Below are 57,671 nucleotides of genomic sequence, written 5' to 3' on the forward strand. Positions count from 1 at the left end.
GTGTAATGTTACATCTCAGTATGAACAGCATTTGCGAGCTATTTTGAATTTACCTTTGGGAAGTACCAAAATGTTGCGTCCCGGAGTAATGGTGAATCTGCTTGGAGAACCCGGTTACGAAGGAAACGTGAAATATGAAGGGTTAGAAGATGCGATGAAAATTCCAGGTGTTAAGGCTCATATTTATGGTAAGGCTCAAACAAAACCTTATCGAAAAATGGGACATGTAACCGCAACGGCACCGCTGCTTCAGGAAGCCGTAGATAAAGCAAGAAAAGTACAGGAAATAGTTAAAGTAAAAGCTTAATAATATGAGTAAGGCGATTGAAGTTGGAATAATCATGGGAAGTAAGTCAGATCTTCCGGTAATGAAAGACGCAGCTGAGATTCTTGATCAATTTGGAATCGGTTACGAGATTAATATTGTGTCTGCACACCGGACACCCGAGTTAATGTTTGATTATGCAAAGAATGCGCACTCAAGAGGAATTAAAGTAATTGTTGCAGGAGCGGGAGGAGCAGCACATCTTCCGGGGATGACAGCATCACTTACACCACTACCTGTAATTGGAGTTCCGGTTAAGTCGAGTAACTCTATTGATGGATGGGACTCTATTTTATCTATTCTTCAGATGCCAAATGGAATTCCGGTAGCAACTGTTGCTTTAAATGCAGCTAAAAACGCAGGGATTTTGGCAGCTAAGATTATAGGAGCATCCAATCCGGATGTGTTGAATACTTTGTCGGGTTATATGGAAGAACTCAAAGAAAAAGTATTGGATTCAGCAAAAGACCTGAAATAAAAAACGACCAATAGTTTTTGTGGAAGAGCGCATTTTTTTATGCGCTCTTTCTGGTTAATACAATACGTATTTTTTTCTTATTTCTTTGAATTGGCGAAGATCTTCCTGCCATTCGGAACGAATCTGCTCTTCACTCCATCCTTGTTCAATGCGCTGACGTAAGGTTTTGTTGCCGGCTAAGAGATCGAAAAAATTGTTCTTGAGAAAGAAGGCACTCCCTTTTCCTGTTTCACGGTAGAAATCAATGACAGGTTGTAAGGTGAGGTGTCGTGGGGCTATCGAATCACTAAAGTCAATCCCGCGACAAAGTTGACCATTCAGAACTGGAGATTTTGATCCATAGCCGGGAGAAGGAGTGAAAGTGTATTTTCCTTTGTCGTAATCTGGGTGTCCGATGATTTCAAAAGGTTTTTCTGTGCCTCTTCCCACACTAACAATTGTTCCTTCAAAAAAACAGAGACTGGGATACCAGGCAATCGCATTATCGGTACGAAGATTCGGACTTGGGGATACCGGAAGAGAGTAAGGAGCAGAGTGATCGTAATTCCGTATGCGGATTACGGTAAGTTCGCAAGGAGTTGAGATCCATTTCTCGCCATTAATCATTTGACCGTATTCTCCGATTGTCATTCCATAAACGACAGGTACAGGGTGCATCCCGATGAACGATTTTTGTGCTTCTTCCCTTACAGGACCATCGATATAATCGGCATTGGGATTAGGTCGGTCCAGAAGAATAACCGGAATGCTATTTTCAGCGCAGGCTTCCATTACGTAATGTAGGGTGGAAATATACGTATAGAAACGTACGCCTACATCCTGCAAGTCAAATACCATAACGTCTAATCCCTGCAACTGATCATTTGTCGGCTTTTTATTCTTCCCATAAAGCGAAACAAGTGGTAATCCGGTTTTTGTGTCAATTCCTGATTGTACAGATTCTCCTGCATCTGCATCGCCCCGGAAGCCATGTTCAGGAGAAAAAACACGCAGAACAGAAACACCACGACTGATCAAACTATCTACAAGATGTGTTTTTCCCAGCGTACTGGTTTGGTTGCCGGTAATACCGACTTTTTTACCTTCCAAAAGAGGAAGATACTCTGTCATTTGAAAAGCACCGGGAAGTATAGGTGCTGTTTGTTGGGCTGCCGGACCATATCCCTGATGTTTTCGCGCCGGATTAGTCTGAGCCGTACAGGATTGAACGAAAATCAGAAAAAATAGGGTCGGGGCACAAACGTTTATGTATTTTCGTAAAAATCTTTGTCGGAAATTGAATACAGCATACTTCATAGCTCGCAAAATTAGCATAGGAGAACGAGAAAATACAAAAGTTTCGCGTCCTGTGGTGAAAATTTCTGTTTTAAGTATCGTTTTGAGCATGGTTGTCATGATTTTAACATTATCAATTGTGACAGGATTTAAGAACGAAGTCAGAGATAAAGTGATTGGCTACGGAGCTCATGTTCAGATCATGAAATCCGGAGGTTCTTCCATTATTGATTCGGATGCGTTGGTACTGGACTCGGCAATGCTTCATGAAATAAAAACTATCAAATATGTAGCCAAAGTTTTTCCGGTGGGATATAAACCCGGGATTTTTCAATCTGATCCTGATTCTGTATTTTATACATTGAAGGAAGGACGGGATACGTTTGAAATCCAACAGGAAATAAAAGGAGTTTTATTTAAAGGGGTTGATGCAACCTATGACCTGAGTTTTTTTAATGAAAATTTGATTGCGGGACGATTGCCTGACTTCGGAAGTGATAAGCAAAACGAAATACTGATTTCGAAACGGGTAGCAGAACAGTTGCGTTTCGAATTGGACGAAGAGGTTGGTGCATTTTTTGTCCAGAATAAACCAATAAAGCGAAACTTTCGGGTTGTAGGAATCTTTGAAACGGGGTTAGAGGATTTTGATAAAGATATTGTGATAGCTGATTTAAGAAGTGTACAGATAAACAGTGGATGGGGAATACAGGCATCCATTCGTCTGGCAGATACGCTTTTTCAGGATCGGTTACTTTTTGAAGCGGAAGCAATTGGTGGGAACGGACAATATAAATACGATTGGGGTAGAGGTTTTGGAGTTTCTTCAAAGATTGCGATTGCTCCATTACATGATACAACGATACGGGTTATTGTCAGTGATTATTTCTATTCACCTTATGAGGAGGAGGAAGAGGCGACTATTGCTGATACGGCCTATATTCATATTCGAATTGAAGGAGATATTCTTTCCGGTCCTGTTGCTATGGAAGATGACAGAATCAAAAGAACATTCCTGGACGAGGAAGGGTTCCGGTTTTCTATTCGCGTTGGAACAGGGGAGTATTTGTTTGAGCAGGAAGATGGAAAGGGGAGCTCTAAATTTTACATCAGTGGATATGAAGTCTTGGCAGATAATTGGGAGGATCTGGAGAAACTGGACGAAGAGGTGAAGAGTGATCTTTTTCTGATGAGTATGGAAAAGGGAACGGCTGTTGAAATTCGAACCATTAAAGAAATCTACAGGGATATTTTTGCCTGGCTTTCTTTTCTGGATATCAATTTTGTAATCATCGTAATCATGATGATAGTTATTTCGGTGATTACAATGGGAGCAGCTTTATTGGTATTGATTCTGGAAAAAACAGCCGCTATTGGTTTGTTAAAAGCAGTAGGTGCCGGAAACTGGTTGATTCGAAAAGTGTTTTTGTATCAGGCCGGATATCTGATTATTCGGGGAATGTTGTGGGGGAATGGAATCGGTGTGGCTTTGGCTCTTATGCAGCAGTATTTTCAAATCATTCCACTTGATCCTGAAGTGTATTATTTGAATGCCGTTCCGATAGAATTCAATGTCTTCCATTTGCTGTTATTAAATGTCGGAACCATAGTGGTGTGTGTATTCGCTCTGATAATCCCTTCTTACTTTATCACTAAAATTACTCCTGTTAAAGCATTGAAGTTTTCTTAAGAATGGTGTTTTGTTATCGGTTGAATTGCTTCCAAAAGAAAACAAAAAAGTCGTTACGTACACTGACATAACGACTTATCGATACAAATTTTTAGTGTATTTAAACTGCTTCTACAGTAAATACATAGCTCTCCATAATCTGGTTTGCTAAAAGTTTTTTACAAGCTTCCTCCACCTTTGTTTCAGCTTCGGATTGATTATCAGCTTCAACGAACAACCGGACGTGTCTTCCGATACGAACACCTGTTATCTCAGGTAAACCAATATTTTTCATACTGTTAGAAACAGCTTTCCCTTGTGGATCCAACAACGCCTCCAGTGGCATTACGTCTATCTCAGCCTTGAATTTCATGTTTTCTCTTTTTTTCAAAAAAATTGTCTGTTATTGACAAAATGAGGTACAAAAATAATATAATTGGAATAGCTCTGAAAGATAAAAGCACAAATAAAACAATTGACACGAGGATTAGTACATAGCGAAACTCATTTCCCTTCCATGAAAAATGCTTGAATTTAAGTGCTATCAAAGGTATCTCAGAAACCAGAAGCAGCGAAAATAAAACAATAAATGAAATCAGAACGGTTGGTTTAATCAGTAATTCAGCGATAATAACTTTCCACCCGGTTTCTCCCCACGCATCCCACAGGAATAAGGGGATTGCCATGAAGAATAAAGTGTTTGCCGGAGTAGGAAGTCCCAGAAAACGATCACTTTGACGCGTGTCCAGATTGAATTTTGCTAACCTGAATAACGAGAAAAAAGGGATCAACAAAGCAATGAATGGAAGATAAAGAGTAGTGCCTGAAAAGTGAAAAGGAGCTGACGCAATTGGATTTCCGGTAAGATCAGCAAAATAGAATGAGATAATAGTATGAACAGACATCCCGAAACTATCGTACAGATAGGGAGAAGAGATCGTACTTTCAGGTAGGGATGTAATTTCAACCCCACCATTAATAATCAATAGAATAAAGCAAAGTACTCCGGGGACGACACCAAAAGTAACCATGTCAGCCAACGAGTCGAGTTGTTTCCCTAACTCTCCGCTGATTCCCATTTTTCGGGCTAAAAAACCATCCAGAAAATCGAATAACAAAGCCGCTGTTATAAAAACGGGAGCCATGTCAATTCTTCCCATCATGGAAAATAAGATCGCAAGGATTCCACAAATGAGATTGGAGGCGGTTAATATATTGGGGAGTGAGAACATAATTTTTTTGCGAAAATTAGGAAAAAATAACAGAGATAACGAACCAATCCATTAAATTTACGTCTGTATTTTCGGTGATTAGCTTGATTTTAAGGGTGAAACACAATTATTTATCAAAAATCAAGTTAATTGGAGTGAATAAAGAATTGTATAATGCAGAAATACCTAAGGTTTACCATCATTGGTGTCATACTTTTATTTTCAAAGCTTGGCTTCTCTCAAAGTGACTTAGCGCCTAAATACTCAAATGAATTCCTCCAGATTGGTGTTGGGGCAAGAGCTTTAGGTTTGTCTAATTCTGTAGTGGCAGGGGTTGATGATGTTACTTCGGCTTACTGGAACCCTGCCGGGCTTACAGGTGTGAAAACATGGCTTCAGGGAGCCTTGATGCACTCTGAATATTTCGCAGGAATAGCCAAATACGATTATCTTGGGCTTGCTTATCCGATTGATGAAAAAAGTACGTTGGCATTTACAGCTATTCGTTTCGGTGTAGATGATATTCCGAATACGACCCAATTGATAGATAATCAAGGAAATATAGACTATGATCGGATTACAACATTTACGGCTGCTGATTATGCATTTATGTTGTCCTATGCGAGAAAACTGGCTCCTGCCGGTTTGAGTTTGGGAGGAACTTTTAAAGTGATCTACAGAAAAGTAGGAGATTTTGCTCATTCCTGGGGATTCGGATTGGATGCAGGATTAAAATATGAGCATAAAAAGAACTGGAAATTTGGAATCGTAGCAAGAGATATAACCTCAACGTTTAATGCCTGGGTATTTACGTTGGATGATGTTACAAAAGAGGTTTTTCAGGCGACAGGTAACGAGTTGCCTGAAAATGGCTTGGAGCTGACATTACCGCGATTGATTTTTGCTGCTCAGGGAAAACTGGATTTTGGAAAAGGATTTTACGGATTATCTGAGATCGACGTTGATATGACAACAGACGGAAGGCGTAATGTTCTCCTTCCAACAAACGTAGTGAGTTTTGATCCGCATATTGGTGTAGAGATCGGATTTAAAGACATTGTAGCCGTACGTTGTGGATTTGGTAATTTCCAGTATGTTACCAACTTTGATGAAAGCCGGCAATTAACTTTTCAACCCAATATCGGTTTAGGAGTTCATTTTAAAGGAGTACACGTGGATTATGCTTTTACAGATATAGGTGATGCATCTGTAGCTTTGTATTCTCACGTAATTTCCCTTAAATTAGACTTGAAAAAACCTAAAGGCAAAAAGAAAGCCGAAGACACTTAAATCGTTAGCCTATGCGAGTAATTTTACTACTTGTCGCAATTTTATCAATGATTCCATCATTTGCCCAGGTGTTTGGTAATGAATGGATTGATTATAGTCAAAGATACTACGCATTTAAGATCTGGGAAGACGGAGTATACCGGATTTATCAGGAAGATCTTGTTAATTCAGGAGTCCCAATAGAAACAGTACCGGTCAACAGAATTCAGATTTTCGGAAAAGAGAAAGAGCTTCCTGTATATGTACAGGATAACGGAAACGGCGTATTTGAAGCAGGAGAGTATATCGAGTTTTACGCTGAAAAAAACACAGGGTGGATTGATTCGATTTTATACCAAAACCCGGATGCTAGTGCTAATCCGGCTTATAGCCTTTATAATGATACGTTACATTACTTTTTGTCCTGGACAACCAATACTTTAGGGAAAAGATATGTTCAGGAAACAGATGTAAATTATTCAACCTGGCCGGTAAGTCCTTATGTTTGGGGCAAATCCATTGTCAGTCCGAACAACTTTTATCTGGATGGACGAAAGGAAGCGGGTTCAAGTTCTTCTTTTTTTGTAGATGGAGAAGGATGGGGAAACGGGCATGCTAACGGTGTCCCAAATGGAGCTTCACAAAATTTTTCCATGCCTATTCCCGGATACTACACAGGTTCCGGAGCTCCATCATCCATAGTTCATGCTAAAGTTACATCCAATTCTAATGCCGCTGCCAGTGGAGTAAATAATCATCATTTGCGCTTGTCCTTTAATGGAAGTCTTATGGTGGATACGCTGTTTAATGGGTATAAACAGATCAGAAGTACAAAGAGCTTCAGTTCTTCATTGCTTACAGGTCCCAACGCTGTTATTAATATGTCGATTGTTAATGATTTGGGGGCGGCGACCGATTATCAGGCGTTTACGTATGGACAAATCGAATACCCGAGAAATTTGTCTGTTGATGGACGTTTTCTGAAATTTAGGCTGGAGCAAGGGACAACAGCAAAGTCCCGTTTAGAGCTACTTAATTTTGTCGGGACAAACCCGGTAGGGTATGTTTGGGGAGGAACCGTTCCACGAAGAATTCCTATTGTTGGTTCAGGCACACGATATGCAGTCGTTCCAAATTCAGTGAACGGTATTCAACACATGATTGTAGTCACTGAAGAAGCAATTCGTTCCGTTTCAGGTGGTTTTCAGGCAGTAAACGGGAATGGCTTTTTTACAAATTATATGACGCAGAACTACGAAAGTTCTGTTTTAATGATCTATCCGTCCCGGTTAGCTCAATCAGCAACCCAGTATCGGGATTATCGCCAGAGTTCAACCGGAGGTAACTACAATGTCGTTTTTGTTAATGCGGATGAATTGTACCTGCAATTTGGAGGAGGAGTTGAAAAACATGTGTTGGGAGTACGACGATTCGCTCACCTGGCTTATAACTTGTCGTCTGCAAAGCCTCTGGCTTTGTTTCTTATAGGAAAAGGTATTCGCGAAGCCAATGAAGGTTCTGGATCAATTGCCGGAGCAAGAAAAAGCATTACCTCATTTAGAGATAATTTGATTCCGTCGTTTGGTTATCCGTCTTCTGATATCTGTATTACCGCAGGTTTGGAAGGAACACACTGGGAACCTTTGATTCCTACCGGACGTATTGCTGCTAATTCCAATGAAGAAGTACTGGTGTATCTTTCTAAAGTACAGGAGAGTGTATTAGAACAAGATCCGTTTAGTATTTACAACTCTGCCTCCAAGGACTGGCAGAAACACGTACTTCATTTTGGTGGAGGTTCTTCACCGGGTGAAATCAGTACGATACGCAGTTATCTGGAAAATATGAAAGTACATCCGGAACGGGAAAAATTTGGCGGCTATGTACATACCTATATTAAAGAGAGTTCAGACCCGTTTGATCCGGTATTATTGAATGAGGTGAAAGAAAGAATAGACGAAGGCGTTTCAGTGATGACGTTTTTTTCACATGCTGCACCCGGAGGGTTTGAAATAAATATTGACGAACCGGATAGCTGGAATAATTCCGGACGTTATCCTTTGGTAATCGGTAATGCCTGCTATACAGGAGATATCTTTTTGCCGAATGCCCCCTCTGCTTCCGAAAAATTTGTACTTATACCAGAGAAAGGAGCAATAGCATTTTTATCTACGGTAAAGTTGGGTTTTGCTTCTTATCTCCATACCTATTCGAATGAATTTTACAGACAGTTTGCAAAGAACTCGTACGGTTCCGGTCTAGGTGAGCAAATTCGGTCAACAGTGATGCAGGTACAGAATACCATCGGTAATTTCATTATGGAAACTACCTGTACACAGATGACGCTGCATGGTGATCCTTTGGTGAAAGTTAATCCGCACAATAATCCTGAAATTGAAATAACAGAACAAAGCATTTCTTTTTCACCCACTGAACTTGATTTAAGTGTAGATGAGTTTGAACTGAAACTGGTGGTTAAAAATTTGGGGCAATCGATCATTGATTCCATAAATGTTGAAGTGCGGAGACAATTCCCGGGGCAATCGGTAGACTCATTATACAGAGAAGTGATTCCTCGTTTGGATTATATAGACACGGTTGTTTTTACAATGCCGTTGCAGCCAAATGTTGCGGTAGGACTGAACCAGTTTGAAGTTTCAGTAGATATTCCATCTTATATACCGGAACAATATGATGAGGTCGACAATAACCGGATTGTTCGGACATTTTTTATAGATGTGGATGGAATAGTTCCTGTTTTACCCTACGATTTTGCTGTGGTACCACGCGATAGCGTTGTGATCAAGGCTTCAACAGTAAATCCTGTTGCTGAATTTAATACCTATCGTTTTGAGATTGATACAACAGATCTTTTTAACTCTCCATTCCGCAAGTATGCACTAGTTTCAGGAGAAGGGGGGGTGAAAGAAGTACTTCCTTCAGAATGGAGAAGTAGTAATTCAGGAAGTGTCTCTCCTTTAGTGTGTGCCGATAGTATGGTGTATTTCTGGCGTGTAGCACTTGAGGGATCTGATCCGGATTGGAGAGAGAACTCATTTCAGTATATCCATGATAAAGAAGGATGGGGGCAGGATCATTTCTTCCAGTTCAAGAAAAATACCTTTACTTTTTTGGATTATGACAGGTCAATTCGTCAAAAAGATTTTGAAACGTACAGTGGTACTGTAAAGTGTGACGTCTGGGATAATGCAAGTAATGTAACGACATTCTCTGAGACACAATGGTTCATCAATAATACGATGATCGACTATGATATGTGTGGTACATCTCCTTCGTTACATGTTGCCGTTTTAGATCCCATTACACTGGAACCATGGTACTCCCGGGGAATCCAAAACGGGCAGGAAGTCAATTCTGATAAGAACTTCAATAATGCAAATGATCTTAGCAACTCACCGCCATGTCGGGAGCGTCCGGAAGGATATTTCGTTTTCAGACAAAATTCCCTGCAGCAACTTCAGGCGTTTGAGAATATGATAATGAATGAAGTTCCGGATAGTGCATATGTATTGATCTATTCAACCATTCGAGCGGACTACACCTCATGGGATGCACTGTATCCACAAGTCTACAATGTGTTTCAGGCACTAGGGTCTGACTCTGTGTATCAGGGAAGAGATAATCGGGCATTTATCTTCTTTGGAAAAAAGGGAACAGATGTATATAATAAAGAGGTTGTGGCACAAGCTGCCGGAGAATTAATTTCATTGAGTGCTCCGGTTTTTGGAGTGGATTACTTTGGTCAGGAAAGATCGTTATTGATAGGTCCGGCCGCTTCGTGGGAAGCAGTATACTGGAAACAGGACCCATTGGAAGTTCCGCTAGGTGATACAACAAGACTCTTGATTTCAGGGTTGGATATATATGGGAACGTACAGTCTGTTATAGACACCATGTTTACACGGAATGATTCAATTATCAATCTGTATAACCTTATGGATGCATCTATAATGCCTTATTTACGTCTGGAAGCACGTTATGAAGATAAATCTTTCCTCACGCCCGCTCAGATCGATCGTTGGCATGTGTTGTATGAGCAGCTTCCGGAAGCTGCTATTGACGGAACAAATGGTTTCTATTGGTCTGCGAGTTCGGATACAGTCCCGGAGGGAACATCACTTTCGTTTGCAGTTGATGTTAGAAATATCAGTGAGCGACACATGGATTCTTTATTGGTAAAATATTGGGTGCAAAATCAGAATCAGGAGATTGTTCCGATAACTTATCCCCGACAGGATTCGTTGAGAATAGGAGAGGTTTTGAGGGATACCATTACGTTTGAGACGTATGGAATGTCCGGACTGAACTCACTCTGGATGGAAGTCAACCCGTATGTTATGGGAAGTACTGTTGTAACGGATCAGCCTGAACAGTTCCACTTTAACAACATTTTGCAAATCCCTTTCTTTGTGTCAAAAGATAATATTAACCCGCTACTGGATGTTACCTTTGATGGAGTACATATTTTGAATGGAGATATCGTAAGTCCGAAAAGTGAAATTGTAATTTCACTAAAGGATGAGAATCCTTTCCTTTTAATGAGTCAGGATGCAGATACTTCTCTGTTTGCAGTTTACCTGAGACATCCGGACGGTGTCCAAAAGAGAATCCCTTTTATTGACGGAGATGGGAGACAAGTGATGGATTGGATTCCGGCTTCTGATAGTTATAATAAGTTTAAGATTATTTACCACGGAGAATTTCCGGTTGATGGAGAATATATGTTGTTGGTGCAAGGTACCGACCTTTCCGGTAATTTATCCGGAGATCTTGAATATAGAATCGGTTTTGAGATTATTCATGAATCTACGATTACGTATCTGATGAACTATCCCAATCCGTTTAGTACAAGTACAAAGTTCGTATTTACGTTAACAGGAGACAGAGTTCCGGATCATATGATTATTCAAATTATGACTGTGACCGGGAAGGTTGTTCGTGAAATCACTATGAATGAATTGGGACCAGTACGTATAGGTCGGAATATTACAGAATATGCCTGGGATGGAAGAGACGAATTCGGAGATCTTTTGGCGAATGGAGTGTATTTGTACCGGGTGTTGACCGATTTGGATGGGGATAAGATAAAGCATAGAGATTCAGGAGCTGATCAATTCTTTAAGAAAGAATTCGGAAAAATGTATTTGCTTCGTTAACATTTGGAATGGGAATTCAATGTTTGTTAATGGCTTCTTTTTATTTTAATAGTTGTTTATCAGTCTTTTAGTTTTTTTTAAATTATCCCTGTTTAACAAAATTTAGGTTAAAATCAGATTTGGAAGTGCAATAATCGGTTTTAATATAAGCTGCTTTTTCATGAGAAATTAGCTAACTTTGAGGGAGATTATAATTTACAAATCCGGTTTCCCTAATTCATGAAACAAATAACTTTTTTTCTGTTTTTATTTGCTAGCGTTGTAGCGTATGGTCAAAACAATGTTTCCTGGTCGTATGAATATGATCAGGAGGCAAAAGAGGTGAAAATTCACGCTGATATTGAAGAGGGTTGGCACTTGTACTCCCAGGTATTAAAAAATGATATTGGACCGATTCCTACCACGTTTGAGTTTGAGAAAAATCAACATGCAACAGTTGTTGGTAAAGTTCAACAACCGAAAGCGGTAGAAGCGTATGACGCAAATTTTGGTGCCAATCTTGATTATTTTGAAGGAGCTGTGACTTTTACTCAGAAGGTAAAAGTGAAAAAGGATACCGTTCTTTCCGGATCGGTATATTACATGGTATGCGATGACCAGAGTTGTTTGCCTCCAACAGAAGTGAAATTTGAAATTACGGTCAAAAAATAGAAATTGAATTATGACATACACTAAAATGATAACATCTTTTTTTGCTGTACTATTCAGTGTAATGGCTTTCGGTCAACCTGGAGACAGTTGGAAGAATTATGTTACGTGGAGTTTTTCTGTAGATTACCACGATAATTGTGAAGCAACGTTGAACGCTACTGCAAAATTGGCTGAACATTGGCATATCTTTTCGATAACACACGATCCGGATAAAGCAGATTTTATCGGAATGCCGACTACACTGACATTTTCAAAAAATGCGTCTTATGATTTGGTTGGAAAGGTAAAGGAGTCTAAGAAACCTATTGTATTTAAAGATGATTTTGGAGAACAGATTTACCATGAAAAGCAAGTTACTTTTTCGCAACGAATTAAGTTAAAGACAGACGGAGAGTTTGACGTTAAAATGGAGTACGAATTCCAGATTTGTGACGAGAATGGCTGTCTATTTCCTCCGGCACCGGATCATACGTTTAAAATTAGGGCAAATACCAACTGTGGAGCTGTTAAACCTGCCGGAACTAAAGAACAAACAGGTGATAATTCTTCACAAACAGAAGAAAATTCTACATCTGATAAAACAGCTTCTTCAGACGAATCGGTTGTTACTGCACCATCGGATAGTGTAGCAAAAACAGCGAAGAAAGAGAGTAAGGCCTTTGTTCCGATTGATAATTCAAAAGATGCGAGTAGCGAGAAAGAAGTGAATTTATGGTTGATTTTCCTGGGCGGTTTTGGTGCTGGATTAGCAGCTTTGTTTACACCCTGTGTTTTCCCAATGATTCCTATGACAGTAACCTTTTTTACCAAGCAGTCCGGATCGCGGGCGAAAGGAATAGGAAATGCAGTCATCTACGGATTGTCAATTATCGTTATTTATGTTTCCATCGGATTGCTGATTAATCTTCTTACAGATAATGCTTCTGTTGTGTATGAGGTCTCTACGAGTGCTACGCTGAATCTGATATTCTTTGCTATTTTCATCATTTTTGCCTTTTCTTTTTTGGGTGCTTTCGAAATCCAACTTCCAACTTCATGGATTAATAAAACCGATGCCCAGGCAGATAGAGGAGGACTTATTGGGATATTCTTTATGGCGATAACCCTCGTTCTGGTTTCTTTCTCTTGTACAGGACCAATTGTGGGGACAGCACTTGTAGAAGCAATCGCTTCCGGCTCTGTGATTGCCCCCGCGGTCATTATGGGCGGTTTTGCAACTGCGTTGGCTCTTCCATTTACTTTGTTTGCCATATTCCCAAGTTGGTTAAAAAATCTTCCGCAGTCGGGAGGTTGGTTGAATAGTGTTAAGGTGGTTTTGGGACTTCTTGAAATTGCATTGGCGATGAAGTTCCTGAGTATGGTTGATCTCGCTTATCATTGGGATATTCTTACACGCGAAATCTTTGTGGCAGTTTGGGTTGTTGTTTTTGCAATCATTGGGATTTATCTGTTGGGTAAGATTCAGTTCTCGCACGATTCGCCGGTTGAGAAACTTACGGTAACGCGTTTTATGTTTGCCTTAACAGCTTTGGTTTTTGCTGTTTATTTATTACCGGGTATGTGGGGAGCACCTTTGTCAATGATTGACGGAGTTGCACCACCACGAACACATTCAGAAGATAATTTCCGTTTTGTGAAAGGAAATCCGGAGTTTGAGGTAACTGATTTGTTTACGGAATACCGCTCATATATGCACGAAGTAGGAGATGGTTCTATCCTTGTATTTCATGATCTTGAAAAAGCGCAGGAATATGCGGCAAAGGTAGATAAGCCGGTTCTGTTAGACTTTACAGGACATTCATGTGCCAATTGCCGCAAGACGGAATCAACGGTTTGGACTAATGATAAAATTCGCCCGATACTTCAAAACGAAGTAGTAATTGCTTCGCTGTATTGTGATGACAGAGAAAAGTTACCGGAAGACGAGCAAGTATATTCAGAAAACCTGGGTGGAAAAATGAAGACAGTGGGGAACAAATGGTCAGATTTCCAGATTGGTAAATATGGACAAATCTCGCAGCCGTTATATGTAATGACGCACTGGGACGGAAGTGACCTTTCTGAACCATTGGGGTATGAGCCTAATATTGGGAATTACCTTTCTTTCCTTCGCAAAGGAATTGAAAACTACAAGAAGTACCAAAGTACTATGGAGTAGATAGAATTTGATTCTAAATAAGAAGCGGGAGATTTTTAATCTCCCGCTTTTTTTATGGGTTGTTTTATCCTTTCAATACCTTCACAAAGGTCATCCACATGAGTTTTAAATCATGCAAAAGTGTTGGGTTTTGCAGGTATTTTTTGTTAAGATCTAACTTTGCGGGCATAACCTCATGGATATATGTTTCCCGCGGATTTTCAGCTGCTCCGAGAATTTCATTTTCATGGAAATATTCAAGCGAAGCATAGTCTGTAATTCCCGGGCGAACGGTTAATATCTCGCGTTGCTGTGGAGTATACAGATTAACGTATTCCTGCACTTCCGGACGGGGACCGACAATAGACATATCACCGATGAGAACATTCCAGAATTGAGTGAATTCATCCAGTTTCGTTTTACGAAGGAAATAACCGATACGGGTAATCCGGGGATCACGCATTCCAACGGTTAGTTTTCCTGCTTTATCGGCATCTGTTCGCATAGTTCTGAACTTCAATAGCCGAAATACTTTCCCGTTTTTCCCTACCCGTTCCTGCCGATAAAAAATAGTCCCTTTCGAATCGAGCTTAATGGCAAGCGCAATCAGTATTCCAAAAGGAAGAAAAACAGAAAGAATGATCAGAGAGACTACTATGTCAAAACACCTTTTCACCCTTTTACCTGATGTACGGCACGTTTAACAGCTCCGATAACCTGATCGACCTGTTCGTCACTTAAATCATAGTACACAGGTAATGAAATCTCATTGTGGTATTTGTTCCACGTTTCCGGAAAATCTTCAATTAAATACCCCAGATTCTTATACGCTGTTAGAATCGGTAGCGGCTGAAAATGTACATTAACAGAGACATCCTGATCAAAAATTTCCTGCATGATACGGTCGCGTTCTCCTTCCGTTATATTATCAATACGCAACAGGTATAAATGATACGAACTAGTTTTTTCCTCTGTTGTATGGGGTGGTAAAATAGCCCAGGAATCGTTTTTAAAACCATTTTCGTATCTGTCGAAAATCTCTTTTCTTCGCGGAAGATTTTCTGAGTCATAACGTTCTAATTCGATCAGTCCGATGGCTGCTTGAATATCAGTCATATTACACTTGAAACCTGGTTCTACCACATCATACCGCCAGTTCCCTTTTTGCGTTTTAGCCAGGGCATCCTTTGATTGCCCGTGCAGTATTTTTATGCAGAGATCCTTATAGATTTGCTCATTATCAAAGGGGCTTGGCATATTCAGACAAATAGCACCACCTTCTGCGGTTGTCAGATTCTTCACAGCATGAAAAGAGAACACAGTAATGTCTGCCAGACTTCCGGAAGTACGACCTTTATATTTTGCTCCAAAACTATGTGCAGCGTCAGATAATACGGCAATTCTACCTAACTGTTTTTGAATTTCGTTCCCAGGGATGAATTGCGAGCGGATACCCTCTTCATTGACAAGATTATAAATTTCGTCATAGTCACATGGGAAACCGCCTATGTCAACACCCATTACAGCTTTTGTCCGGGGAGTGATAGCTTTACGTATCGCGTCAACTGAAATATTGAAATCAGATGTATTTAGATCGACCATAACCGGTTTTGCTCCGCAGTGCAGAATTACATTTGCACTTGCGCAATAGGTATAAGCGGGAAGAATCACTTCGTCCCCTTCAGTAATTCCCAGCCATCTTAACATTACTTCCATTCCGGCTGTCCACGAACTTACCGCTACTGTATGTTCCACTCCGCAGTAGGCAGAAATCTTTTTTTCGAATTCCTTTGTGCGGGGACCGGTTGTGATCCAGCCACTCTCTAAAGCTTTGGTAACTTCATCAATTACGCGCTTGTCAATACGAGGGGGAGAAAATGGAATCATGATAACAGTATTTTTTGGCAAATTTAGAGAAAAGAATGAATGTTGATATAGCCTGTAGAGGATTATTAAACGTATCCGGAAGATCGGGTGGTATCGAAAACAGATAAATCAGCGTATCTTTGAGAGGAAAGGAGTTGGTATGGGAGAAGGTATAGTGTGGAAGGAGGCAGCGATAGCACTGATAAAGTCGGTGCTGGCACAGACAGAAATGCAGGAAGAAATCAAATGGGGTATTCCTGTTTACACCTGTAATGGAAAAAATGTTGTCGGGGTTGCCGTATTTAAATCCTATGTAGGAGTTTGGTTTTACAATGGTGTTTTTCTCAAGGATTCCCATAAATTACTTAGTAATGCACAGGAGTCAAAAACAAAAGCTTTACGACAACTACGCTATACTTCGTTAGATGAAATTGACACAGCCCTTCTTTTGGAGTATTGTAACGAAGCTCTTGAAAATGAAAAGATGGGAATCCGATATACTCCTGAAACAAAGAAAACGGAGATCCCTGCCTTTCTTCAGGATGTATTTAGTCAGGATAAGACACTCAAGGAAGCCTTTGAAGTTCTCACACCAGGGAGACAACGCGAATATTGTGAATACATTGATTCAGCTAAACAATTGCGAACGAAGCAAACACGATTGGAAAAAATAGTTCCCATGATAGTGGAAGGAAAAGGTCTGAATGATAGGTACAAAAAGCAGAAATAAAAAAGCCGGTAACACCGGCTTTTCTATATCACAACAAATTTGTTATTACAATAATGTTGTTGGGCAGACATAATCTGAAATCTGAAACTTTTCAGATTCTTTTATTGCTTTAAACCCGCCCTTTACATCAATAAGATTTTCGTATCCGCGTGCTTTTAATGCTGAGATGAATACCATAGAACGGTACCCTCCTGCACAATGCACATGGTAGGTTTTATTCTTATCTACCTTTAGCATACTTTCATTCAGGTAGTCCAAAGGAGCATTTTCAGCCCCGATAATATGCTCACTTTGATATTCACTTGCTTTACGGACATCAAGAATTGTAGGTGACTCTACTTCCGCAAATTCCTCAGCCGAGATGGAAGTGATGGTATCGACTTCAAAATTCTCTTTTTTCCACGCATCAAAGCCGCCTTTAAGGTATCCGATAGCATGATCATATCCTACGCGGGCAAGACGGGTAATAACTTCTTCTTCCCTTCCTTCATCAGCGATAACCAGAATTTCTTGTTTTACATCCGGGATAAGTGTTCCTACCCATACAGCAAAGCTTCCGTCAATTCCGATATTGATTGAGTTTGGAATGAAGCCTTTCGCAAAAGTTTGCGGAGCACGTGTATCTAGCATTAAAACATCGCGGTCGTTAGCTACTGCTTCAAATTCCTTGGGAGAAAGAGCTTTTGTACCTCTTTCCAGTACTTCGTCAATACTGTCGTATCCTTTGATATTCATCAAGACATTCTGAGGGAAATATCCCGGAGGAGGAGTCAGACCTGTAAGTACTTCTTTAATAAACTCTTCTTTTGTCATCGGTTGAAGAGCATAATTGGTTTTCTTTTGATTTCCCAATGTATCAGAAGTTTCCTTACTCATATTTTTCCCACAGGCAGATCCTGCTCCATGTGCAGGATAAACAATTAGATCATCTGACAAAGGAATAAGCTTATTGTGAAGTGAATCGTACAGGTGAGCGGCTAGCTTTTCCTGAGTAAGATCTTTCACTACTTTTTGTGCAAGATCCGGACGACCTACATCTCCGATAAAGAGTGTATCTCCTGTAAAAATAGCGACTTCTTTCCCGTTTTCATCAGATAAAAGGAAACAGCTGCTTTCCATTGTGTGTCCGGGGGTGTGAATCACCTTAATTTCAATGTCTCCTAATTTGAAAACCTGATTATCTTCAGCGATAATTGCATCAAAACCAAGTTGCATTTGTGTTGGCCCGAATACGATTTGAGCACCTGTTTTAGATGCGAGATCTTTGTGTCCGGAAACAAAGTCGGCATGAAAATGCGTTTCAAAAATATATTTGATCGTTGCTCCATTCTTTTCAGCCTGATCAATGTAGGGTTGTACTTCACGAAGTGGGTCTATGATAGCAACTTCATTCCCTGACTGAATGTAATACGCTCCCTGAGCCAGACATCCTGTATAAATTTGTTCTATTTTCATATCTTTTATTTTTCTTGTGAATAATTTCAATCAACGGTACAAAGATCGAAAGTTTTCAGGGCTTAAAAAGTGATATTCGTCACAGATCTTCATATTTCTATCTAACCGTTGCTCAGTTTATTTCAAACGAGAGCTAAAATACGCATTTTATGACAGTTTTCCACCTTCAATAGGAGGAGAGCTTATCAGATTTGGCAACAGACTGAGCAAAAATGCAACTGGAATTATTCCGGCTTGTGTTTCCAGAAATGATTCTGTAAGAAGAGAGAGAAAGAGGCTGATACAAATAAGTCGTTTTATGAATGAAAGACTTCCTGAAGCTCTGATATAGGAAATAATAAATAGAAGTAGAAGTACAAGAAACCCGGGTAATCCAATAGCAAGATAAGTATTCAGAAATTGGTTGTGAGCATTCAGGTTCAGTTCAGCGACTCCAATATAACCTTTTTCGTAATTGCGTTGTTGTAGTTGATCTTTAATATCTCCGGTTCCCATACCGAGAATAGGGTTTTCTTTGATTAATTCAGTAGCTGTTTCCCACATGAGAAGCCTTGCCGTATTACTTTCTACAGATTTTACATCCAGGTTTTCATGATGAACAAGTGTGCGGAGAGAAGCCTTGACTCTGGATGACAGAGAAGGGCTGAATAGAAGAGTTAAAATAGTAATTAAGGTCACAGTCAGTAAAATGATGCTTCCCAACACAACTTTTCGTTTGACTAGCATTAAACGAATAATAAGAGCCAGTGTAACCAGTATAAGAATAATGAATCCCATTTTAGACCCTGTCATAAGAACAGCTCCAAAGAATAGGAAAGAGAAGAATCCGTATAAAACTCGATGTTTTTGTGCACTAAATACTTCATGTGTACTGAAGATGTAAGCGATTATTAAATATGTGGCCCAGTAACTTCTGTGCATGAAATAGGAAAGCCTTGAATCAAAGAAATAGGAAATATACCCTCCGTGGTAATGATAGTTGTAGAATGCAACGATCAAATCGATCGTTATCGTAATCAAAGCTCCGTAAATGAATATTTTACCGAAGGAGGATAACGGTACGCGATACGGGTAAAGTAGAAATAATACGGGAAATAGAATGAATGAAGCTTTCATTCCGATGTCACTCCATCCAAATGCCATGTTGTCGGAATAGAGAAGCCCCGATAGATGTAAAATCCAAAAAAGTACCAGGTAAAAATACGGCTTCCCGGGGTCAATTAAATCACGGAAAGAAAATCGCTGTTTATACTTGATTGCACAAAAAATCTGTTCAACAGCAAAGAAAAGAATTGCCATCCCATACCATTTTGGGTTAAAGGGGATCAGAAATGCGAAAAGATAAATTCCGATGGGGAATTGAACTGCCGAACCGGGTTCTCGTCCTATGATTTTTTGAAATATCATTCGATTAATTCATCTATATGTTGTTCTAAAAATTGGAGTACCCGTTCACAATTATTTGTATCTGTCGGGAGATTCAATATATGCGCTGAACGTTCTTCTGCGACAGGAAAGTCAGCCACCTGTAGCTCCCAAAGCCTGAAGTTTTCCGGAACGGGATGTATAGGTGAGAGAAACCAGTCTCCTAATCGTATTTTATTCTTTTCGGCAAGGAGAAGGAACTTTTCCCTGTCTTTAACAAAGATCGGAAATTTAAGAAATGAATGATTAGAAAGTACATGATCCGGATAGTTCCACTTACCTTTGGTACGCAGATAGTCGTTATACGCAAAGCCGTTTCTCTTTCGTAATGCCAGATCACTTTCAAGATGAGGTAGAGCTTTTACTCCTGCTTTAATTTGTTCTTCCGAAGCACTCATGAAGTACTTCTCCGGTTGTTGGATGGTTGTTAACTCATCATCCGAAGAAGAGCCTACTACAAGTCCGGTTTTACTCAAATAACGGTATAACTTTAACAACGTCCAGTAAGTAGAATCATGAATCAGGTATTTGCGAAACTGTATCAGTGCACTCAGTACCTTTCGTTGTTTCAGAGAAGGAGAAATAAGCTCCGCATTAATCGCTTCCACTTTTGTTTGTAGTTCACTGTTTTTTACCAGAGAAAAACCTCCGATTCCTGTCGAGAAAGGTTTGTTCCATTGGGTTGAGTAAAATGCAGCATCACAGTAGGAGCCATTGGGTTGTCCATTGTATAAACCGCCAAATCCATGCGTACAGTCTTCGATCGTTTGAATATTGGATGACCGGGCGAAAGTTATAATTTCTTCTACCTCGCAGGAAAGTCCAAATGTATTTTGAATGATGATACATTTGGTAGCCGGAGTTATCGCCTGCTTTATATGATCTAGAGTCGTATTAAGTGTTTGCGGATGAATATCTACGTAAACCGGTTTTGCACCCAGATACAGAATCGCATTCGGGACGACTACACATGTAAACGCGGGTACAATCACTTCATCTCCGGATTGAATCCCCATGGCTTTTAACAGAGCATAAAGAGCAACACGACCTTTCCAGTAAAGATTAATCTGATCCGGACTTGCCTGAAGACGAGCAGCTATTTGTCTTTTGTATTTCTCTGGAGCTGTCATTTTTGTAAATCTTTGAAGTAAAATAAACCTATTAAAGAACCCAGACCATAAGAAAGGTGGAGGACTAAAAATGTCCAAAGCACATAAAAGAAATTAGTTCCTTGCTTTTGTGTGCGTAATGTAATAAAACTGTAGAGCAAAAGATACATTCCCACTGAGACGCCGGATAATAAAAGAAGGGGAGTATACAGCAATGAGGCTAGGGAGGGAAGTATAATGGATAATAGGAACAGTAACGGAATAAAATGGCGCAGACTTAGTGATGCAAAATCGTTTGTAATATAAACGGTTCTTAAGTTCCATTTTCCGTTTTCATAATTATTTTTGGCTATAGACGTCCATTTTTCACGAGCATAATACGTGCATGAAGTGTAGGGAATAAGTATGATTTTACCTCCATTTTTGATGATCCGGTTATTTAATTCGATGTCCTGATTGCGAATAAGTTTTTCATTGTATCCACCAATCTTCAGGACAAATTCTCTGTCAAAACATCCGAAAGGAACCGTATCAACCTCTACAGGTTCTGAGACGCCGGTTCTGAATAAACCATTTCCTACACCAAATTTGCTGGATAAAACAGTAATGATGGCAGTGCTTTTAGCTGTTTTATGTATGACTTTAGTTTTGATGGGACAACCTATATTGGTGGCGTTCAGTTTCTGTTTCCATTCAACAAGAGTTGAAATATAGTTTTGTGGATACTCAGCGTGAGCATCTAGCCTTACAATAATACTCCCCAAAGCATTCTTTATCCCCAGATTCATTGCGACCGGAACAATTTTTTTGGAGTTAGATATTAGTCTCACATTAGTGTATTTTTCAGCAAAAGCTTTAACTATGTCAGGTGTACGATCATTTGAAGCGCCATCAACCACAAGGATCTCAACATTGTCCATCGGGTAGTCGGAATTCACTATCGATAATAGACATTTTGAAATGTATTTCTCTTCATTCAGACAGGGAATTATTATGGATACAGTGATCATCTTTAAGACATATTTTTTTGATCTGCAATTACTTTTTGATAGAGCGAGACCATAAGATCTACATTTGCTTTCCAATCATACCTCTCTCGAACGGAAGATAAGGCATTTTTAACATATTGATTGGTAATATCCTTATTTGCTAGTAGTTTTTCAATGGCATTACAGGCTTCCAGAGGCTCTTCTGATTGAACGACTATTCCGGAATAGTTGTGCGTAACAATTTCTGGAAGACCTCCTACATTGGTAACAATAACAGGAGTTTCACAAGCCATAGCTTCTACAACAGCAACACCAAAACTTTCCTGTCTTGATAAAGCGAGATATATATCAAAAGAAGAAAGGACTTTGGGAACTTCTTTCTGAGGAATGAAGCCTCTGAATACTACTTTATTATTTAATTTTCGCTTCGAAACAAGTTGTTTTAATTCAGCTTCACCCGAGCCTGCACCTCCAATTTGGAGTATTATGTCTTTTTCCGGATGCTTTGTCGTGTATAAATAAAAAGCTTCAATTAATACATCAATTCCATAAACAGGGTAGAGAGATTTAATCGTTCCTATCGTTATTTGTGGAGACGTTTTGGGTTCTTCTTGTTTTTTGAAGAGGTCGAGGTCGACCCCAAAAGGTGTTATTTCAATTTTTTTCTTTGTATAAAGTTGAGTTTCTTCAGCCATTCTTTTTGATGTGGAAAAGATATAATCAGCTTTTTTTAAATTGAATTCTAATACTTTTTTTAATAAAAAATTCCTCTTTGGAAAATCGAAAACATCACTTCCCCAAACAGAAATTATGTAGGGTTTAAATCCCGATAATGCACCGATTAATCCATAGCTAGAGGCATAGTGGGCATGAAGAATATCCGGTTGATGAAATCGGATCAGTTTCCTAACTTGAGGGACGGCATTCAAATATTTAAGTTTACTGATCGCCCCTGACCCTCTTTTTAATTTGGTTTGGTTAGTAAAAAGACATTCAATTGTTAAGTATGAAGAGTCTGGGTATAACTCCCGGTTATAATCATTAAGGGAATAGATAATAATTTGAACTCCTTTTTCTAAAAGAGCATTAACCCACTTAATGGTATGAACTGAATTAGCATCTGCCAGTAACAAAATTTTCATGAAAGATCATTTATAACTTGCTTTGCTCTAGCTTCCCAAGTATGATTAGAAGATATTTTGGTAATGTTTCTTTTTTTCTCCTGATAGGATTCTGGATTATCAATAATCTCCTTGGTTAATTGGATAATTGCGTCAGAAGAATAAGGAATTGTCCAGCCTATATTGTTACTTTTTATAAAGTCAGCAATAAAAAGCTCATCAGAACAGATAATAGGCAATTGGTAACCGATATATTCAAACAGCTTTACCGGAATAGCAAATTTCCAGTATTCACCAGGTTTAACAAATAACATGGCGATATCCGCTGTTTGATATTCTTGCTCAAGTTCGGTGCCACTTTTGTGAATAACACGAATTGATTTGGTTTCTTTATAATGAGACTTGTTTTTTTCCCATTCTTCCTTTCTGGTACATAGCGTGAAAGAAATTCTTTCATTTTGATTTATTAGGGGCACTATCTCTTGCATCTGATAAATTTCTCCCAGACCTCCGACATAAAGCAAGTTTAACTTTTTCTCAGGAAAATGAGATGTTTCATCTTTGTGACTTTTTTCTGATAGGGAATGAGCTGGAGGAAGTTCTTTAGTAATTACTCCTGAAAAATCTGGGATATAACTGCTCATAGGTGTGGAGGGGAGGTATAAGACAGATAAATATTTACGATATTGTTTAATATCGTACTTGTAGAAAAATTTTGCAATTGTACTTTTCCAGAGAGAAACTCTCTTATCATAAAAAGGAAAAACCCAATGAATGTCTCGATAAAACAGACCTATTTTTATATCATTTTTTTTACAAAAGTTAAAGAAATTGAAATCAAGAAAAGGATATAACGGAAGGTGATTCTTTTCTGTTAAAAGCGTTGGTTGTGTGGATGATTCTGAGTAGACAAAATCAAATTTAACCCCATTTTTTACCTGTCTTTTTACTTTCTTTATGGCTGCTTTTCGTTCTTTACCATATCCTGTAATAGGAATAACATTAAGACCACATTTTTGAAAAGCTTCAAGCATTTTTACAGGACGGATTCCACTGGCTGACTTTGCCTGATAATTCAGAGGTAAGGGATGGTGAAATATAATGTTTTTCAAACCTGTCTTTTGTTTTGAGAAGTGTTATTTATACTTTAATTTCCGATACTCAGCAAAATAAAATGCAGCCCCTAAAGCTATATAAAAAGTTGTGTAGTTCCAATGTTTCGAAAACATAATTCCTATGAGAGAATAGGTAATAATTAACATTGATACTAGCAGAAAATTACTGTTGTTTTTTTCTTTTTTGCTTAAACGTAATAATTGAATACCTGTATAAATCATAAAGATAGATGTAGATACGGCAAAAATAATTCCAGAGATACCAAACTCAAACCAGAAAGAGAATACATTATGTGTATAGCAACCGCTACATAAGTCTTTATGATAAGCAAACTCTCCTAGAATAGGTTTATTCTCTATTATTTGGAACCCATATTCGGTTAATTCCTCCCTTTTGTTTAAAGATGTATCATTTTGGGTATTAAAAATAAGTCGATAGTACCGGGACTGTAGTAGGGTGTCCGGGCTGATTAGTAATATGGAGATGATCAATATAGAGATGCTGGAGAGCATGTAAAACAATAATCTTTTTGATAAGAAAAAGAAATATATTCCGGTAAGAATACAGAAAGAAAAGAGGGAGAATCGGGATTCTGCAAGAAATAGAAGAATAATTATAAAGAAAGTTGTGAAAAAACGTTCTGTAGTACTTTGGGTATAGGCCAGCAAAAGAAGTCCTGTAAACATTGTTGCTTCTGCAATGCGCAGGTAGTTAGATTGAGGAAATAATCCCCTGAAACTATAATGGACAGCAATAAGTAATGCAAGGATTAGAAGCACAAAAGAGAGTGTTTTGTGAATAGAGGTTGTCTGTTGTGAATTTTTCAGGAAAAAGAAGGTGAAGTATCCTATGGTTGGAGCAATGAAAAAGGTATTAAAGAATGTCCATAAGTCATCTATCTCAAAATGGTTTGATTGTATCATAGCAAATGCCATTGCTAAACATATCAAAAGATACATTAAGACCATCATTGTATGTCGGAAAGGTCTCTTAAAAGCAAAAAAAACTGGAATTAGAAGACTTGCGGCTATAAAACCGATCATTCCAAATGGTGGCATCGGAAGAAAAAACGATGTAACATATTTTATTCCGTCAATAGGATAAATTAATAAGAGGGAAATAAATGCAAGAAGACCAAAATGAATCTTAATTTTATCTGTCATGTCCTTTTCAATCCTGTGTTATCATCTTTCTGGTATACTTAGCCCAAACAAAACCAACTGAAAATACAATTCCAAAAAGTAATCCAAGAAAAACAATCATTAGGTTTTTTGTGAGATCCTTTTTTTGTTCGGAGAATCCTCTTACGAGTTGAATCTTATCATTAAAAAGATCAAAGGGTACAATATTAGTTTGTTTATTTAGCAATTTATTGAGATCAAACTCTTCAGACATCTGAGAGAGCTCTTTTACTTCTTTCAGGAGCAAAAGTTTCTTTTGATAGTTGGTTTGCATTTCTATTTTATCGGAAAGTATAAGGGATTCAAGGCTGATTCCCTCTAGGTCAACTTCTTTTGATTGCAAATAAGTACCTGAAATTTTTGTCCCCGAAGGAACAACGGAGTAAGCACTGTCTAAGGCATTTAGTCTGGCTTCAAGAATTTGATTTTCTTTATCAATATTTTTGATTTCAATTTGTTTTTTGTTAATAAGACTTTCCAGCATGTTTTCGGTGAAGATGCAATTAAGAAAATAGATGAAACTTTTGAATTGGAAATTAAGTATTTTATCTATTTCGGAATCTTCAACTGTACTTTTTGTGTAAAGTTGAATTGTAGACTTATCTGATCCTTGTTTTTTGTATTTAATGCCTTTCAGAGCCTGTTTGGTAGCATTGTCAAACTTTAATTCGCTTTGCACAGCATCAACTAACATTTGATTATTCAGTTCTGAAAAATAATCCAGATAATTTTTTGAAGGTAGTTTAATAAGACCATATTCGGTTTCTACTTCATCGTCAGAACTTATTAGAACTTGGGCTTCAGAAAAATAACTGACTTTGACAATATAGAATGAATAAAGGGAACTTATAAGGAGACTGGTTGTTAGAATAAGTAGTACTACTTTCCACTTTTTTACAGTTGTTTTAAGTAGATCAACAAAAAACATCTCTTCTTTATTTTGGGACATGTTGCTAGATTTTATCTGCAAATTTAATATTTTGATCACATAGTTTTTTATTTTCGAGTTTGGATACGTTATATTCATGCTTACGTAGTGTTTTGGGTTTTGCTTCCTGGGTTAAGAGACGTAAGAGAGTTGCAAAGGGTTGAAATATTGTAAACAACTTTATTTTTGTCGGAAAATAGTTTGTTTTTATTATCGGTTACCTTTGTTATTGATCAATTCACTTAATTATGTTGGGATATTTGAAACGCTTGTTTAAGGAAGAGTTCGCAAAAAATGTTTTGTACTTAGTATCCGGAACGGCGATAGGTCAGTTGATAAGTATTTTAGCATACCCTTTAATAACAAGGTTATATGATCCCGAAGCTTTTGGCTTGTATGTGATATTTAACTCGTTAATTGGCTTTTTCTCTGTTGTTGGCGCTTTAAAATATGAGTATGCTATTCCAATTGCAGAAAACACTTCTAAAGCTCTTAACCTACTAGTTGTATCATTATTTATTTTAGTCGGACTTAACCTGATACTTTTAATAGCGCTTCATTTTTTTGGTGATACAATCTTAGGTTGGTTTGATGCTACTGAGTTAGGTGGTCATAAGTATTTTATTGTTTTAGGCGTGTTATTTACGAGCTTATATTCAATTCTTAATCAGTGGGTTTTTAGAACAAAATCATTTAAGAAATTATCGGTCACGAGAGTATATAGAGGACTAAGTTTGAATATTAGTCAGATCGTTTTTGGTTATTTGAACTTACAAAGTTTGGGATTGATACTAGGTAAGTTGATAGGAGAGTTTTCAGGGAATTCCCTTTTAACCAAAGAGCTTTTTAGTAAAGGAAGAAAGAGTATATCGGAGGGGGTTAAGTATTCTGAAATGAAAAAATTAATGCGGAGATATAGAAAATTTCCTATTTTTTCTGTTCCGACTCAAGTGTTAAATAAACTAGGCTTAGAATTACCTGTTTTTTTTATAGCCTCAATGTTTGGAAGTGATGTAGTTGGGTTATACGGATTGGCTCATACAATTGTAAGTCTTCCTATGTTTTTAATCGGAAGCGCGGTAGGAGATGTCTATTACGCTGACGCTGCGAGCTTGGGAAAAACAAATCCGGAAGAGTTGAAAAGAAAGTCTGCAAAGATTTTGAAGCGTATGATTCTAATAGGACTAATTCCTTTGGTTATTTTAGTTTTATTCGGACCTGTATTGTTCCAGTGGGTGTTTGGAAAAGAATGGTTTGAGTCAGGTTCGTATGCTCGGATTTTGGCCGTTTTAGTTTTTTTTAGATTTGTTTTTAGTCCTCTGGTTCGTGTTTTTGATGTTCTAGAAAAGCAACATATCGCTTTGTGGTTAGATATTATGAGAGTTATTCTTGTGGTATCTACGTTTTTGTTGGTAGATTTTCTGAATTTATCTTCATATACGGCGATTACTATTTATGTGGTAAATATGTCATTTGTATATTTGGTGACATTCATTGCTGCAAACAAAGTAGTTTCGAATCAATTCAGACATTAATTAAGTAGTAAGGGGGGCTTTAAAGATTCGTGCATAATGGAGAATAAAAAAAATGGTGATAATAAGAATAATGCCTTGACTAATTGATGCGAACCATAGTATCGTTTCGAAATTCTGAGGAGAATTGCCTAGTGTCATAGGTAAGATTCCAAAGCTTACAAGTTGTAGTGAAGTAGTAATTAATCCCAAAATAAAAAATTCCTTTTGTCTGTTTAATATTATAGGTATTGAGGAAACAGTCGATGCAATAAAATTTGTCATTAACCAGAAAGACATGATTTCAGAATAGTAACCGGAAGTAAGCCAGTTGTCTCCGAAAACGAATCCGAAAAGAGGTTCGCCGAAGAAGTAAATGACGGAGAAGGCTGGTATAGATACGGCAAGCAAAAGCAAAGTTGTTCTTCGTAGCAATTGGTAGATAGATTCTCCACGGTTGACCATTTCGGAACAACGGTTGAAAAAGACCTGACCAATGGACGTGCCGATTACCATTATGGGTAGTCGAAGGATCGTGTAAGAGTGACTGTATGAACCGAAGATGTCTTTACTGAAAAAATAAATGATTAGTGTAGCAACGAGCAGATCCCTTCCCAGATCAATTAATACGTGAGGCAGGCTCACCATAGGAAATTGGCGATATTCGCTTACAAGCGCAAACGTCTTTTTTCTAGAGCGTGATATACGATGTGTTTTATCAATACTAAAATATTCTTTCATGAAGGTCAGACTGGAAGCGATGTAACCGATCAGTGTACCCAGTAAAAGTCCCCATGAACCCCAACTGAAAAGCCCGAAAACCCATCTAAGTCCATTGGATGTGAGTGAGTTAATGACACGTGAGTTGGAGATTTTTCTGAATTGTTTTTTGCGAATTGCCCAGTTGGTACCGAGATTAATAAAAACAAGAAAGAAGGAACTGATTAATGTGATAGAAATAAACAGTACTTCATTCAGATCAAATGACTTTGTAATAAGGTAAATAAGACTAACTAATACAGAGCCTGCGAGTGTATAGAGGGCAATTCGTAGTGAAAGCCGGTACAAAAGATAAGAATGAGAGTCACTTTTGGGGAGAGGTAGCGACAGCTCATACCTCGCGGAAGCTAACGCTGAAAGAAAACTGATAGCGCGCATATAGACGCCTAAATCACCCATTTGTTCAGGAGTATAAATCCGTGTGAGTATAGGGGATATAAGGTAGCCTATGGCCTGAGCCATAACCGTACCAGTCATGAGAATCATGACAGATTTCAGGAAATCATTTTTTGCAAGCTTCACGAATGAAAGATTGATTTCAGATACTTTGCCATTCCATCATGGAATAGAATCGGATCACTGTAACCAATTAATTCGGTGGTAGTACTAATAGCAGCTAAAGAATCTCTGATGTCTCCCGGACGTGGCGGACCATTGGTTATCTTTGTTTCGGGGTGGTATTTCCCCATTTCCTGAAGAGCTTCTTTGATAGATGCAATGACTTTATTCAGTGAGAAATAATCTCCACAGGCGACATTGACCACCTTCCCGAATGCTTCAGTATTAGTTGTAGAAAGCCCCAGAAGATTGGCACGAACAGCGTTGTCAACATAGGTGAAATCCCGTGTCTGCTCTCCGTCGCCATGAATTGTTATTTCTCCTCCGCTGAGCATGGCGTCAATAAACTTGGGTATCGCAGCTGCATATACCCCTTTCGGGTCTTGTTTAGGACCAAAGACATTGAAATAACGCAGTCCTATTGTTTCTGTTTGATGCAATCTGTTATAAACACCTGCATATTCTTCATTAAGATGTTTTGTAACAGCGTAAGGGCTTAATAACTTGCCTTCGGATCCGATCGTCTTGGGTGAAATTTTGCTGTCTCCATATACGGAAGAAGAACTGGCGTATACAAAACGTTTTATGTTCTTTTCTCTTACAGCTTCAAGCAAAGTAAGAAAACCTGTAGCATTCACATCATGAGTTGTCAGGGGTAGAGCAATAGAACGGGGAACAGAACCTAGCGCAGCCTGATGAGAAACAAGGTCGATCCTATCCAATGCAGCCAGACAATCATCATATTTGCGGATGTCTCCACGAAAGAAGTCAAATCGGGGATGATTCTCAAATTCTGCGATGTTCTGCATCCGACCTGTTTCCAAATTGTCAAAAACCCGGACGGATGCCCCTAGTTCAAGGAGTTTTCCGGTAAGGTTTGACCCGATAAAGCCGGCTCCTCCGGTTACAAGTACATGTTTATCTTTGAAAAAATCTGCTAATTGATCCATCCCTGTTTTTTTGCGATGGAAAGTTACAAGTTGTTGAGAACAAATACAAGGTTGTGACGTGGAATTGATGGTGAACAGATGAAATGGAGTAAAAATAAAAAGAGGCACAATATATGCGCCTCTTTCGTCAATATGGATATCCGATTACTTATTTTGCATACGTAACGGAACGTTTTTCCCGTATCAGGGTTACTTTTACCTGTCCGGGATAAGTCATTTCTTCCTGGATTTGTTGTGAGATGGCAAAAGATAACTCATCAGCACGTTGATCGGATACTTTCTCACTTTCAACAAGTACACGAAGTTCCCGTCCTGCCTGAATAGCATAAGCTTTGGATACTCCTTCGTATGAAAGTGCCAGGTTTTCCAGATCTTTAATTCGTTTGATGTACGATTCAACCATTTCTCGTCTGGCTCCCGGACGTGCTCCTGAAATAGCGTCACAAACCTGTACAATAGGAGCGATAAGTGTTGTCATTTCAATTTCGTCGTGGTGTGCTCCGATGGCGTTACATACATCGGCTTTTTCGCCGTATTTTTCTGCCCACTTCATACCCAGGATCGCGTGTGGTAATTCTGGCTCTTCATCCGGCACTTTTCCAATATCGTGTAGCAGTCCGGCACGTTTTGCAAGTTTTACGTTCAATCCTAACTCAGAGGCCATGATTGCACAAAGGTTTGCTACCTCACGGGAGTGTTGAAGCAGGTTTTGCCCGTATGAAGATCTGTACTTCATACGTCCTACAGCTCTTGTTAGCTCAGGATGAAGACCGTGAATACCCAGGTCTATACAAGTTCTTCTTCCCGTTTCTGTAATCTCTTCTTCCAGCGATTTTCTGGTTTTTGCAACCACTTCTTCAATTCTTGCCGGGTGAATACGTCCGTCAGAAACAAGTTGGTGAAGTGCAAGCCGGGCAATTTCTCTTCTTACCGGATCAAAACAAGAAAGGATAATCGCTTCCGGGGTGTCGTCTACAATAATTTCTACACCTGTAGCCGCTTCAAGAGCACGAATGTTTCTTCCTTCCCGACCGATAATTCTTCCTTTCACTTCGTCACTGTCAATGTTGAAGACAGAAACTGAATTTTCGATTGCCTGTTCGGTAGCAACGCGTTGGATTGATTGGATAACAATTTTCTTTGCTTCTCTTGTAGCATTGAGTTTTGCTTCATCCGTTATGTCCTTGATGTATTGCATTGCATTTGTACGAGCTTCATCTTTTAATGCTTCCATCAAAAGATTCTTCGCTTCTTCAGGAGTCATGTTCGACACTTTGGAAAGTTCCGAAACACGTTTACTCTGAATTTTTTCCAGCTCAGACTTTTTTACATTAATCACCTCAAGTTGCTCTTCCAGATCTGATTTAAGGTTCTGTACTTCTTTTTCTTTGCGGGTTGCATTCTCAATTTTTTGAGACAGAGACTGCTCTTTAGCACGTGCTTTGTCTTCTAAAGACTGGAACTTACGTTCTCTTTCTTTCATTGATTTCTCATGCTCTTCTTTCAATTGCAGAAACTTTTCTTTGGCTTGAAGTATCTTGTCTTTCTTCAAAGTTTCCCCTTGTTTTTCTGCTTCTTCAAGGATTTGTTTTCTCTTCTTTTTAAGGAGTGTGTTGAGCAGAAGTACGGTTACCGCACCACCGACTACTATACCGATTATTATTCCTATTGGATCCATTTGTTTGTACTATATGTTAAAAAAACACCAATGCCTGCACTTCAAAAGTACACGAACATTGGTGGGTAAAAATTTTGCCTATTTATTCAATTCTTCCAAAAGCTCCCGTAATGCATTTGTCTGTGCAGAAAGGTCTATTTTGGGGTTGGATGTATTTCCTGTTGCCGGTTTGGCAGCAATTTGTAATGCAGCCATAGCCAATAGGTCCTGAACATCTTTTACAGCATAATTGTCCTGAAGGTGCTTTATCCGACGGTTTATATCTTCGGCAGCAGATTCAACGTTTTCCTTTTCGGTTTCATCAACCATCAAGGGGTAGGTTCTGCCAGCTACAATCACTTTTATGGACAATTTTGCCATCTTTATTGTTTAAGATGATGAATACATTCATCAATTTCCCTCACCAGTTCGTCAATGCGATTATTGAAAATAGTATCAGTAGATTCACTAATCACATTATCTGATAACTGAGTTAGTTGTTGTTTCAGTTCGTTTACCTGTTCTTCCAACTCAGCTTTCTCAGAAAGAAGCAAATTAACTTTAGTCTGAAGAGTTTCTATTTGAATCGCTTTTTCCTCCACTTCGGATTTTAAGCTTTTCGACTTTTCAGCTACTTGTTGAATTAAACCGTTTAATTCGTTCATTTTGTTAATTGCCTTTGCACAAAAGTAACACAGCGGAGACGAATTTCAAATTTTTTTAATCGGAATTTTCAGTACAAAATTGTGCAGGTAGAAGAGAGAGGGAGAATGCTCCTGAATTTCTTTTTCGTTCCTATCTTTGTAAAATGAGATATTTGTTCACTTTTGTGTTGTTGAGTTTGTGTTCCGGTAATCTTTTAAGTCAGTATCCTTATCAAGAACCTTTACATTCTCCAGTTGGGATTCCAATAGTGCTGGCGGCCAATTTCGGAGAATTGCGTTCGAATCATTTTCATACAGGAATTGATATCAAAACAAAAGGTAGTGAAGGATATAGACTCTATGCTATTGCAGACGGGTATGTTTCCCGAATAAAAGTTTCCCCTTACGGATATGGAAAAGCTATTTATATCGATCATCCTGAATTAGGGATAACGAGTGTATATGCACATTGTCAACACTTTTCCGGAGCAATTGAAGAATACGTTCTTACAGAACAAGTGAAACAAGAATTTTTTGAGATCGAACTATTTCCCGGGACAGATAAATTAGTAGTAAAAAAAGGGGATGTAATAGCTATTTCCGGTAATACGGGAGGTTCGTCAGCCCCTCACTTGCATTTTGAAATTCGGGATACGAAAACAGAGCACCCGCTAAACCCGTTGTTGTTTGATTTTCTGGATGTGGCTGATACCAGAGCTCCAGAAATACGGGCAGTGAAGTTATATGCATTGAGTAAAATGGGATACCGGATTCCCGGGAAAGAGAAAGTGTTCCCAGCGGTTTTATCCGGTAAAGAATATACCGTTTCCGGGAAAAAAGTGACGCTTCCATCACATTTTTGTTCTGAAAACGGTGGTGTAGGATTAGCTGTTCGGGTAATTGACCGTTATGATGCGGCCCAAAATGTCTGTGGGATTTATGAAGGGAGACTCATGCTGAATGCAGATACGGTTTATACGCAACAGATGAAAGAGCTGGATTTTGCCGTCAATAGGCAGATTAATACGCACATGGATTATGAAGAGTTTAAGTTTAAGAAGCTAGGTTTTGAAAAGTATTTCCGCACTCCACACAATAAGTTACCGATATATCCGAATACGGATTCCGGTATATTGGGACTGTATCCGGGGAATTCCTATCAAATGCATTATAACGCGCTGGATATTGCGGGGAATAGCCTGGATATGAAGTTTACATTGGATATTGCAGCAGGAGAATTGCGTAAGGAAGATACTCCATGGGATGCATATGATCCGGGGTATATGTATCCGGACAGTATCTATACGTTTGAGTCTTCTTCCTGCCAGATTCTTTTCAGGGATTACCTGTTGTATGAACCGGTGCTTAAAAAGTTTCAAAGTGAGGAAGGTAAGGTGGTATTCGGTGATGCAAAGATACCGATAGACGGAACCTATCGGTTAGCAATGAAACTACCCAAAGCAATTGGAAACAGAAGTAGAGCGATTATTATACATACAGATTACAGAGGACGTCAAAAAGCACTCCAATCGGAAATTAAAGAAGGGTGGATAAGCGCAACACCAAAAGAGATGGGAACTTTTGAAATACAGGAGGATACTATTGCTCCCGAAGTGAGAAGTACGAATTTTGTGAATGGAGGGGCGGTGACAGGAAAAACATTGTTAACCTGGACGGTATCAGATGACCTTTCCGGAGTTGCAGAATATGCTGTGTATGTCAATGGAAAGTATCAGGTACTGGAGTTTGAACCTAAGAGAGATCAGTTGTTTACTTCAATCACTGAACTGGGGGTAGGGATACATCAGGTAAAACTGGTTGTAAAAGATGGGGTAGGTAATGAAACAGTCGAACAATACGAAATAAAGAAATAGAAGATGAAAAGAACTGAATTGTTGTTATCAGGAGTAAGTGCTTCTTTTTTCCTGCTTTACCTTTTGGGCGGAGTCGGGATGAGTTTATTCATGATGCTTTCATTAAGTCTGCTGGGTGCATTGTACGCGTATTTGGGATTTGCTCATTTAAATGGTGTTCGAATGGCGCAAGTGTTCAAAAAAGAAGCATATTCTTCTATACGCTTTACGGATATTCTGATTGGAATATTTGGGGGAATAGGGATGGCAGCAATTATTAATTCGGTTTTGTTTGCGATTATGTTGTGGCCGGGAAGGGGATTCCTTTTTGTTTCAGGAAGCATATTCTTAGGCATTGCTATTGTGATGGCTTTTGTACTCTCAGGGACGTATCCATTGTTGAAAGAACGTCTTGTAAAACGTGTTGCTATATACATGGTATTTGGGGGGCTTTTCTATGTAATTCCTGCGGGGTTTTGGTTTTCTATCCGTTACAGAAACAATCCCGAATATGTTGAAGCGATGATTGAGCATTATAATAATCCTTCTAAAGAAAATGCAGAGAAGTTAGATCAGGTAACAGAAGAAATGCTCCGGAATTCTGAAAAATAATTCTACTTGTACAGATGTAAAGAATAGTATTTTTATAGGAATTTATATTTTCATAAACTAAGCTTTGTATTCTGTTGAAAATCAATAAACAATTATTTTGTACATTTAAGCATTGAATTGCTTAATGTACTTACTATGAAATGTAAACTTATCTACTACACACTGGCATTTTTTATGTCAGCCATCGGGTATGCACAAAATTTTCCAAATCCGGTTACGCTATCTACCGGACAGGGAGCAATTGGTGCTCTGGACCCAATCTGGACCTGTTCTGAATGGTTTGTTACACAACCCGGATCACCAGCGGGAGCGACTTTTCAACCGGCGTTAATCAATAATAATTGTGCGCCGGGGAGTTGGGTAGATCCGGCAGCGTTAACACCGCCAATGAACAATGCCAATTGGATTACCGGAAATGAGGCAAATTGTGCGACAAATTCTTCTGCAGGATATCGTTTCTTCAGATTAACCCTGGATCTGCCTCCTGATTGTAATGGGTTTTCGGTTACACAACAAGGAAATTATACGCTGAATTTTTTGGGATATGTGGACAATACAATTACAGACGTATTTCTTAATAATACTTCATTGGGAATATCAGGAGGAGGATTCTCCACAGGCTCTCAGCTTTCGATTACAATTAATGGTCCCTGGCAGGTAGGGACGAATTATATTGATGTACTTGTTTATAATGTCCCTAATGCTGATCCGACAGGGAATAACCCCTACGGATTATTATTAGTAGCTGATGCAACTTCTGCAAACGGAAATGACACGGATGGAGATGGAATTTCAGATGCATTTGATGATTGCATGTGTGACCCTGGAAATAATCCGAATGGTTGTGTTGATCCAACTTTCACATGTGATATTGATCAAATTCGTACAGAGTTTGCAAATGCCGGGTGCCTTGAATTGGAAGGGTGTTGGAATGATTGCAGTATGTATTTTTTAAATACGCAGTCCATGACCGGTAGTCAGGCACAGAGTTTTGCGCAAACATTGGGAGCCAATCTGGTATCTATCCAGTCTCTTGCCGAGAATCAATGTCTACTGGATGATCTCGTGCGACTCAACCAAACTGGTGTAATCTGGATCGGATTTAATGATGAAGCAACCGAGGGAAGTTTTGTCTGGTACGACCAGTCACCGGTAACGTATACAAATTGGGCTCCAGGAGAGCCGAATCAGTCGGGGGATGAGGACTGTGTTCAGATTTATCCGACAGGAGCGAATCCCGGACAGTGGAATGATTTGTCTTGTACAAGTGCAAACTCCCAGTCAATTATTGAAGTGAATTTATGCCCGTTTATTGATGCGGGAATTGATGTGACAATTTGTGAAAGTGATACCGTTACTTTGTCCGCCAGTACTACTTTGTTTGGCTCGTCACCTTATACGTATGAATGGGAGTCTGTGGCTACTACACAAAGCGTGGATGTCTGGCCAACGCAGACAACCTCTTATGTAGCTTTGACAGAAGATCGGTATGGTTGCTCTGCCTCAGATACAGTTGTTGTAACTGTAAATATGCTACCGGACGTTATAGCTCCGGCTGATGAGACATTATGTCCCGGAGATTCTATCCAATTGCTTGCAACTGGAGCGGATACCTACGTTTGGAATAACGGAGCTGTAAATGGAAACTATATTCTTCCGGCTAGTTCAACTAATACCTATATCGTTACAGGAACGGACAGTAATGGGTGTATGGATGCAGATACCGTAGAAGTAAACGTTATGCTTGAAGGTTGCCCGGATTTTCCGAATGATTATGAATGTGATATTGATTCTATCCGATCTGCTTTTACTGCTGCTGGCTGTACAGAGCTAGTGAACTGTGTTTCTCCTTGTTCTATGTATTTTTTAAATCCGCAATCCATGACAGGAAGTCAGGCGCAGAGTTTTGCTCAGACTCTCGGTGCGAACCTGGTATCTGTTCAGTCTCAGGAGGAAAATGATTGTATTCTGAACTCCCTGATCTCACTCGGGTTTACATCTAATCAGGATGTGATTTGGATAGGACTTAGTGATGAGGTAACAGAAGGAGACTTTGTGTGGTATGATCAATCTCCAGTTACCTATACAAATTGGGCTGCAGGAGAGCCTAATCAGTCGGGGGATGAGGATTGTGTTCAGATTTATACAAATGGAACCTGGAATGATCTTTCCTGTTCCAGTAATAATGCAAAATCAATTATTGAAGTTAATCTCTGCCCTGTAACAAGCGTAACACCGCCAATAGGAATTTGTGAAGGAGAGACGGCTAATATAGGAGTTATTTCAACTATACTTGGATCTTCTCCATATAGCTATCAATGGTCGAACGGTTCACAACAGCAGCAACAAACGGTGCAGCCTGCTACAACTACGGAGTATATCGTTTCGGTACTCGATAGATATAGTTGTCACATCTCAGATACAACAACAGTTACTGTAAATCCAAATCCGGAAGCCGACTTTACATTTGATGCGGGATGTTTAAATGATCCTGTTTCCTTTCAAAATACCAGTACTATTGAAGATAATTCTTCACTTACCAGTGATTGGGATTTTGGCAGTGGACTGACAAGTAATCAAACTGACCCGCAGGTTGTATTCCCTGTTGCAGGAGAACATACTGTTACATTAGTCGTTTATTCGGAAGAAAATTGTTCGGATAGCATCGAAAAGACAGTTGTCGTATACGACTATCCGGATATTCCTTCCGTGTTCTCTAATTCACCGGTAGCTTGTCCTGAAGAGGAATTTGTTTTTAGTGCCGAATATGTTGAAGGAGCTACTTATTATTGGGAAGGTCCTAACGGATTCACTAGTAATAGTGCAGAGAATACATTAATTGCGACAGAAGAAAAAGAAGGGGACTATACACTGTATATTGAAGTGGATGGCTGTCCGAGTCAATGGACTGCGGTTTCTTTAACCATTTTGGGACAGTTTACTCCGCTGATAGAGGAATTCCCAAATGTTATCACTCCTAATAATGACGGGAAAAACGATTACCTGGATATGAATGATTATTTTACTTCCTGTCTTCCTTTCGAAATTGAGATTGTAAACCGATGGGGTAATCTTGTCTGGAAACAGGATCAGGCGGGAGAAGCGTTTTCTGGGAATGATATGTTTTCCGGAGCTGAATTGGCAGAAGGAGTGTATTTTTACCGGTTAAGGTATGGTAGTGAAACCAAGTCCGGTTTTATAACCATTATTCGAAAATAAAAAGTAATACAAAAGCCTGTCTACGTGCTATAGACAGGCTTTTTCTATTTTATGCGTCCAGAACGACAATCTTATTGGCTCTGATTTCTGTTTTATATCGTTTTTCTCCTTCGGGAGTTTCATACGGTCGGTTTACCAGCATGCCTTCAATCGCCAGTTTGGCTCCTCTGGAGGCGGTCAGTTCAATTACAGCGGCTTCCTTTCCCCAGGCAAATACGGAATGCCAACTTGTTACTGTATGTGGGGTGCCGTTTGATGAGGCATATTTTTCCTGAGTAGCAAACTGAAAACGGGCAATTTTCTTCCCATTACCAAAATGAATGATGTGTGGTTGCGTACTGATGCTACCTGTCATGGTTACTTTGTTTACGAAGTTATTCATACGAGTTTGTTTTAGTGATAAACCAATGAGTGAATTTGATGAGGCAAAGATTCACTGGTCTCACGCTACAAACCGTCTTTTAACCATTTGTATTCGTAAAATATTCGTTTGTAAACTTTTTACTTACTGTTTTTCAGTGTATTGGTATCTATGGTTTGATGATCGCCCGCTTAGTATGTGTTTTGCTTGAGGTAACTATCTTCAATAGATACATTCCGGGTTGTTGGATGCTCAGGTCGATCTCTGATATATCATCATATAGATTTGTTTGGAGAACAAGTTTTCCTGTAGCATCAAAGATCGCTAACTCAGCTGAAGCTCCAAACCCACGAATAGTAAATTTACCATTGTTTGGGTTAGGATATATTTCCGGCTCATTTTCGGGATCGTTTTCGCATTGGCTTAACACCGGGTCAAATTGCACTTTTGTACCATCGTAATCAGTTTGTGAGAGTCGATAATATTGATTGTCTCTTTCTGCGTATGAGAAGATTTTATAGGCGTTATACGTACTGCTATTTCCTGCGCCAAAAATGGTATCTAACGGTATCCAGCTATTTCCGTCTATACTGGTTTCAATACTAAAGTAATCATTATCTTTTTCAGACAAAGTAGCCCATGAAATAGTAACTTCATTGTTCCAACAATGTACATTAAAGTAATCAAGAGTAATGGGAAGTAGCATTTCATCACTAAAACAAAATGCATCTCCACGTCCGTTTCCTCCTGAGAATATAGAAAGCGGATCATTTATTTCATAACAGATAGCGTCACCACGTCCGGTACTTCCTTCAAATAAGGGGATAATTGGATTGTAATTAGAACAAATTGCGTCACCTCGTCCTTTTCCTCCTGAATAATAGGGGGCAGAGGGACTGTAAAAGGAACACACGTTTTCTCCACGTCCACGTCCTCCGAAATACATAGGTGAGTAAGGAGATTCGTAATAACATACAGACTCCCCTCGTCCTGTACCTCCTGAAAACTGGGCTGTAACAGGTTGAACACTTGCCAAAAGAAGGCAAATAGTAATTACGGTGTTCAATCGTTTTAGTAATCTGACCATGAGTAGTACTGCACCCAAAATGGGTACTAATTAATTAGCAGGAGTTGAAGGAACTGTACGAACAGCTCTGAATCCATGGGAGCCGGATCTACCTGTATAAGTATATCTTGCCTGTGAACGATCAGAAACACGTAATAATGTTGCTGTAGTATTCCAGGCTCCGCCACGGTTACCACTTCCTACAGCATTATCTCCGGGCCAGTTTGTTACATCAGCAGATCCTAATGCTGTTATTTCACCGTTTCCGTGAAGTCCTGTGAAAGCTCTTCCTTCCGGGCGCCCCATTGTAACACATCTTTCCCAAAGATTACCGCTTAATTCCATCATTCCATAGTAAGAAGCTCCTGCGTCTACACGAGAAGTTCCTGTCCCGGCATGACTTCCTACGCGAATAGGTCCTGGAACGGAAGCGTGGGGACCGTATGTCGTATTAGCAGCCGTATTGGAGGCCGTTTCATCATCGGCTCCCGGGTTGGTGATTCCCTGACTTTGCACAATAGTAGTGTTTCCCCAGGCGTATTCATCAGGGAAGGGATTTGATGCTCCACGGGATGCTTTTTCAAATTCAAATTCTGTCATTGGTCGTAATCCCGTCCAGTCTGCAAAACAGATTCCGTCAGCCCAACTCATATGATTATTGGCTACGAAAGGAGCCGAAGTAATATAGGTACCACCTGATAGTGATATACCGCTTCTATTTGCTCCACCTGTATAAGCGCGTGCAGATTGTTGGGAAGAGTTTAGTGCGTTCAAATAGTCAACATACTGTTGCTGACTGGTTTCATACTTCATACAATAAAACCCTTTATGTCCTTTGGGGAATGCTGCAGATAGAGTTCCTGTTCCTCCTGTACTGTACCAATATCCTGAAGAATTGGAAGTCGTGTTTGTATTTGCGTAGGTTCCGTTTACCCCCCATAGCGATCCGGTTGAATTTGATATACTGATGGCTCCTTCCGATGTAACCTGAAAAGGACTACTGGCTGTTCCTCCTTCAGAAAGCATTCCTATTCCTCCTCCTTCATCACCAAGGTAAAAATCTCCTTCAGTTACATAAACCATTTCTACAGCATATACCTGAATGTCTATTACATCATCATCATTGATTCCTTGCAGTACATAGTCCCACTTGAGCTGAATATTGGTTGCACCAAAAGATCCGCTTCCGCTATTGGCTCTGTATACAAATGCTCCTACCGCAGGGTTTGAGACGCTGTTATGTGGTGCCCCCTCGTTTACAAGACCTACCTGTACCGAAGCGGCAGTACCCGAACCACTGACATGACCACTCGTACTCAGGTACGCATGCTGCCAGACTTCGCTGGGTTGAACTCTGTATTTAACAAACACCCAGGCAGCGTCCCAATTAGCTGGAGCAGAAGAAACGCGCCACGAATTTTCCCAGGAAAGATCGAACCGAATAAAAGTATGATTTGCAGGATTATTCGCTCCTGCAGAGGTGTTTTGATTGATCAATCCACAATTAGCAACCTGAATATTATTGGCATTTACGTTTAAAGCAATTCCAAGAAGAGTTATCCCTGCAAGGAATAAGTGCGTAATAGTTTTCATTAGAAGTAGTATTTTAAGCTAAAATGAAATTTTTTTAACAAAAAACAACAAATAATAAACGTTTTTTTAAAGTTAAATTCGACAAAGAATACCTGAGGTGGGTTAAGAGGTGTTTTTTATTCGTTTAGTATTTGCTTTGTTTCAAATCATGAAGAATGAGGAGCATTTGAAGGCTTGTATGGCTGATAAGTCCATTGACCAGAATTAGCCAAGAGACATGTTTGTTTTCTATGTCATTGTTATTGAGTAAATGCGCAACTTTGGTGATAAGAGCCTCATTTTGAGATTCAATTTCATTCCTTAGGTTACTCAGGGACAACTCCTGGTAAGCGTCGTCATCAAGTAGCTTTTGAATCCTTCCAAGTAGTTGGTTGTGTTCCTCACAAAGTTCTCTGAAGACTTTAATCGCTCCCGGAGTTGAGCTGTTTGTTAACTCCGTAATTTCTTCGTGAATAGACCAAAGTGTTTTGGAAACCTGACTAAGTTGAAGCGATATTGAAATCGTCTGATGGATTTTGCTTTTTTCCGGTGCATCCAGTTCCCCATGTCTGATATTGGAACCGAATACAGAAATAGCTGATTGAAGATTCTTCAGGTCCTCAAAGCGTTGTTCAGGTGCCTTTTGATTTTGTCGCTTTTCATTGAGTAATGACTCAGCAAAGCTTACAGTTTCCTGATACAAATGTTCTGTTTCGAGGTGGAGAGCTTTCATGCCGGCTTCCGGTAAATCTACAGACACGTTGTTGATGTATCGGGTTACTTTTGTTTCTTTATTAGGAAACCATTTGATTAATTTTTTGGCTAACAGACCTATAAATGGGAAGAACAGTACAACTCCGACTAAATTGAACAGGGTATGGAATAAAGCAATGTCAATGACATTTGAGTGATCCGTTGTTCCATCTATTATGTGTATCAGACGGGTAAAAACGGGGAGAAAAAGAATAGCAATAATTCCGGTTCCTATGTTAAAAATAACATGACTGGCGGCAACCTGCTTTTTTATAGCGACGCCACCAATAGCTCCTAGCAGAACGGTTATGGTTGTCCCAATATTTGCTCCGATCACCATTGAAGCACCTTCATCAAAGTGAATGATCCCTGAATTAAGGGCTGTAAGAATGATGGCGAGTGTTGCTGAACTTGATTGCATAATGGCAGTGAGGAGGAATCCGAGTAGGATGTAAAACCAGAGTCCATAATGGGGTAAAGTGGATAAGTCAATTGTTGACGTGTAATTCTCCAGTGCAATTTTCATGTAATCCAACCCCATGAACAGAAAGCCTAGTCCAACGAAGAGCTTACTAAATCCTGAATAGCGTACGGATTTACTCAGAAATATTAATCCCAGACCTCCGATTCCGATCAGGGGTAGGGCTATTCCTTCAATATCTATTTTAAATCCGAGTGTGGCAACAATCCATCCTGTAAATGTCGTCCCCAGATTTGTTCCCATAATGACACCAATCGCATTTTGCATACTCATGATACCGGCACCCACAAATGCTAAAGTCATCAAAGAAACGGCAGAACTACTTTGTAAAATTGCCGTAGAAGTCATCCCCGTAAAAATGGATCTGATCTTTCCGGTTGTACTGGTTTTAATAAAGCGCTTGAAAGTTTTCCCCGAAAGAAGTTTAATAGATTCTTCCAGTAAGAACATACCGAACATGAAGATTCCCAGCCCGGCCAAAAACTTCCATATATCGAAATTTTCAAACACCATTAGCCAATATACCTAAAATATGTTTTCGATGAAACTAGCCTTCCAGTTCAGATAGCTCTTCAAGAGCCTCTTCCCATTGTTGCATGGTTTCGTCGAGTTCCTTTTTACGGGAATCAAAGAAGGAGAGACTTTTTTCGGTTTCTTCAGCATTTGAATAATCAAGTTCAGCCATCTTTTGATTGAGAGCAGCGATTTCCTTTTCCAGTTCGGATATACGTTCTTCGGACTTCTTTACTAGATTTTGTAATCTGTTCTTTCTTCGTTTAAGTTCTTTTTGTTCTTCAAATGAGAGAGGTACAGATTCTTCCTTTTCAACAGGAGGAGCAACTGCAGTTGGTTGCGGCTGTTCAACCGTTTCTTCGGTTCCTTTGTTCAATTTGTATTGAAGATATTCCTTTACAAGGAAATGGTGAATTTTAAGTGTTTTGTTCTGGATGTCCCAAATCCGGTTAGTAAGACCTTCCAGGAATTCACGGTCGTGAGATACGACAATAAAAGTCCCTTCATAGCTTTTTAAGGCATCTTTCAGTACTTCCTTACTCTGTATGTCAAGATGGTTTGTAGGCTCATCAAGAATTAATAAATTGGACGGGCTCAGGAGTAGTGTACAAAGTGCCAGGCGAGTACGCTCTCCTCCAGAAAGTACACCAACTTGTTTATCAATATCTTCTCCGCTAAATAAAAACGCGCCCAGAATGCTTCGCAGGTCCTTTCTGATTTCACCTGTAGCAATTTCGTCTACGGTTTCAAAAACAGTTTTGTTTTTGTCAAGACTCTCTGCCTGATTTTGGGCAAAGTAAGTAATCGTTACATTGTGACCGTATTTTACTTCTCCATCTCCTTCAATGGTTTTCATAATACGTTTTAGCAACGTAGATTTTCCGACACCATTTGGTCCCAATAACGCAATTTTTTCACCTCGTCCGACAGTAATAGAAATATCCTTTAAAATGGTCTTGTTGTCGTATGTTTTACCTACCTGATCCAGTTCGAGAACCCATTTTCCTGGTTGGACGCTCAAAGGAAAACGAATTTTCATTTTTGCTACCGCATCCGATTCAACTTCTATACGTTCTGTCTTTTCCAGTTTCTTAATCAAACTTTGGGCAAAAGCAGCTTTATTAGCTTTCGCCCTGTATTTATCAATTAACTCTTCGGTTCTTTTAATCTCTTTATCCTGATTCTTCTGAGCTTCTTTTAACCGTGTAATTTCCTCTGCCCGGGCTTCTTTATATTTAGAGTAAGCATAAGGGAAATCAAGAATTTTGCCCCCTGAAATCTCAAGGGTACGTTTGGTAACATTATCAAGGAACAGTCTGTCGTGCGAAATAACAATAATAGCTCCAGGGAACGTTTTCAGATATTCTTCCAGCCAGGCAATAGAAACAATGTCCAGGTGGTTTGTAGGTTCATCAAGAAGAAGTACACCGGGGTTATTGACAAGAATTCTTGCCAGTTCAGCTCTCATTTTCCATCCGCCGGAGAATGTATTCAGTTCACGCGAAAAATCCTCGTCCGTGAAGCCTAAACCTTTTAATGCCGCAGTAATTTTTTCTTCCCATTTCCATCCGTCAATGTGCTTGAAACGATCATTTAGTAAGTTCAAATCATCCAGAAGTTGCAAATAACTATCACTTTCATAATCCGTACGGGTAACCAGTTGATGATTAATTTCATCCAATCTGGACTGAATAGTGTTTAACTCTTCATTAGAGAACTTAAGGAAATCATAAACAGATTGGTTTGAATCAATTTCAATATCCTGAGTCAGGAAACCGACAGTGAGATCTTTGGGTTTGTGAACCGCTCCTTCGGAAGGACGGTTCCACCCGGCAATAAGCTTCATCAAAGTTGATTTTCCAGCTCCGTTTTTTCCTACTAATCCAATTCTGTCATTCGGATTAATTTGCAGGCTTACATCTTTAAAAAGATACCCCTGAGGAAGAAAAACACTGAGTTGTTGCAAATTTACCATGATCGTGCTGTCTGTTTTTTGTGCAAAGAAACGAAAAAACCCCGATACTATCTGCACCGGGGTAATGAGGTGAAGTTGTTATTTGATGGTGAGTACTGATGATACTCGTGCGATATGATTGTGTGAATCTTTGTAATAACAAGTAATTTTAATGCTAGAGCCTTGACGAAGTTGACTAAGGTATCGTTGAGCTTCGCGTGTAATGCTAGCTCCCTCAACTTTGAGTGAACGTGGTGCGACCGGATTGTTGAGTTCATAGCGTACTGGTGTAAAATCTGAGGTTAACGGAATGGATTCGTCATATTTTACAAATAATCGGTTTTGCGCCAGAAGTTCATTTTTTGTTATTTCCTGATCTCTTTTTATACCTCCTACAAATAGATCGGGAGTTGGTTTTCTTCGTACCTGGTATTCATATACTGCCAGTTGACTACTTTTTCCATTTTCATCTATTCCTACAATAGCGATTTCAGCTGTTCTTCCGGGACCTGGGAGGGCAATATATGTCCCATCGGATGATTTACTCAGTGTTACATTGGATCGGGAGACCAGTTTATAATTAGCATAGCCTGATGTGGCTCCCGTTAATAAATTGTCATAACTGCGGTATAGTATTTGCATTTGAGGTTGTGAGATAGCACCTCCCGGTGAACCAACATAGTAGGGGAGGTGCCAGCTTTGTGTTGCCCATTGTCCATTTTTATTTTGAATACTTATAGTTCCACTCAGGGTATCTGCTCCACTTTTTTGTGGTGTGAGATTGAAAAGACCTTTTCCGTCTTTATACGCATGATCTTGAAGATTTACTATTTCTCTTGTCATGGGATCTGTATATGAGACGCGCGGAATTTTATAGGAATCATAGGCAGCCATGAGCACTTGTACGTTGAGTGTATCTCCCGGATTGATATAGCTTTTTCCGTATGCGAGCGGCATAATTTTATTAAATGAGTACTGACCATTACCGATTTTGTTTCTGATATGTGCCAGTGCTTCTGCCTCTGCATTTAAGAACTCGGTTTGTAAACTGGATAATTGTGCTATGGCAGCGACGATAGGTGCGTGGTCAAATGTAGCTCCTACCCAGTGCACATTGTCTATATCATGTACTTTTCGATATTCCTTTTTGGAGAGTTGATTGAACAATTGACGGATTAGTAAGGTATCATCCGGATTTGACTTTGAAAAATCACCCGGAGCTGAAGATGAAAAGCTGAATGACAGATTTGATTGGGGAAGTGTATAGGTACCTAATAATTCAGTTATTGTGTTTCTGAATTGGATGAGTCGTTTCCAAACTTCCATCCCTTCACCGGTGGGATGTTTTATATCTGTATTTTCACCGATAAGAATTCGCATCGGGTCATCATATTTATCTTTTGCTTTTATGAGAGATAAGTCAAGTAAGTATGGGACAGTTTGATCATTTTTGACAACTTCATTTTTGTCTTCACCACATTCTTCAAGAAGTCGTATTTTAAGTTGATCAATGTACAGGATGTTTTCCTCGGTAGCTGAACGAATCTCTTTTGCTATAGTAAACCATAATTCAGCTGATTTAGCACGGAGAGGATCAGAAGTATCGGAGGTGACTTCCTTTAAACTGTCAAAAGAGTAGTTTCCTTTTTTTCTTACGGCTTGATTAGCTTCCTGTACATTATTGTCAATTGATACGAAGGCTTCAATTATTTCTTTTGATACGTTAAGTGCAAGAAGTGCGGTAAGCACCAGGTACATCATACCGATCATTTTCTGTCTTGGGGTTTCTTTTGCTCCTGCCATGATATTTTGATTTTGGTTCATCATGGGAATGCAGGATTGGGGGAATAGTAACAAAAAAAAAACTCCGCTCATACCTGAACGGAGTTTTTTTAATTCATATTGAGTAGGACTAGAAGTCCCAAACATCATGTTCGATTATGCGCATGTTTTCAGTAATTCGCTGAGATTCATACAAAGCATCTATACCGGCTTTATACGTTTCTACTTTTCTGTCATAGACATTACTCTCTTTGTAGATGGTCGAATTGAACTGTCGTTTCCAAAACAGGTCATCAAAGGAGAACCATTGAGCATCATTATGTGTATTGAAAACAAAGTAATTGTTGAACACAAATCTACATTGAGGAAAGTATAACCAGAAAAGCTCTTTCATTCCGGAAATAGAACCTGTATTAGGATCCGTATCATAAGTTACAGGACACAATCCAAGAATTCGAACATCCATTACAGATCTTTCTTTATCAAAGAACCAGTCTTCTTTTACTCGGTATTGAACAACATCCTTAGAAAGAACCCAGTTCGTATCACGTGGAGGATATACATAGTTCCCATTTATATCCAATGAGTCGTCCCCATATATATCAACCAACGGAAGATCTGATTCAGGCCCAAGTGTCCCTAAATAATAGAACAATTGGTCTCTAAACAAACTATCTGTATAATAGTTCTTTCCGGGAGGAGGAACAATCGGATACTTGAATGAATCACCATCCTTTATGAAAAAAGCCAATGGATTGTACGGTGAATAGACCGTAAGATCTCCATTAAGAACGTGAGTTTTAATTACCGTCCAAAGTGACCATCTTGTTGCGTGACGGACCCAGTTATTATCTGCATCATACTCATCAAATGGAAAGTACATGGAATGGTTAATCTTCTCACGCATGTCAATTGCTCTCCACACACGATTTGACCAAATCACATCCGCTTCTCTTACATGCTCGTAAGGAATCATTCTTTTCGTTGGAATGTGTTGTTGGATATAAACCCCGTCGATTACGTTTGGCGAAGGATTATTGATAGGTCCTCCGTTGATGTCTACTTGCGCAAACATCAAACTTCCCGCCATAACCGATACCACACTTGCAATTAAACTTTTCATACGCATTCGTTTTTTATTATCTTACCTTGAAGGTACCTCCAGACTTACGGGCTCTACCATCGGGACCAACCACAGTACACATAATTGACACTGTGTTTCCAGGACGAGCCTGCTTGATCAGATTAAGAGCTCTTGGTGTAAGTGCTGCTCCGGCACCATTTTCAGGTCTTGGAGCTCCTGTTACGTTAACCTCCCAGGATTTTACTGTAAAGTTTGCTTCCAAAGGAATTTCCGGTCCGTATTTTGCAAACAATCTAGATTGAGATTTGATCGTTGCTGAAGGAGCATCAGACCCATCCTCAAGACTTCCAAGATAGATACTTGGTTTTGGCATGTTGTTTACACGGAATTTAAAATCCCCTAATTTTGCTGTGGTTCCATCTTCCGATACTCCCTGAATAATGATCGTAGCCTCACGTCCAGATCCCGGGCTGGCAATATACATACCGTTTGATCCTTTGGTGATGGTAACATTACCACCTGATGACAGTTTATAATCAGGATAACCGGAAGCTGCTCCCATTACTTTATTTGGGTAGCCACGATATAGAACATTCATTTCAGGAAGAGATACTGTACCTGTAGGTTCTCCAACTGAATAATTAAATTTCCATGGAACCCATTCCTCTCTACCTTTAATTTCAATCGCTGTTTTACCAAAAATAGTATGATTACCTGAAATATCTCCTTTCAAAACAAGTTCTTCACCAGTATCTCCATTAAATGTTAGCATGTTGTCACTCTTGTAAGTAGAATCATTTTTCCAATACTGTAGCTTCATGTCTTTTGTCGAATCATAAGCTGCAATCATAACTTTTAACTTGATAGAGTCTCCGCGATTTATATAACTGGTTTTAGAGAACGCTAAAGGCTCAATTTTGTTGAAATTAAAAGATGGAGCATCTATTTTCGATAAAAAATAATCAGCGGCTTGACTTTCTGCTGTTAAGACATCTACTTTTAAGGCAGTAAGCATAGCTCCCGCTGCTACTATAGGTGCATGGTCAAAAATTACGGAAGCCCAAGGCATTGATTTTACCTGACCACCATCTTTTACGTCCATTTTTTCAGGGATGGATAGTGCTCTATAGACTCTTCTAATGGCTTCATAATCTTCAGGATTAGCACTTTTCAGAGCTTCATTTAATTTACTTGTATCTGAAGGAGATTTAAAAGAATACTTTTTATCCCCCATTGGATATGTCGCCATTTCCTGTGTTATAAAATCTCGGAAGGCGATTATTGAATCCCTCAGTCTACGCCCCTCCTCTTTAGGATCCATTGGGTTACTACCTATGAATCTATTTGTAGGAATATCGTAATTATCCATAGCACTGATGTCAAATAATGGTTTTAACTCAACAATGAGACCGTCATCATCTTTTTCAGCAATCCAATCTTGTTTCTCAGCTTCTTCTATCATTGCATTTGATTCACTTAATATAAAATGAACCAATTGTCTTGATCTTTTATTTACTGCTTTTGCCTTATTGTTCCAGAATTCAAACGCTTTAAGGTCACCACCTTGTTGTTGAATTCCCAACCTTTTAGCATCAAACTCTCCATAAGTAGTTTTTGTACCTTGTTGAACAACATTACCACTTAAGTCAAGTTTATCATTTATAGTAACAAAAGCAGAAATAATCTCTTTTGATACGTTAAGTGCCAGAAGTGCGGTAAGTACAAGGTACATCATACCGATCATCTTCTGTCTTGGGGTTTCTTTTCCTCCTGCCATGTTTAATTAACTTTTTGGTTATTTAAATTAGTTAATGAAATATTACCTACGCTAATTAAGGATATATCCTTATTATTAGTCGCGAGTAATAGTCATGGCTTTCAACATATTACCATATACCTGGTTAAGGCTTGTCAAGTTTTTGCTCAACAATTCCATATTCTCTTTGTACAACTTAGTATCTTCAACCGAAGCAGAAAGGTTAGCCATCATGTCTGCTACCTGACCCTGGAATTTCTCAGTTGCTTCAAGGTGTTGTGTTGAACCTTTCAATTGTAGCTCATAAACATTGTTAAGAGCAGCTAGATTCTTAGATACTTTCTGCATTTGTTCACCAAATGATTGTCCCTCTTCTGTTCCTGATGTTAGACCCATCAATGATTCCGAAGCACGTTCATACGAGTGAGATAGTTTTTTCACTTGCTCTGAAGCTGATGATAAGCTGTCTACGTATGAATCTGTAGCAGCAGCAGCACTTGTTACACCTTTAAGTTGTGCAGCATTTTCTCCAAGTGTGCGCATTCCATCACCTAATCTTTCCAATAAGGCACTGTCAATTTTTGCATCTTCGAGTAATTTGTCTAGTTCTTCAGTAATACCTGTGCCACCACCTCTTGAGTGACCTCCTCGTGCGGGTAATGCATCGTGATCGTGATCTTCATCATGACCTAATGCTAATTCCGGGTAAACAAGTGTCCAGTCCGGATCTTCATGAATCGGCTCAAATGCCGAGAAAATAAAGATAAGTGCTTCTGTTGACAGACCTGCAACAAGCATAACTCCTGCTCCCGGCCAGTGCATAATTTTAAACATCGCTCCGATAATAACTACCGCTGCACCAAATCCGTACAATTTCGCCATAAAGGCTTTCCACGCTTTACTTCCTGGTTTCATAGTTTCCTTGCTTTTTTTTGGTTTTTAACTTAATTAACTAACTATTTGGTTTTTGATTTGTTTACGTAATTATTGTAACTGAATATCACTTTTCAGTTCTTCTCCACCTTCTTTTGTGAAGTCACGTCCTCCACGACCAAGGTGTGTCATAACGTTTCTGAATCCTACATACGATTTTGCTGTATCCTGGTATTCATAAGTACGTGTACCAGTCTGCATGTAGTATCCGATATCTTTCCATGATCCTCCACGAATAACTTTTCTTTTCATGGCTGGTGGATCCCAGTCCATAGCATCATAACGGTATTCAGTGTTTAGATCGTGAGAGAATTCATACATTGATTCATCGTATGCTGTTTCACACCATTCGGCAACGTTTCCGGCCATACAGTATAGTCCCCAACCATTCGGGTTGTAAGAGTATGCTTTAACAGTGTGGAAACCTCCGTCGTCAAAGTATCTTCCTCGCATTGGTTTGAAGTTTCCAAGGAAACATCCTGATGCGTTTCTAATATAAGGACCACCCCATGGATATTGTGATTGATCAAGATCTCCTCTCGCACCTCTTTCCCATTCAGCTTCTGTAGGAAGTCGGAAATCGTTGACGAAAATATCACCCATAGAGATCAACCAGTTATTTAAAAGTTGTGTTCTCCATACACTGAATGCTCTTGCCTGAACCCAGGTAATACCGACAACAGGGTAGTTGTCATAAGCTGGATGCCAGAAGTACATATTTGTCATTGGGTCATGGAAAGAGTATGTAAAGTCACGCACCCAACAAAGTGTATCCGGGTAGACATTTATCACTTCGTTAATGATGAATCGTTGACGGTTAGCATGACCTCTAATCGCATTGTTTTGACCAATTTTGTTGAACCAACCGAAATCTGAGTCTTCTCCCTGAGGTTCCTCTGTAAACGGGTGAGGAGGAGTATTTAACTCGCGGTGTTCATCTGCAAGTTTGTTTCCATCTTTATCATAACCATTCGGAGTAATTTCAACACGACCTCTTCGGGCAGCTTCTCTAAGATTAATCCAGTAGTATCTGAATTTTAGCTTACGCGTATCAATTTCTCTTCTTTTGTAGAATCTTTCGTTAGTCGGATAATACATATCTGCTAAAAGAGGAACTAACTCCGGATCTGAATAATCCAGTCGTCTATCCCAGTTCAGATTAAAGAATTCTCTGTTTATAGCGCGATCAGACGCATCGTATTCAACATACTCAAGAGCTCCTTCGTCAAAATACTCATCCGAATAGTTGATCCAATCGCTTGCCATGTCATCATCTTCGATTGTCTCGTAGATTTTTTCACGGGCGATAGAGTCTCTTACCCAATAAACAAACTGACGGTACTCATTGTTCGTAATTTCAGTCTGGTCCATATAGAACGCCTGAACTGAAACTGTTTTTGTACGTGTCTGGTGAAGAAAAGGAACATCCTGATCGTTTTGTCCCATCTGGAACGAACCTGCAGGAACGTAAATCATACCAAGAGGAATCTCCGGATGGTAAGGACCTCTCCCCTGCACACCAATCAAGTGTCCTGTTCGTGTAGAGCACGAGTACAAAAACACTGCGACTAAACCTAATAACACTAGTTTTCTCATTCTACCTCAATTTAAATTCCGGTCAACTTTAACTTTCTACAGGATCAATTTCTTTAGTTATAACGGAATTTCCTTTTATTTGGTTACAATTTTCCTTTAACTTTTTTTTACAACCATCTTGGGTGAGCACTCTTTGTGATCGGTGGTGGTGGTATAATGTAGCAGTATTTCAGCATGATTTCATGCGTACCCCATGATGGTTTGATATACTTATTAGCAGTAATATCATACGAGTAACCAAAAGAAGCTTTTCCAGGGCCTAAATCCATTGAAGCTCCTAATAAAATAAGGATAGATTCTCCGGTACGGTATCCAACTCCTCCATATAACAATTTATTCCAGAAAAGACGTGCTGTGATATCAGCAGAGAACTTTCTGAAGTCAGTACGCATCAACGTGTTTAAATCCAAATCAAATTCCTGATTTGTCCCGAATAACTGATCGAATCGATATCCTCCCATCAGGTAGTAGTGACGAGAAGTATTGAAATTAACAGTACTTAAAGTCGGATCCTGAAGGATAGACTGCGTCATGTGTGTAGACGAAATCCCAACATAGTAATTCTGCGAACCTTTCCAGTACAAACCAAAGTTCATGTCGAAATTTGTTCCGGAAAATGCATTGGGAAGGTAATTGTCCACATCTGTCTGAGGTGTTACCCAGGTCGGAGACATTGCGAAATTTACGATCCCCAAACCAAGTCCCATACCAAGAGTACCTACGTTAAGGTCAAGGTGATAGGAGTAGTTAATCAGAAGATTGTTTTGACGGTTAAATCCAATCGCATCATGGTAAAACGAAATACCCAGACCGCTGTTGATCCATCTGTCGAGGTTAGCCTCAACATTGAAAACAACAGAGTTAGGAGCACCGTTGAATTTATCCCATTGATTACGATACAAAAGAGTACCACAAATTCCTTCTTCAATTCCAGTAGAGCCGGGGTTGACTGATAACTTGTCATACATGGAATGTGTCATCGCTCTGTCCTGCTGAGCAAAAAGCCCGGAAAGCATAGCCAGTGAAAACACTGATAATACAAGTATTTTTTTCTTCATAGACAACATATTGTAGTGTGCTAAATCACATTAATTAGCATGTATTTTACACCTAATATGGCGACTAAAATAAATAAAATTATTTAGAAAAAAGATTTTTTTTGAAAATGATTTAAGTTTTCCACAGTATTTTGTGAATCCGTCAGAAATAATTGAGACTTAAATCAGTTTCTGGTAGGTTTTCCACCAAAGATCAGGGATTTCATTTTTTGATGCTGTCAAATAATCTTCGTAGTTACAGGGAACCATAAAGTGGCGTTGAAAGCGCGATCCGGATTGTGGAGGATAAGGGACTTCCATCCACCAACGATCAGATCTGTCACTTTTATAGAAGGTAATCTCATCTTTAAAATCCTGAATGGATACAAGGTATTTCGAGTAGCCGGATTTGCTGCCAACCGGGAAGTCATGTTTACGATTATTGATGCCGTCGATCAAATGCCAGATGATTTGTGCTGCCAGATGGTCGTCAGCAAGGTTGGGATTGGATTCGGGAAATAAATTATATAAACCAAAGGAAGTCAGTTTATCACTGAATCCTGCGTAGCGGGCTATTTGACAGGCTTGTTCGCCATAGAATCCATTGGGTGAATCATTGTACTCTGAACGGAAGTCACTGGCGCGAATAGACATAAGGTCAAAGCTTAAGATATCACAGTTGCGAATGAGAGGTTCGGCAACCTTAAAATCCTGATTAAAAGCACCCAGTCTGCAGGTGTCAAAATACATGTTTTCAAAGAGGTCTAATTCCGAAGGCTGAACAAAATAGGTTTGATAACCAATGTTGCTGAAATTAAAGAGGAAATTAGGCTGATGAAGCAAAATAGAGGACAGATAGCCATTATATGAAATTGCTTTTTCAGGATTTCCCAGATCAAATTTGTTGTCGATGACAACCATATTTACAGCCTGTTCAAGTTGTTCATAGCCCTTAAATTGAGCATAAGTAAGGTCTTGTCCACCTCCGATAATAATGGGAATGATGTCTTTTTTGACGAGTTCGCTAATCACGTTGGTTAATGCGAAATACGTGTCTTCTATTTTTTTTCCCGGTCGGATATTTCCCAGGTCAACTAATTTCTTTTTCCAATTTGTTGTTGGCGTGAGATTCGCAAGGTATTTACGAAAATTATCGCGGATTGCGGTGCTGGTTTCCTGAGTATTCATGCCTCTGAACTCCGGTACATATAACAGTGCAATGTCGCCTTTGTTTAATTCAGGGAAAGAGGTTGTATATACTTCTATCTGTGTACCCAGACTTCCGTCAGTAAATTGATTCTTATCAAAATTTAACGGCTCAAAATAAATTGAAATATCATTCATTGTCCCTGACCACTATCCGGTTAATTATTTCTTCTTGCGAGTTGTTTTCCGTGCACCCTTTTTCTTTTCGGGTTGATTCTGACTGATTTCAATACATTGTTCATACGTCAGGTCTTCGGGAACAGCATCTTTCGGAAGTTTAAAGTTGTTTTTTCCGATTTTCAGATAAGCTCCATATCGTCCGTTTAGCAATTGCATTGACTTGTCTTCGTCAAATGTTTTAATGATTTTCGCTTTGTCAGCAGCTCTTTTTGCTTGTATAAGTTCGATTGCACGTTCGGCTGTTATCGTCATCGGGTCATCTTCTTTTCCTAAAGAAGTAAATGCTCCGTCATGCTGAACATAAGGGCCAAAACGACCGTTGTTAACTTTTAGTTCTTTGTTTTCAAATTCACCGATAATACGAGGGAGTTTGAAAAGGTCAAGAGCTTCTTCCAGTGTAATTGTATTGATGCTCTGATTTCCTTTTAGCGAAGCAAATTGAGGTTTTTCTTCATCCTCGCTGTCTCCGATTTGTATCATAGGTCCAAAGCGACCGATACGTGCAATTATGGGTTTGCCGCTTTCAGGGTGTGTTCCCAATGTGCGTTCACCTGTTGCGCGCTCTGAGTGTTCCAGTGTGTTTTCTACATTTTCGTGGAAAGGACCGTAGAATTCTTTTAGCATCTCTGTCCACTGAATCATGCCCTGAGCAATATCGTCAAACTGTTTTTCTACGTTTGCTGTAAAGTTATAGTTCATCACTTTGTCAAAATGCTCTACTAAAAAGTCATTGACAACAATTCCTATATCCGTAGGGGACAGCTTGTTTCTGTCTCGTCCTGTTATTTCTGTTTTTGTTTCTTCCTGTATCGTATCTGATGCAAGATGAAGAACCGTGTATTTTCGTTCTTCCCCTTCACGTTCAACTTTTTCAACGTATCCTCTTTTCTGGATAGTCGAAATGGTCGGTGCGTATGTCGAGGGACGACCTATACCCAACTCCTCAAGTTTCTTTACCAAAGAAGCCTCAACATATCTGGCCGGTGGTCGTGAGAAACGCTGTGTAGCAGTAATTCCATTTTGTTGGAGGGGTTCACCGGGAGTGACTTTTGGTAGAAGCCCCGCTGTTTCTTCTTCCTCTTCATCATCAACATTGGATTCAAGATAAACTTTCAGAAATCCGTCAAACAGAATAACTTCACCTTTTGCCTGAAAAATATCAGATAGCTTTTCGTTTCCTATTTTTATTGTCGTACGTTCAAGTTTTGCATCAGCCATTTGTGAAGCAATAGCCCGTTTCCAGATCAAATCGTACAAACGAACTTCGTCCCGGTCACCATCTACCTCAGACTGGTTAAAGTTTGTAGGGCGGATGGCTTCGTGTGCTTCCTGAGCTCCGGCACTTTTAGTTGTGTATTGTTTGGGTTGGCTGTATGCTTCTCCGTAATTTGAAATAATCGCACTTTGAGCAGCAGAAACGGCATCCTTAGATAGGTTTACGCTATCGGTACGCATATATGTGATGCGTCCGGATTCATACAGGCGTTGGGCAACTTGCATAGTGCGCGTTACTGAAAAACCTAATTTCAGGGATGCTTCCTGTTGAAGTGTACTGGTGGTGAATGGAGCTGCTGAAGATTTCTTTGCGGGTTTAGTCTGTACATCTAAAACCGAAAAATCGACAGTTTTACATTCTTCAAGGAAAGAACGGGCTTCATCGAGTGTTCCCAGATTGTGCATCAGATCAGCTTTAATCAGATCTTTCCCTTTCTTAAATTGTCCTTGTAATTTATAGAATGATTCCGAAGCAAAGCTTTGAATTTCTCTTTCTCTTTCTACTATTAATCGTACGGCAACAGATTGTACACGTCCTGCTGAAAGAGAGGGTTTTACTTTTTTCCACAAAACAGGAGAAAGTTCAAAACCAACCAGACGATCCAGTACCCTCCGGGCTTGTTGAGCATCTACCAGCTTGTCGTTTATTTCACGGGGATTTTCTATCGCACGAAGTATGGCTGTTTTAGTAATCTCGTTAAATGCAATACGCTTGGTTTTGTCCTTTTTTAGACCTAATGTTTCAAAAAGGTGCCATGAAATAGCTTCCCCCTCGCGGTCCTCATCGGTCGCGAGCCATACAGTTTCTGCTTCCTTGGCTAATTTTTTCAATTCGGTTACTAACGCCTTTTTGTCGGGAGATACCTCATATTGAGGTTCAAAATTCTTTTCGATATCTACGGCTAACCCTTTGTTTGCCAGATCACGGACGTGACCATAGCTGGATTTGACAATAAAGTCTTTTCCAAGATAATTTTCAATAGTCTTTGCTTTAGCGGGTGACTCGACGATAACTAAATTCTTGCTCATATTCGGCGTTCAATACATTCTTTCCCGAAATCCGATTGATCTCAGGATTTTTTTTGCAAAATAAATTGAAATTAATTCGAAAAGCAAACTTAGTTTTTTCAGAATAAGAAAAAGGAGAAGAGGATAGGCAGTGAAATGGCTTATGCGAATATGAATATAATTTGTTTATCAGGAGTGTGTTTATCAATGATGCATCTATGAATATTCCCTAAATAGATTTTAAAGAAGTAGACATTTTACATTATTTGTTTTTTTAACAAACTGCCATTTTGTCACCCAAAACATATTGTGTACTTTTGCTTTTTGATTTTATTCAACAGTTTTGAATTATGAGTAATACCGCATTATTTGGCGATAAAACAATTATAGAAGAACGGCAGGGAGAAGCGATGGAGATGGAAGGGCCTGTTGCAAGCAATGGTAAAAAATTGTTTTTGGAAAGTTATGGCTGCCAGATGAACTTTTCCGACAGTGAAATTGTAGCCTCTGTTCTTATTCGTGAGGGGTATACAACAACAAAGAATGAAGACGAAGCAGATGTTGTCTTGTTAAATACTTGTTCGATTCGTGAAAACGCAGAACAACGTGTGCGAAACCGACTGACAGAGTTTAAAAAGAGAAAAGAGAATAAACCATCATTAGTGGTCGGGGTTCTTGGTTGCATGGCAGAACGCCTTAAAACTAATTTGCTGGAGGAAGAGAAATTGGTGGATCTGGTTGCAGGTCCTGATGCTTATCGCGATTTACCTAACCTTATTACAGAAGTAGAGGGAGGACAGAAAGCGGTAAATGTTTTATTATCGAGAGAAGAAACATACGCTGATATCAGCCCGGTACGATTAGATCAAAATGGTGTGACGGCTTTTATCTCAATTATGCGTGGTTGTGATAATATGTGTTCATTCTGCGTTGTTCCATTTACCCGGGGACGTGAACGTAGTCGTGATCCGCACACTATTGTAGAAGAAGCACAGGAACTTTTTGATAAAGGATACCGTGAGGTTACTTTGTTAGGGCAAAATGTAGATTCGTATCGTTGGAATCTTACTAAAAAGGGAGAAATAGAGAATCCGGAAAAACCAACCGTGAACTTTGCTCAGTTATTGGAGATGGTCGCTCTGGTAGACCCTGAGTTGCGTATCAGATTTTCAACTTCTCATCCTAAGGATATGACGGATGAAGTTCTGATGACAATGG

At 39.3% G+C, this 57,671-nt stretch carries 44 protein-coding genes (2 of these 44 running past the window's edge); 13 read left to right on the forward strand and 31 right to left on the reverse strand.

Going from position 1 to position 57,671, the window contains the following annotated elements:
* Both ABDZ97_RS04435 and purE read left to right on the forward strand, forming a co-directional pair.
* Nucleotides 1-307, forward strand: the final stretch of a protein-coding gene (locus tag ABDZ97_RS04435) for a 5-(carboxyamino)imidazole ribonucleotide synthase (protein WP_343785354.1). 836 nt of this gene lie to the left of the window's left edge; only the last 307 of its 1,143 coding nucleotides appear in the window; its start codon lies beyond the left edge, outside the window; it ends in the stop codon at nt 305-307.
* Nucleotides 308-311: 4 nt separating this feature from the next.
* Nucleotides 312-803 (forward strand): 5-(carboxyamino)imidazole ribonucleotide mutase, encoded by a 492-nt coding sequence (gene purE / locus ABDZ97_RS04440; RefSeq protein WP_343785355.1) that lies wholly within the window; start codon nt 312-314, stop codon nt 801-803.
* 54 nt (nt 804-857) lie between these two features.
* Here the strand turns inward: purE and ABDZ97_RS04445 are convergent, their stop codons facing one another.
* Nucleotides 858-2,099, reverse strand: coding sequence for an exo-beta-N-acetylmuramidase NamZ family protein (locus ABDZ97_RS04445; RefSeq protein WP_343785356.1), 1,242 nt, complete (start codon nt 2,097-2,099; stop codon nt 858-860).
* A 118-nt stretch (nt 2,100-2,217) separates the two neighbouring features.
* Here ABDZ97_RS04445 and ABDZ97_RS04450 point away from each other — a divergent pair, with 118 nt between their 5' ends.
* Entirely contained in the window at nt 2,218-3,768 is a 1,551-nt protein-coding gene (locus tag ABDZ97_RS04450) for an ABC transporter permease (protein WP_425542645.1), read from the forward strand.
* Between the two features lie 100 nt (nt 3,769-3,868).
* Here the strand turns inward: ABDZ97_RS04450 and purS are convergent, their stop codons facing one another.
* Both purS and ABDZ97_RS04460 read right to left on the reverse strand, forming a co-directional pair.
* Nucleotides 3,869-4,120 carry a phosphoribosylformylglycinamidine synthase subunit PurS gene (purS, locus tag ABDZ97_RS04455; RefSeq protein ID WP_343785358.1) on the reverse strand — a complete coding sequence of 84 codons (252 nt, stop codon included), beginning with the start codon at nt 4,118-4,120 and terminating at the stop codon, nt 3,869-3,871.
* Nucleotides 4,104-4,979: a CDP-alcohol phosphatidyltransferase family protein gene (locus tag ABDZ97_RS04460; RefSeq protein WP_343785359.1), complete on the reverse strand. Its 876-nt coding sequence runs from the start codon at nt 4,977-4,979 to the stop codon at nt 4,104-4,106. The genes purS and ABDZ97_RS04460 overlap by 17 nt, the downstream gene beginning before the upstream one ends.
* A gap of 153 nt (nt 4,980-5,132) precedes the next feature.
* On the opposite strand from ABDZ97_RS04460, the gene ABDZ97_RS04465 reads away from it, so the two are divergent.
* The 4 genes from ABDZ97_RS04465 (at nt 5,133) to ABDZ97_RS04480 (ending at nt 14,213) form a co-directional block, all read left to right on the forward strand.
* Nucleotides 5,133-6,248 carry a putative type IX sorting system protein PorV2 gene (locus tag ABDZ97_RS04465; protein ID WP_343785360.1) on the forward strand — a complete coding sequence of 372 codons (1,116 nt, stop codon included), beginning with the start codon at nt 5,133-5,135 and terminating at the stop codon, nt 6,246-6,248.
* 11 nt (nt 6,249-6,259) lie between these two features.
* Complete coding sequence (porU2, locus tag ABDZ97_RS04470) at nt 6,260-11,404, forward strand: putative type IX secretion system sortase PorU2 (protein WP_343785361.1); 5,145 nt, start codon at nt 6,260-6,262, stop codon at nt 11,402-11,404.
* Nucleotides 11,405-11,623: 219 nt separating this feature from the next.
* Nucleotides 11,624-12,055 (forward strand): protein-disulfide reductase DsbD N-terminal domain-containing protein, encoded by a 432-nt coding sequence (locus tag ABDZ97_RS04475; RefSeq protein ID WP_343785362.1) that lies wholly within the window; start codon nt 11,624-11,626, stop codon nt 12,053-12,055.
* Nucleotides 12,056-12,065: 10 nt separating this feature from the next.
* On the forward strand, nt 12,066-14,213 hold the full coding sequence (locus ABDZ97_RS04480) for a protein-disulfide reductase DsbD family protein (RefSeq protein WP_343785363.1): 2,148 nt from the start codon (nt 12,066-12,068) through the stop codon (nt 14,211-14,213).
* A gap of 64 nt (nt 14,214-14,277) precedes the next feature.
* Here ABDZ97_RS04480 and ABDZ97_RS04485 read toward each other — a convergent pair whose 3' ends face one another.
* Both ABDZ97_RS04485 and ABDZ97_RS04490 read right to left on the reverse strand, forming a co-directional pair.
* The gene (locus ABDZ97_RS04485) at nt 14,278-14,868 is read right to left on the reverse strand and encodes a sugar transferase (RefSeq protein WP_343785364.1); all 591 of its coding nucleotides are present in this window, start codon (nt 14,866-14,868) and stop codon (nt 14,278-14,280) included.
* Nucleotides 14,865-16,079 carry a DegT/DnrJ/EryC1/StrS family aminotransferase gene (locus ABDZ97_RS04490; protein ID WP_343785365.1) on the reverse strand — a complete coding sequence of 405 codons (1,215 nt, stop codon included), beginning with the start codon at nt 16,077-16,079 and terminating at the stop codon, nt 14,865-14,867. The genes ABDZ97_RS04485 and ABDZ97_RS04490 overlap by 4 nt, the downstream gene beginning before the upstream one ends.
* Nucleotides 16,080-16,218: 139 nt before the next feature.
* On the opposite strand from ABDZ97_RS04490, the gene ABDZ97_RS04495 reads away from it, so the two are divergent.
* On the forward strand, nt 16,219-16,788 hold the full coding sequence (locus tag ABDZ97_RS04495) for a YdeI/OmpD-associated family protein (RefSeq protein ID WP_343785366.1): 570 nt from the start codon (nt 16,219-16,221) through the stop codon (nt 16,786-16,788).
* A gap of 45 nt (nt 16,789-16,833) precedes the next feature.
* Here the strand turns inward: ABDZ97_RS04495 and ABDZ97_RS04500 are convergent, their stop codons facing one another.
* From ABDZ97_RS04500 to ABDZ97_RS04535, 8 genes are all read right to left on the reverse strand, one after another.
* Nucleotides 16,834-18,243: an MBL fold metallo-hydrolase gene (locus ABDZ97_RS04500; protein WP_343785367.1), complete on the reverse strand. Its 1,410-nt coding sequence runs from the start codon at nt 18,241-18,243 to the stop codon at nt 16,834-16,836.
* Nucleotides 18,244-18,390: 147 nt separating this feature from the next.
* Nucleotides 18,391-19,650 (reverse strand): O-antigen ligase family protein, encoded by a 1,260-nt coding sequence (locus tag ABDZ97_RS04505; RefSeq protein ID WP_343785368.1) that lies wholly within the window; start codon nt 19,648-19,650, stop codon nt 18,391-18,393.
* On the reverse strand, nt 19,647-20,798 hold the full coding sequence (locus ABDZ97_RS04510) for a DegT/DnrJ/EryC1/StrS family aminotransferase (RefSeq protein WP_343785369.1): 1,152 nt from the start codon (nt 20,796-20,798) through the stop codon (nt 19,647-19,649). The genes ABDZ97_RS04505 and ABDZ97_RS04510 overlap by 4 nt, the downstream gene beginning before the upstream one ends.
* The gene (locus ABDZ97_RS04515; protein WP_343785370.1) at nt 20,795-21,787 is read right to left on the reverse strand and encodes a glycosyltransferase family 2 protein; all 993 of its coding nucleotides are present in this window, start codon (nt 21,785-21,787) and stop codon (nt 20,795-20,797) included. The genes ABDZ97_RS04510 and ABDZ97_RS04515 overlap by 4 nt, the downstream gene beginning before the upstream one ends.
* A 2-nt stretch (nt 21,788-21,789) precedes the next feature.
* Nucleotides 21,790-22,908, reverse strand: a complete 1,119-nt coding sequence (locus ABDZ97_RS04520; RefSeq protein WP_343785371.1) for a glycosyltransferase — start codon at nt 22,906-22,908, stop codon at nt 21,790-21,792.
* Nucleotides 22,905-23,999 (reverse strand): glycosyltransferase, encoded by a 1,095-nt coding sequence (locus ABDZ97_RS04525; protein WP_343785372.1) that lies wholly within the window; start codon nt 23,997-23,999, stop codon nt 22,905-22,907. The genes ABDZ97_RS04520 and ABDZ97_RS04525 overlap by 4 nt, the downstream gene beginning before the upstream one ends.
* Before the next feature lie 24 nt (nt 24,000-24,023).
* Nucleotides 24,024-25,166, reverse strand: a complete 1,143-nt coding sequence (locus tag ABDZ97_RS04530; protein WP_343785373.1) for an O-antigen ligase family protein — start codon at nt 25,164-25,166, stop codon at nt 24,024-24,026.
* A 7-nt stretch (nt 25,167-25,173) separates the two neighbouring features.
* Nucleotides 25,174-26,172, reverse strand: coding sequence for a hypothetical protein (locus ABDZ97_RS04535; protein WP_343785374.1), 999 nt, complete (start codon nt 26,170-26,172; stop codon nt 25,174-25,176).
* A 188-nt stretch (nt 26,173-26,360) separates the two neighbouring features.
* Between ABDZ97_RS04535 and ABDZ97_RS04540 the strand changes: the two genes are divergently transcribed.
* Nucleotides 26,361-27,647 (forward strand): lipopolysaccharide biosynthesis protein, encoded by a 1,287-nt coding sequence (locus tag ABDZ97_RS04540; RefSeq protein ID WP_343785375.1) that lies wholly within the window; start codon nt 26,361-26,363, stop codon nt 27,645-27,647.
* Here ABDZ97_RS04540 and ABDZ97_RS04545 read toward each other — a convergent pair whose 3' ends face one another.
* The 5 genes from ABDZ97_RS04545 to ABDZ97_RS04565 all read right to left on the reverse strand — a co-directional run bounded on the left by ABDZ97_RS04545 (nt 27,648) and on the right by ABDZ97_RS04565 (nt 32,233).
* Nucleotides 27,648-28,925 carry a lipopolysaccharide biosynthesis protein gene (locus ABDZ97_RS04545; protein WP_343785376.1) on the reverse strand — a complete coding sequence of 426 codons (1,278 nt, stop codon included), beginning with the start codon at nt 28,923-28,925 and terminating at the stop codon, nt 27,648-27,650.
* On the reverse strand, nt 28,922-29,911 hold the full coding sequence (locus ABDZ97_RS04550; RefSeq protein ID WP_343785377.1) for an SDR family NAD(P)-dependent oxidoreductase: 990 nt from the start codon (nt 29,909-29,911) through the stop codon (nt 28,922-28,924). Before ABDZ97_RS04550 ends, ABDZ97_RS04545 begins: the two co-directional genes overlap by 4 nt.
* Before the next feature lie 148 nt (nt 29,912-30,059).
* Complete coding sequence (gene rny, locus ABDZ97_RS04555) at nt 30,060-31,589, reverse strand: ribonuclease Y (protein WP_343785378.1); 1,530 nt, start codon at nt 31,587-31,589, stop codon at nt 30,060-30,062.
* Nucleotides 31,590-31,667: 78 nt separating this feature from the next.
* Nucleotides 31,668-31,949: a cell division protein ZapA gene (locus ABDZ97_RS04560; protein ID WP_343785379.1), complete on the reverse strand. Its 282-nt coding sequence runs from the start codon at nt 31,947-31,949 to the stop codon at nt 31,668-31,670.
* A gap of 2 nt (nt 31,950-31,951) precedes the next feature.
* Entirely contained in the window at nt 31,952-32,233 is a 282-nt protein-coding gene (locus ABDZ97_RS04565) for a hypothetical protein (protein WP_343785380.1), read from the reverse strand.
* 143 nt (nt 32,234-32,376) lie between these two features.
* Here ABDZ97_RS04565 and ABDZ97_RS04570 point away from each other — a divergent pair, with 143 nt between their 5' ends.
* The 3 genes from ABDZ97_RS04570 (at nt 32,377) to ABDZ97_RS04580 (ending at nt 37,896) form a co-directional block, all read left to right on the forward strand.
* Nucleotides 32,377-34,086 carry a M23 family metallopeptidase gene (locus ABDZ97_RS04570; RefSeq protein ID WP_343785381.1) on the forward strand — a complete coding sequence of 570 codons (1,710 nt, stop codon included), beginning with the start codon at nt 32,377-32,379 and terminating at the stop codon, nt 34,084-34,086.
* 3 nt (nt 34,087-34,089) lie between these two features.
* The gene (locus ABDZ97_RS04575) at nt 34,090-34,677 is read left to right on the forward strand and encodes a hypothetical protein (RefSeq protein ID WP_343785382.1); all 588 of its coding nucleotides are present in this window, start codon (nt 34,090-34,092) and stop codon (nt 34,675-34,677) included.
* 135 nt (nt 34,678-34,812) lie between these two features.
* Entirely contained in the window at nt 34,813-37,896 is a 3,084-nt protein-coding gene (locus ABDZ97_RS04580) for a lectin-like protein (protein WP_343785383.1), read from the forward strand.
* A gap of 49 nt (nt 37,897-37,945) precedes the next feature.
* Here the strand turns inward: ABDZ97_RS04580 and ABDZ97_RS04585 are convergent, their stop codons facing one another.
* The 13 genes from ABDZ97_RS04585 to topA form a co-directional block, all read right to left on the reverse strand.
* The gene (locus ABDZ97_RS04585; protein ID WP_343785384.1) at nt 37,946-38,278 is read right to left on the reverse strand and encodes a single-stranded DNA-binding protein; all 333 of its coding nucleotides are present in this window, start codon (nt 38,276-38,278) and stop codon (nt 37,946-37,948) included.
* A 148-nt stretch (nt 38,279-38,426) separates the two neighbouring features.
* Complete coding sequence (locus ABDZ97_RS04590) at nt 38,427-39,344, reverse strand: T9SS type A sorting domain-containing protein (protein ID WP_343785385.1); 918 nt, start codon at nt 39,342-39,344, stop codon at nt 38,427-38,429.
* Between the two features lie 30 nt (nt 39,345-39,374).
* On the reverse strand, nt 39,375-40,916 hold the full coding sequence (locus ABDZ97_RS04595) for a formylglycine-generating enzyme family protein (RefSeq protein ID WP_343785386.1): 1,542 nt from the start codon (nt 40,914-40,916) through the stop codon (nt 39,375-39,377).
* Nucleotides 40,917-41,040: 124 nt separating this feature from the next.
* Nucleotides 41,041-42,642, reverse strand: coding sequence for a Na/Pi cotransporter family protein (locus ABDZ97_RS04600; protein ID WP_343785387.1), 1,602 nt, complete (start codon nt 42,640-42,642; stop codon nt 41,041-41,043).
* A 34-nt stretch (nt 42,643-42,676) separates the two neighbouring features.
* Nucleotides 42,677-44,617 carry an ABC-F family ATP-binding cassette domain-containing protein gene (locus ABDZ97_RS04605; RefSeq protein WP_343785388.1) on the reverse strand — a complete coding sequence of 647 codons (1,941 nt, stop codon included), beginning with the start codon at nt 44,615-44,617 and terminating at the stop codon, nt 42,677-42,679.
* 78 nt (nt 44,618-44,695) lie between these two features.
* Nucleotides 44,696-46,399: a hypothetical protein gene (locus tag ABDZ97_RS04610; RefSeq protein WP_343785389.1), complete on the reverse strand. Its 1,704-nt coding sequence runs from the start codon at nt 46,397-46,399 to the stop codon at nt 44,696-44,698.
* Nucleotides 46,400-46,508: 109 nt separating this feature from the next.
* Nucleotides 46,509-47,501 (reverse strand): type IX secretion system ring subunit PorN/GldN, encoded by a 993-nt coding sequence (gene porN, locus ABDZ97_RS04615; RefSeq protein ID WP_343785390.1) that lies wholly within the window; start codon nt 47,499-47,501, stop codon nt 46,509-46,511.
* A gap of 16 nt (nt 47,502-47,517) precedes the next feature.
* Nucleotides 47,518-49,239 (reverse strand): type IX secretion system motor protein PorM/GldM, encoded by a 1,722-nt coding sequence (gene porM / locus ABDZ97_RS04620; RefSeq protein ID WP_343785391.1) that lies wholly within the window; start codon nt 49,237-49,239, stop codon nt 47,518-47,520.
* Nucleotides 49,240-49,314: 75 nt separating this feature from the next.
* Complete coding sequence (porL, locus tag ABDZ97_RS04625) at nt 49,315-50,133, reverse strand: type IX secretion system motor protein PorL/GldL (protein ID WP_343785392.1); 819 nt, start codon at nt 50,131-50,133, stop codon at nt 49,315-49,317.
* A gap of 69 nt (nt 50,134-50,202) precedes the next feature.
* Nucleotides 50,203-51,747, reverse strand: coding sequence for a T9SS ring complex lipoprotein PorK/GldK (gene porK, locus ABDZ97_RS04630; RefSeq protein ID WP_343785393.1), 1,545 nt, complete (start codon nt 51,745-51,747; stop codon nt 50,203-50,205).
* A gap of 107 nt (nt 51,748-51,854) precedes the next feature.
* Nucleotides 51,855-52,805 carry a PorP/SprF family type IX secretion system membrane protein gene (locus ABDZ97_RS04635; protein WP_343785394.1) on the reverse strand — a complete coding sequence of 317 codons (951 nt, stop codon included), beginning with the start codon at nt 52,803-52,805 and terminating at the stop codon, nt 51,855-51,857.
* Between the two features lie 159 nt (nt 52,806-52,964).
* On the reverse strand, nt 52,965-54,128 hold the full coding sequence (locus ABDZ97_RS04640) for a formimidoylglutamase (protein ID WP_343785395.1): 1,164 nt from the start codon (nt 54,126-54,128) through the stop codon (nt 52,965-52,967).
* Between the two features lie 24 nt (nt 54,129-54,152).
* Nucleotides 54,153-56,474 carry a type I DNA topoisomerase gene (gene topA, locus ABDZ97_RS04645; RefSeq protein WP_343785396.1) on the reverse strand — a complete coding sequence of 774 codons (2,322 nt, stop codon included), beginning with the start codon at nt 56,472-56,474 and terminating at the stop codon, nt 54,153-54,155.
* Nucleotides 56,475-56,803: 329 nt separating this feature from the next.
* Between topA and miaB the strand changes: the two genes are divergently transcribed.
* A protein-coding gene (gene miaB / locus ABDZ97_RS04650; RefSeq protein ID WP_343785397.1) for a tRNA (N6-isopentenyl adenosine(37)-C2)-methylthiotransferase MiaB crosses the window boundary here: on the forward strand, nt 56,804-57,671 show its 5' portion. Its footprint extends 575 nt past the window's final position; 868 of the gene's 1,443 nt are visible here — the first part of the coding sequence; the start codon lies at nt 56,804-56,806; its stop codon lies beyond the right edge, outside the window.

This window comes from Wandonia haliotis, assembly GCF_039523435.1.
GTDB lineage: Bacteria > Bacteroidota > Bacteroidia > Flavobacteriales_D > Crocinitomicaceae > Wandonia > Wandonia haliotis.

What these genes read in the sequence shown, in the direction of transcription:
- purE (WP_343785355.1), top strand. Translation starts at nt 312, where the DNA reads ATGAGTAAGGCGATTGAAGTTGGAATAATCATGGGAAGTAAGTCAGAT.
- ABDZ97_RS04445 (WP_343785356.1), bottom strand. Translation starts at nt 2,099, where the DNA reads ATGAAGTATGCTGTATTCAATTTCCGACAAAGATTTTTACGAAAATAC.
- purS (WP_343785358.1), bottom strand. Translation starts at nt 4,120, where the DNA reads ATGAAATTCAAGGCTGAGATAGACGTAATGCCACTGGAGGCGTTGTTG.
- ABDZ97_RS04460 (WP_343785359.1), bottom strand. Translation starts at nt 4,979, where the DNA reads ATGTTCTCACTCCCCAATATATTAACCGCCTCCAATCTCATTTGTGGA.
- ABDZ97_RS04465 (WP_343785360.1), top strand. Translation starts at nt 5,133, where the DNA reads ATGCAGAAATACCTAAGGTTTACCATCATTGGTGTCATACTTTTATTT.
- porU2 (WP_343785361.1), top strand. Translation starts at nt 6,260, where the DNA reads ATGCGAGTAATTTTACTACTTGTCGCAATTTTATCAATGATTCCATCA.
- ABDZ97_RS04475 (WP_343785362.1), top strand. Translation starts at nt 11,624, where the DNA reads ATGAAACAAATAACTTTTTTTCTGTTTTTATTTGCTAGCGTTGTAGCG.
- ABDZ97_RS04480 (WP_343785363.1), top strand. Translation starts at nt 12,066, where the DNA reads ATGACATACACTAAAATGATAACATCTTTTTTTGCTGTACTATTCAGT.
- ABDZ97_RS04490 (WP_343785365.1), bottom strand. Translation starts at nt 16,079, where the DNA reads ATGATTCCATTTTCTCCCCCTCGTATTGACAAGCGCGTAATTGATGAA.
- ABDZ97_RS04495 (WP_343785366.1), top strand. Translation starts at nt 16,219, where the DNA reads ATGGGAGAAGGTATAGTGTGGAAGGAGGCAGCGATAGCACTGATAAAG.
- ABDZ97_RS04500 (WP_343785367.1), bottom strand. Translation starts at nt 18,243, where the DNA reads ATGAAAATAGAACAAATTTATACAGGATGTCTGGCTCAGGGAGCGTAT.
- ABDZ97_RS04505 (WP_343785368.1), bottom strand. Translation starts at nt 19,650, where the DNA reads ATGATATTTCAAAAAATCATAGGACGAGAACCCGGTTCGGCAGTTCAA.
- ABDZ97_RS04510 (WP_343785369.1), bottom strand. Translation starts at nt 20,798, where the DNA reads ATGACAGCTCCAGAGAAATACAAAAGACAAATAGCTGCTCGTCTTCAG.
- ABDZ97_RS04515 (WP_343785370.1), bottom strand. Translation starts at nt 21,787, where the DNA reads ATGATCACTGTATCCATAATAATTCCCTGTCTGAATGAAGAGAAATAC.
- ABDZ97_RS04520 (WP_343785371.1), bottom strand. Translation starts at nt 22,908, where the DNA reads ATGAAAATTTTGTTACTGGCAGATGCTAATTCAGTTCATACCATTAAG.
- ABDZ97_RS04530 (WP_343785373.1), bottom strand. Translation starts at nt 25,166, where the DNA reads ATGACAGATAAAATTAAGATTCATTTTGGTCTTCTTGCATTTATTTCC.
- ABDZ97_RS04540 (WP_343785375.1), top strand. Translation starts at nt 26,361, where the DNA reads ATGTTGGGATATTTGAAACGCTTGTTTAAGGAAGAGTTCGCAAAAAAT.
- ABDZ97_RS04550 (WP_343785377.1), bottom strand. Translation starts at nt 29,911, where the DNA reads ATGGATCAATTAGCAGATTTTTTCAAAGATAAACATGTACTTGTAACC.
- rny (WP_343785378.1), bottom strand. Translation starts at nt 31,589, where the DNA reads ATGGATCCAATAGGAATAATAATCGGTATAGTAGTCGGTGGTGCGGTA.
- ABDZ97_RS04560 (WP_343785379.1), bottom strand. Translation starts at nt 31,949, where the DNA reads ATGGCAAAATTGTCCATAAAAGTGATTGTAGCTGGCAGAACCTACCCC.
- ABDZ97_RS04565 (WP_343785380.1), bottom strand. Translation starts at nt 32,233, where the DNA reads ATGAACGAATTAAACGGTTTAATTCAACAAGTAGCTGAAAAGTCGAAA.
- ABDZ97_RS04570 (WP_343785381.1), top strand. Translation starts at nt 32,377, where the DNA reads ATGAGATATTTGTTCACTTTTGTGTTGTTGAGTTTGTGTTCCGGTAAT.
- ABDZ97_RS04575 (WP_343785382.1), top strand. Translation starts at nt 34,090, where the DNA reads ATGAAAAGAACTGAATTGTTGTTATCAGGAGTAAGTGCTTCTTTTTTC.
- ABDZ97_RS04580 (WP_343785383.1), top strand. Translation starts at nt 34,813, where the DNA reads ATGAAATGTAAACTTATCTACTACACACTGGCATTTTTTATGTCAGCC.
- ABDZ97_RS04585 (WP_343785384.1), bottom strand. Translation starts at nt 38,278, where the DNA reads ATGAATAACTTCGTAAACAAAGTAACCATGACAGGTAGCATCAGTACG.
- ABDZ97_RS04590 (WP_343785385.1), bottom strand. Translation starts at nt 39,344, where the DNA reads ATGGTCAGATTACTAAAACGATTGAACACCGTAATTACTATTTGCCTT.
- ABDZ97_RS04595 (WP_343785386.1), bottom strand. Translation starts at nt 40,916, where the DNA reads ATGAAAACTATTACGCACTTATTCCTTGCAGGGATAACTCTTCTTGGA.
- ABDZ97_RS04600 (WP_343785387.1), bottom strand. Translation starts at nt 42,642, where the DNA reads ATGGTGTTTGAAAATTTCGATATATGGAAGTTTTTGGCCGGGCTGGGA.
- ABDZ97_RS04605 (WP_343785388.1), bottom strand. Translation starts at nt 44,617, where the DNA reads ATGGTAAATTTGCAACAACTCAGTGTTTTTCTTCCTCAGGGGTATCTT.
- ABDZ97_RS04610 (WP_343785389.1), bottom strand. Translation starts at nt 46,399, where the DNA reads ATGGCAGGAGCAAAAGAAACCCCAAGACAGAAAATGATCGGTATGATG.
- porN (WP_343785390.1), bottom strand. Translation starts at nt 47,501, where the DNA reads ATGAAAAGTTTAATTGCAAGTGTGGTATCGGTTATGGCGGGAAGTTTG.
- porM (WP_343785391.1), bottom strand. Translation starts at nt 49,239, where the DNA reads ATGGCAGGAGGAAAAGAAACCCCAAGACAGAAGATGATCGGTATGATG.
- porL (WP_343785392.1), bottom strand. Translation starts at nt 50,133, where the DNA reads ATGAAACCAGGAAGTAAAGCGTGGAAAGCCTTTATGGCGAAATTGTAC.
- porK (WP_343785393.1), bottom strand. Translation starts at nt 51,747, where the DNA reads ATGAGAAAACTAGTGTTATTAGGTTTAGTCGCAGTGTTTTTGTACTCG.
- ABDZ97_RS04635 (WP_343785394.1), bottom strand. Translation starts at nt 52,805, where the DNA reads ATGAAGAAAAAAATACTTGTATTATCAGTGTTTTCACTGGCTATGCTT.
- ABDZ97_RS04640 (WP_343785395.1), bottom strand. Translation starts at nt 54,128, where the DNA reads ATGAATGATATTTCAATTTATTTTGAGCCGTTAAATTTTGATAAGAAT.
- topA (WP_343785396.1), bottom strand. Translation starts at nt 56,474, where the DNA reads ATGAGCAAGAATTTAGTTATCGTCGAGTCACCCGCTAAAGCAAAGACT.